The organism is Nonomuraea recticatena (assembly GCF_039533245.1).
Lineage (GTDB): Bacteria > Actinomycetota > Actinomycetes > Streptosporangiales > Streptosporangiaceae > Nonomuraea > Nonomuraea roseola.
In genome coordinates, this window is record NZ_BAAATE010000006.1 from 1 (window position 1) to 54949 (window position 54949).

At 68.5% G+C, this 54949-nt stretch carries 68 protein-coding genes (1 of these 68 cut by a window edge); 15 read left to right on the forward strand and 53 right to left on the reverse strand.

Going from position 1 to position 54949, the window contains the following annotated elements; all coding sequences use genetic code 11:
* From ABFX50_RS13930 to ABFX50_RS13955, 6 genes are all read left to right on the forward strand, one after another.
* The coding region (locus ABFX50_RS13930; protein ID WP_346146467.1) for a transposase at positions 1-362 on the forward strand (362 nt) is incomplete at its 5' end.
* A gap of 277 nt (positions 363-639) precedes the next feature.
* Positions 640-2061, forward strand: a complete 1422-nt coding sequence (locus ABFX50_RS13935; RefSeq protein WP_346146469.1) for an aldehyde dehydrogenase family protein — start codon at positions 640-642, stop codon at positions 2059-2061.
* Between the two features lie 128 nt (positions 2062-2189).
* On the forward strand, positions 2190-3062 hold the full coding sequence (locus ABFX50_RS13940) for an MFS transporter (protein ID WP_346146471.1): 873 nt from the start codon (positions 2190-2192) through the stop codon (positions 3060-3062).
* Positions 3044-3424, forward strand: coding sequence for a hypothetical protein (locus tag ABFX50_RS13945; protein WP_346146473.1), 381 nt, complete (start codon positions 3044-3046; stop codon positions 3422-3424). The genes ABFX50_RS13940 and ABFX50_RS13945 overlap by 19 nt, the downstream gene beginning before the upstream one ends.
* Positions 3425-3621: 197 nt before the next feature.
* Positions 3622-4470 carry an oxidoreductase gene (locus ABFX50_RS13950; RefSeq protein ID WP_346146475.1) on the forward strand — a complete coding sequence of 283 codons (849 nt, stop codon included), beginning with the start codon at positions 3622-3624 and terminating at the stop codon, positions 4468-4470.
* A gap of 203 nt (positions 4471-4673) precedes the next feature.
* Positions 4674-5534, forward strand: coding sequence for a helix-turn-helix domain-containing protein (locus ABFX50_RS13955; RefSeq protein WP_346146477.1), 861 nt, complete (start codon positions 4674-4676; stop codon positions 5532-5534).
* 429 nt (positions 5535-5963) lie between these two features.
* Here the strand turns inward: ABFX50_RS13955 and ABFX50_RS13960 are convergent, their stop codons facing one another.
* From ABFX50_RS13960 to ABFX50_RS13970, 3 genes are read right to left on the reverse strand one after another with little or no spacing between them, the layout of a single operon-like run.
* Positions 5964-6539, reverse strand: a complete 576-nt coding sequence (locus tag ABFX50_RS13960) for a DUF6262 family protein (RefSeq protein WP_346146479.1) — start codon at positions 6537-6539, stop codon at positions 5964-5966.
* Positions 6536-9001: a tyrosine-type recombinase/integrase gene (locus tag ABFX50_RS13965; protein ID WP_346146481.1), complete on the reverse strand. Its 2466-nt coding sequence runs from the start codon at positions 8999-9001 to the stop codon at positions 6536-6538. Before ABFX50_RS13965 ends, ABFX50_RS13960 begins: the two co-directional genes overlap by 4 nt.
* Complete coding sequence (locus ABFX50_RS13970) at positions 8998-10095, reverse strand: tyrosine-type recombinase/integrase (protein WP_346146483.1); 1098 nt, start codon at positions 10093-10095, stop codon at positions 8998-9000. Before ABFX50_RS13970 ends, ABFX50_RS13965 begins: the two co-directional genes overlap by 4 nt.
* Before the next feature lie 192 nt (positions 10096-10287).
* Here ABFX50_RS13970 and ABFX50_RS13975 point away from each other — a divergent pair, with 192 nt between their 5' ends.
* Together ABFX50_RS13975 and ABFX50_RS13980 are read left to right on the forward strand one after the other, a co-directional pair.
* Positions 10288-10668 (forward strand): ATP dependent DNA ligase, encoded by a 381-nt coding sequence (locus ABFX50_RS13975; RefSeq protein WP_346146485.1) that lies wholly within the window; start codon positions 10288-10290, stop codon positions 10666-10668.
* A 680-nt stretch (positions 10669-11348) separates the two neighbouring features.
* Entirely contained in the window at positions 11349-11531 is a 183-nt protein-coding gene (locus tag ABFX50_RS13980; protein ID WP_346146487.1) for a hypothetical protein, read from the forward strand.
* Positions 11532-11726: 195 nt separating this feature from the next.
* On the opposite strand, the gene ABFX50_RS13985 is transcribed toward ABFX50_RS13980, so the two are convergent.
* Positions 11727-12272 carry a hypothetical protein gene (locus ABFX50_RS13985; protein ID WP_346146489.1) on the reverse strand — a complete coding sequence of 182 codons (546 nt, stop codon included), beginning with the start codon at positions 12270-12272 and terminating at the stop codon, positions 11727-11729.
* 269 nt (positions 12273-12541) lie between these two features.
* On the opposite strand from ABFX50_RS13985, the gene ABFX50_RS13990 reads away from it, so the two are divergent.
* Together ABFX50_RS13990 and ABFX50_RS13995 are read left to right on the forward strand one after the other, a co-directional pair.
* Positions 12542-18910 (forward strand): DNRLRE domain-containing protein, encoded by a 6369-nt coding sequence (locus ABFX50_RS13990; RefSeq protein WP_346146491.1) that lies wholly within the window; start codon positions 12542-12544, stop codon positions 18908-18910.
* A gap of 85 nt (positions 18911-18995) precedes the next feature.
* Positions 18996-20045, forward strand: a complete 1050-nt coding sequence (locus tag ABFX50_RS13995) for a hypothetical protein (protein WP_346146493.1) — start codon at positions 18996-18998, stop codon at positions 20043-20045.
* An 822-nt stretch (positions 20046-20867) separates the two neighbouring features.
* Here ABFX50_RS13995 and ABFX50_RS14000 read toward each other — a convergent pair.
* The 17 genes from ABFX50_RS14000 to ABFX50_RS14080 all read right to left on the reverse strand — a co-directional run bounded on the left by ABFX50_RS14000 (position 20868) and on the right by ABFX50_RS14080 (position 31740).
* Positions 20868-21062: an HNH endonuclease gene (locus ABFX50_RS14000; RefSeq protein ID WP_346146495.1), complete on the reverse strand. Its 195-nt coding sequence runs from the start codon at positions 21060-21062 to the stop codon at positions 20868-20870.
* Positions 21063-21419: 357 nt separating this feature from the next.
* Entirely contained in the window at positions 21420-21881 is a 462-nt protein-coding gene (locus ABFX50_RS14005) for a hypothetical protein (RefSeq protein ID WP_346146497.1), read from the reverse strand.
* Positions 21882-21946: 65 nt separating this feature from the next.
* The gene (locus ABFX50_RS14010) at positions 21947-22489 is read right to left on the reverse strand and encodes a hypothetical protein (RefSeq protein ID WP_346146499.1); all 543 of its coding nucleotides are present in this window, start codon (positions 22487-22489) and stop codon (positions 21947-21949) included.
* Between the two features lie 144 nt (positions 22490-22633).
* On the reverse strand, positions 22634-23812 hold the full coding sequence (locus ABFX50_RS14015; RefSeq protein WP_346146501.1) for a DUF3560 domain-containing protein: 1179 nt from the start codon (positions 23810-23812) through the stop codon (positions 22634-22636).
* On the reverse strand, positions 23809-24276 hold the full coding sequence (locus ABFX50_RS14020; protein ID WP_346146503.1) for a hypothetical protein: 468 nt from the start codon (positions 24274-24276) through the stop codon (positions 23809-23811). Before ABFX50_RS14020 ends, ABFX50_RS14015 begins: the two co-directional genes overlap by 4 nt.
* Before the next feature lie 21 nt (positions 24277-24297).
* Positions 24298-25128: a DUF6094 domain-containing protein gene (locus ABFX50_RS14025; protein WP_346146505.1), complete on the reverse strand. Its 831-nt coding sequence runs from the start codon at positions 25126-25128 to the stop codon at positions 24298-24300.
* Positions 25129-25248: 120 nt separating this feature from the next.
* Entirely contained in the window at positions 25249-25482 is a 234-nt protein-coding gene (locus tag ABFX50_RS14030; protein WP_346146507.1) for a hypothetical protein, read from the reverse strand.
* Positions 25483-25591: 109 nt separating this feature from the next.
* Complete coding sequence (locus ABFX50_RS14035; RefSeq protein ID WP_346146509.1) at positions 25592-26083, reverse strand: DUF6349 family protein; 492 nt, start codon at positions 26081-26083, stop codon at positions 25592-25594.
* A gap of 33 nt (positions 26084-26116) precedes the next feature.
* Positions 26117-26650, reverse strand: coding sequence for a DUF6349 family protein (locus ABFX50_RS14040; protein WP_346146511.1), 534 nt, complete (start codon positions 26648-26650; stop codon positions 26117-26119).
* A gap of 35 nt (positions 26651-26685) precedes the next feature.
* Positions 26686-27225 (reverse strand): hypothetical protein, encoded by a 540-nt coding sequence (locus tag ABFX50_RS14045; RefSeq protein WP_346146513.1) that lies wholly within the window; start codon positions 27223-27225, stop codon positions 26686-26688.
* 106 nt (positions 27226-27331) lie between these two features.
* On the reverse strand, positions 27332-27619 hold the full coding sequence (locus ABFX50_RS14050) for a hypothetical protein (RefSeq protein WP_346146515.1): 288 nt from the start codon (positions 27617-27619) through the stop codon (positions 27332-27334).
* Entirely contained in the window at positions 27616-28032 is a 417-nt protein-coding gene (locus tag ABFX50_RS14055; protein WP_346146517.1) for a hypothetical protein, read from the reverse strand. The genes ABFX50_RS14050 and ABFX50_RS14055 overlap by 4 nt, the downstream gene beginning before the upstream one ends.
* Before the next feature lie 71 nt (positions 28033-28103).
* Complete coding sequence (locus tag ABFX50_RS14060) at positions 28104-29237, reverse strand: ParB/RepB/Spo0J family partition protein (RefSeq protein ID WP_346146519.1); 1134 nt, start codon at positions 29235-29237, stop codon at positions 28104-28106.
* Between the two features lie 167 nt (positions 29238-29404).
* A complete protein-coding gene (locus ABFX50_RS14065) occupies positions 29405-30013 on the reverse strand; it encodes a DNA polymerase III subunit beta (protein ID WP_346147062.1) in 609 nt (202 codons plus the stop codon).
* Positions 30010-30891 carry a DNA polymerase III subunit beta gene (locus tag ABFX50_RS14070; protein WP_346146521.1) on the reverse strand — a complete coding sequence of 294 codons (882 nt, stop codon included), beginning with the start codon at positions 30889-30891 and terminating at the stop codon, positions 30010-30012. The genes ABFX50_RS14065 and ABFX50_RS14070 overlap by 4 nt, the downstream gene beginning before the upstream one ends.
* Positions 30892-31104: 213 nt before the next feature.
* The gene (locus tag ABFX50_RS14075; RefSeq protein ID WP_346146522.1) at positions 31105-31416 is read right to left on the reverse strand and encodes a hypothetical protein; all 312 of its coding nucleotides are present in this window, start codon (positions 31414-31416) and stop codon (positions 31105-31107) included.
* Positions 31417-31482: 66 nt separating this feature from the next.
* Positions 31483-31740, reverse strand: coding sequence for a hypothetical protein (locus ABFX50_RS14080; RefSeq protein ID WP_346146524.1), 258 nt, complete (start codon positions 31738-31740; stop codon positions 31483-31485).
* A gap of 134 nt (positions 31741-31874) precedes the next feature.
* On the opposite strand from ABFX50_RS14080, the gene ABFX50_RS14085 reads away from it, so the two are divergent.
* Positions 31875-32705, forward strand: a complete 831-nt coding sequence (locus ABFX50_RS14085) for a Tn3 family transposase (protein WP_346147064.1) — start codon at positions 31875-31877, stop codon at positions 32703-32705.
* A gap of 583 nt (positions 32706-33288) precedes the next feature.
* The gene (locus tag ABFX50_RS14090) at positions 33289-33708 is read left to right on the forward strand and encodes a hypothetical protein (RefSeq protein ID WP_346146526.1); all 420 of its coding nucleotides are present in this window, start codon (positions 33289-33291) and stop codon (positions 33706-33708) included.
* A gap of 579 nt (positions 33709-34287) precedes the next feature.
* Here the strand turns inward: ABFX50_RS14090 and ABFX50_RS14095 are convergent.
* From ABFX50_RS14095 to ABFX50_RS14215, 25 genes are all read right to left on the reverse strand, one after another.
* Positions 34288-34629 carry a hypothetical protein gene (locus ABFX50_RS14095; RefSeq protein ID WP_346146528.1) on the reverse strand — a complete coding sequence of 114 codons (342 nt, stop codon included), beginning with the start codon at positions 34627-34629 and terminating at the stop codon, positions 34288-34290.
* 38 nt (positions 34630-34667) lie between these two features.
* Entirely contained in the window at positions 34668-35117 is a 450-nt protein-coding gene (locus tag ABFX50_RS14100) for a hypothetical protein (RefSeq protein ID WP_346146530.1), read from the reverse strand.
* Positions 35114-35428, reverse strand: coding sequence for a hypothetical protein (locus ABFX50_RS14105; protein ID WP_346146531.1), 315 nt, complete (start codon positions 35426-35428; stop codon positions 35114-35116). Before ABFX50_RS14105 ends, ABFX50_RS14100 begins: the two co-directional genes overlap by 4 nt.
* 28 nt (positions 35429-35456) lie before the next feature.
* A complete protein-coding gene (locus ABFX50_RS14110; protein WP_346146533.1) occupies positions 35457-35777 on the reverse strand; it encodes a hypothetical protein in 321 nt (106 codons plus the stop codon).
* A 62-nt stretch (positions 35778-35839) separates the two neighbouring features.
* Positions 35840-36016, reverse strand: coding sequence for a hypothetical protein (locus ABFX50_RS14115; RefSeq protein ID WP_346146535.1), 177 nt, complete (start codon positions 36014-36016; stop codon positions 35840-35842).
* 27 nt (positions 36017-36043) lie between these two features.
* Positions 36044-36301 (reverse strand): hypothetical protein, encoded by a 258-nt coding sequence (locus tag ABFX50_RS14120; protein ID WP_346146537.1) that lies wholly within the window; start codon positions 36299-36301, stop codon positions 36044-36046.
* A 65-nt stretch (positions 36302-36366) separates the two neighbouring features.
* Positions 36367-36666, reverse strand: coding sequence for a hypothetical protein (locus tag ABFX50_RS14125; RefSeq protein WP_346146539.1), 300 nt, complete (start codon positions 36664-36666; stop codon positions 36367-36369).
* 225 nt (positions 36667-36891) lie between these two features.
* Positions 36892-37491 (reverse strand): CAP domain-containing protein, encoded by a 600-nt coding sequence (locus ABFX50_RS14130; RefSeq protein ID WP_346146541.1) that lies wholly within the window; start codon positions 37489-37491, stop codon positions 36892-36894.
* 387 nt (positions 37492-37878) lie between these two features.
* On the reverse strand, positions 37879-38322 hold the full coding sequence (locus ABFX50_RS14135) for a hypothetical protein (protein ID WP_346146543.1): 444 nt from the start codon (positions 38320-38322) through the stop codon (positions 37879-37881).
* A 105-nt stretch (positions 38323-38427) separates the two neighbouring features.
* Positions 38428-38562 (reverse strand): hypothetical protein, encoded by a 135-nt coding sequence (locus ABFX50_RS14140; protein WP_346146545.1) that lies wholly within the window; start codon positions 38560-38562, stop codon positions 38428-38430.
* Between the two features lie 16 nt (positions 38563-38578).
* Complete coding sequence (locus tag ABFX50_RS14145; RefSeq protein WP_346146547.1) at positions 38579-38932, reverse strand: Acb2/Tad1 domain-containing protein; 354 nt, start codon at positions 38930-38932, stop codon at positions 38579-38581.
* Entirely contained in the window at positions 38929-39141 is a 213-nt protein-coding gene (locus ABFX50_RS14150; protein ID WP_346146549.1) for a hypothetical protein, read from the reverse strand. The genes ABFX50_RS14145 and ABFX50_RS14150 overlap by 4 nt, the downstream gene beginning before the upstream one ends.
* Positions 39138-39299, reverse strand: a complete 162-nt coding sequence (locus ABFX50_RS14155) for a DUF7196 family protein (protein ID WP_346146551.1) — start codon at positions 39297-39299, stop codon at positions 39138-39140. Before ABFX50_RS14155 ends, ABFX50_RS14150 begins: the two co-directional genes overlap by 4 nt.
* Positions 39300-39365: 66 nt before the next feature.
* Positions 39366-39560 carry a hypothetical protein gene (locus tag ABFX50_RS14160; protein ID WP_346146553.1) on the reverse strand — a complete coding sequence of 65 codons (195 nt, stop codon included), beginning with the start codon at positions 39558-39560 and terminating at the stop codon, positions 39366-39368.
* Positions 39553-40047, reverse strand: a complete 495-nt coding sequence (locus ABFX50_RS14165; RefSeq protein ID WP_346146555.1) for a hypothetical protein — start codon at positions 40045-40047, stop codon at positions 39553-39555. The genes ABFX50_RS14160 and ABFX50_RS14165 overlap by 8 nt, the downstream gene beginning before the upstream one ends.
* The gene (locus tag ABFX50_RS14170; RefSeq protein WP_346146557.1) at positions 40044-40373 is read right to left on the reverse strand and encodes a hypothetical protein; all 330 of its coding nucleotides are present in this window, start codon (positions 40371-40373) and stop codon (positions 40044-40046) included. The genes ABFX50_RS14165 and ABFX50_RS14170 overlap by 4 nt, the downstream gene beginning before the upstream one ends.
* Positions 40360-40746 (reverse strand): hypothetical protein, encoded by a 387-nt coding sequence (locus ABFX50_RS14175; RefSeq protein ID WP_346146559.1) that lies wholly within the window; start codon positions 40744-40746, stop codon positions 40360-40362. The genes ABFX50_RS14170 and ABFX50_RS14175 overlap by 14 nt, the downstream gene beginning before the upstream one ends.
* A gap of 11 nt (positions 40747-40757) precedes the next feature.
* Positions 40758-41051, reverse strand: a complete 294-nt coding sequence (locus ABFX50_RS14180) for a hypothetical protein (protein WP_346146561.1) — start codon at positions 41049-41051, stop codon at positions 40758-40760.
* A 37-nt stretch (positions 41052-41088) separates the two neighbouring features.
* Positions 41089-41295: a hypothetical protein gene (locus ABFX50_RS14185; protein ID WP_346146563.1), complete on the reverse strand. Its 207-nt coding sequence runs from the start codon at positions 41293-41295 to the stop codon at positions 41089-41091.
* Positions 41292-41519: a hypothetical protein gene (locus tag ABFX50_RS14190; RefSeq protein ID WP_346146565.1), complete on the reverse strand. Its 228-nt coding sequence runs from the start codon at positions 41517-41519 to the stop codon at positions 41292-41294. The genes ABFX50_RS14185 and ABFX50_RS14190 overlap by 4 nt, the downstream gene beginning before the upstream one ends.
* A 343-nt stretch (positions 41520-41862) precedes the next feature.
* Positions 41863-42477 (reverse strand): hypothetical protein, encoded by a 615-nt coding sequence (locus ABFX50_RS14195; protein ID WP_346146567.1) that lies wholly within the window; start codon positions 42475-42477, stop codon positions 41863-41865.
* A gap of 10 nt (positions 42478-42487) precedes the next feature.
* Positions 42488-42781 carry a hypothetical protein gene (locus tag ABFX50_RS14200; protein ID WP_346146569.1) on the reverse strand — a complete coding sequence of 98 codons (294 nt, stop codon included), beginning with the start codon at positions 42779-42781 and terminating at the stop codon, positions 42488-42490.
* Positions 42778-43344 (reverse strand): hypothetical protein, encoded by a 567-nt coding sequence (locus tag ABFX50_RS14205; protein ID WP_346146571.1) that lies wholly within the window; start codon positions 43342-43344, stop codon positions 42778-42780. Before ABFX50_RS14205 ends, ABFX50_RS14200 begins: the two co-directional genes overlap by 4 nt.
* 20 nt (positions 43345-43364) lie before the next feature.
* A complete protein-coding gene (locus ABFX50_RS14210) occupies positions 43365-43595 on the reverse strand; it encodes a hypothetical protein (protein WP_346146573.1) in 231 nt (76 codons plus the stop codon).
* 1 nt (position 43596) lies between these two features.
* Positions 43597-44043 carry a hypothetical protein gene (locus ABFX50_RS14215; RefSeq protein ID WP_346146575.1) on the reverse strand — a complete coding sequence of 149 codons (447 nt, stop codon included), beginning with the start codon at positions 44041-44043 and terminating at the stop codon, positions 43597-43599.
* A gap of 577 nt (positions 44044-44620) precedes the next feature.
* Between ABFX50_RS14215 and ABFX50_RS14220 the strand changes: the two genes are divergently transcribed.
* The 3 genes from ABFX50_RS14220 to ABFX50_RS14230 all read left to right on the forward strand — a co-directional run bounded on the left by ABFX50_RS14220 (position 44621) and on the right by ABFX50_RS14230 (position 46755).
* A complete protein-coding gene (locus ABFX50_RS14220) occupies positions 44621-45109 on the forward strand; it encodes a helix-turn-helix domain-containing protein (RefSeq protein ID WP_346146577.1) in 489 nt (162 codons plus the stop codon).
* 114 nt (positions 45110-45223) lie between these two features.
* Positions 45224-46369: a hypothetical protein gene (locus ABFX50_RS14225; RefSeq protein ID WP_346146579.1), complete on the forward strand. Its 1146-nt coding sequence runs from the start codon at positions 45224-45226 to the stop codon at positions 46367-46369.
* Between the two features lie 107 nt (positions 46370-46476).
* The gene (locus tag ABFX50_RS14230) at positions 46477-46755 is read left to right on the forward strand and encodes a hypothetical protein (RefSeq protein WP_346146581.1); all 279 of its coding nucleotides are present in this window, start codon (positions 46477-46479) and stop codon (positions 46753-46755) included.
* A 17-nt stretch (positions 46756-46772) separates the two neighbouring features.
* Here ABFX50_RS14230 and ABFX50_RS14235 read toward each other — a convergent pair whose 3' ends face one another.
* The 7 genes from ABFX50_RS14235 to ABFX50_RS14265 form a co-directional block, all read right to left on the reverse strand.
* Positions 46773-48128, reverse strand: a complete 1356-nt coding sequence (locus ABFX50_RS14235) for a serine/threonine-protein kinase (protein ID WP_346146583.1) — start codon at positions 48126-48128, stop codon at positions 46773-46775.
* 570 nt (positions 48129-48698) lie between these two features.
* Positions 48699-49112: a hypothetical protein gene (locus ABFX50_RS14240; RefSeq protein WP_346146585.1), complete on the reverse strand. Its 414-nt coding sequence runs from the start codon at positions 49110-49112 to the stop codon at positions 48699-48701.
* Between the two features lie 213 nt (positions 49113-49325).
* Positions 49326-50507 carry a helix-turn-helix domain-containing protein gene (locus tag ABFX50_RS14245; RefSeq protein ID WP_346146587.1) on the reverse strand — a complete coding sequence of 394 codons (1182 nt, stop codon included), beginning with the start codon at positions 50505-50507 and terminating at the stop codon, positions 49326-49328.
* A gap of 427 nt (positions 50508-50934) precedes the next feature.
* The gene (locus tag ABFX50_RS14250) at positions 50935-51264 is read right to left on the reverse strand and encodes a hypothetical protein (protein ID WP_346146589.1); all 330 of its coding nucleotides are present in this window, start codon (positions 51262-51264) and stop codon (positions 50935-50937) included.
* Between the two features lie 182 nt (positions 51265-51446).
* Positions 51447-52985, reverse strand: coding sequence for a hypothetical protein (locus ABFX50_RS14255; protein ID WP_346146591.1), 1539 nt, complete (start codon positions 52983-52985; stop codon positions 51447-51449).
* 19 nt (positions 52986-53004) lie between these two features.
* A complete protein-coding gene (locus ABFX50_RS14260) occupies positions 53005-53292 on the reverse strand; it encodes a hypothetical protein (RefSeq protein WP_346146593.1) in 288 nt (95 codons plus the stop codon).
* Positions 53293-53554: 262 nt separating this feature from the next.
* Positions 53555-54949, reverse strand: partial view of a hypothetical protein gene (locus ABFX50_RS14265; protein ID WP_346146595.1) — the 3' portion only. Its footprint extends 825 nt past the window's final position; 1395 of the gene's 2220 nt are visible here — the last part of the coding sequence; the start codon falls outside the window, past its right edge — the gene reads right to left on this strand; it ends in the stop codon at positions 53555-53557.

The following is a 54949-nucleotide window of genomic DNA, read 5'->3' on the forward strand; positions in this document are numbered from 1 at the left end:
TCAGCGCCGCCAACACCCACGACAGCCTGGCGCTGGAGCCGCTGGTGCGCAGTATCCCGCCGATCCGCTCACGTCGTGGGCCAAGGCGCCGCCGACCAGCGAAGCTTCATGGCGACAAGGGTTACGACTACCCGCACCTGCGTGCCTTCCTGCGCGGCCGGGGCATCACCCCGCGCATCGCCCGCCGCGGGATCGAATCCAGCCAACGCCTGGGACGCCACCGCTGGGTGGTGGAGCGGACCGTCTCCTGGCTGGCCGGCTGCCGCCGCTTACACCGGCGCTACGAACGCCGGGCGGACCATTTCGCATCCTTCGTCGCCATCGCTGCAGCCCTCATTTGCTACCGCCGACTTACCAAATGAGTCAACGTCTTAAGGGCGGGCCAGAGAACATGGCCGCTTTCGGCCTCTGGAAGTCATCGACCTGTCCTGGCCACCCCGCTACAAGATCAGGCGACTGCGACCACCAGGGTGACGTTTTCGCTGGGTGGTACTGCCGTTCCTGCTCTCACGTGTCCAGGAAAACGTCTCTCTGGTTGGTCTCTCGGCTGGGCTCGAGTATGGGATTCGCCCAGGGCGGCAAGCGCCGGAAGACGGATTCCGGCTACGGCCCTTGGTCCCCTGACGAGAGAAGATCACCATGCGTGAATACACCAAGCTGTACATCGACGGCGCCTGGCGCGAGCCGGAGCAGGGCACGGTCCTGGAGCTGACCGACCCCGCCACCGGCGAGGTGTCCGGCCGGGTGGCACTCGGCGGCGAGGCCGACGTCAACCGGGCGGTCGCCGCGGCCCGCCGCGCTTTCGTCTCGTACTCCAGGACCAGCCGCGAGGAGCGCATCGCGCTGCTGGAGCGGATCGCCGACGAGTATGAGCGGCGTGCCGACGACATGGTCGAGGCGGTCACTGCCGAGCTCGGGTGCCCGCGGGCGTTGTCCCGCGGGATGCACTTCGCTGCCGGACTGATCCAGTTCCGGGCTGCTGCGGAGGTACTCAAGACGTTCGAGTTCGTCTCGCAGCGCGGCGCCACTCAGGTGCGCAAGGAGCCGATCGGCGTGGCCGCGCTGATCACTCCGTGGAACTTCCCCGCGCTGCAGCCGGCGGGCAAGACCGCCTCGGCGCTCGCGGCCGGCTGCACGGTCGTACTCAAGCCGGCGCAGCTGGCTCCCTACTCCAGCATCGTGCTGGCTGAGATCATGGAGGCCGCGGGGGTTCCGGCTGGCGTGTTCAACCTGGTCAACGGCCGCGGTTCGGTGATCGGCAATGCGCTCAGCTCCCACCCCGACGTCGACGTGGTGTCCTTCACCGGCTCGGCTGACGCGGCGCTTCAGGTGAGCACCGCCGCGGCCAAGACGTCCAAGCGTGTGGCGACCGAGCTTGGCGGCAAGTCGCCCCAGGTGATCCTGCCCGACGCGGACCTGAACGTCGCGGTCGACACCGCGCTGACCTGGCTGATGGGCAACACCGGCCAGATCTGCAGCGCGCCGAGCCGCACTCTGGTGCCGCGTGAGCGGCTGGAGGAGTTCCTGGAGGTGCTGGTTCCCCGGGTGGAGTCGCTGAAGATCGGTGACCCGCGGGAGGACGGCACGCACATGGGCCCGCTGATCTCCGCCGAGCAGTGGCAGACCGTGCAGCACTACATCCAGGAGGGTCTGGACGCCGGTGCCACCCTGGTCACCGGCGGCCCGGGCAAGCCGGACGGCCTGGACAGCGGCCACTTCGTCAAGCCCACTGTGTTCACCAGGGTCACCAACGACATGACCATCGCCCAGGAGGAGATCTTCGGCCCGGTGATGTCGGTGATCACCTATGACAGCGTGGAGGAGGCCGTCGGGATCGCCAACGACACCCGCTACGGCCTGGCCGGCTACGTCACCGGCACCGACCTGGACGCCGCGCGGGACGTCGCCTCCCGCATCCAGGCCGGCTACGTCATCATCAACGACGCCGAGTTCGACTGGACCGCTCCCTGGGGCGGTTACAAGGAGTCGGGCAACGGCCGGGAGTGGGGTCCCGACGGGATGAACGAGTACCTGGAGACCAAGGTCGTCCTGGGCAGCTGACACTGGCCCGGGCACATGGGACGGGCTGACCCGCCGCTCGCTGTCGCGGGTCTGCCCATCCTTCGCCTACAGGCTTGGCCGCGGGTTCGCGGCTCTCGCCGACGCCCGAGCAAAGCGGTACATCAATCATGACCACGAACACAGCCGTCACCGGGAAGCCCCGAGGGAGCCATCGCTCCACCGCCTCCCTGCACCGGCCGCACCCGCGCCGCTGGCCGTTCTGGGCCATCACCGCGGTCGTCTTCACCGTGATGGCCGCGAGCAGCGCACCGTCTGCCCTGTACGGGCTCTACCAGCAGCGCTGGCACTTCGGCGCGACGATGTCGACGGTCATCTACGCGTGCTACGCCCTCGGAGCGATCCTGACCCTGCTGCTGGCCGGGGACCTGTCCGAGCACATTGGCAGGAAAAGGACGATCGTCAGCTCGCTGGGCGTCGTCGGCTGCAGCTTTGTGGTGTTCCTCTTCGCCCCTGGGGCCTGGGCGCTGTGCCTGGCCCGCCTGATCCAGGGGGTGGGGGTCGGGCTGCTGACGAGCAGCGCCGGTGCGGCGTTGGCGGATCTCCACCGGTACCGCAGCCACCACGTCGCGGCGGTGGCCAACAGCGCGGCGACCTCGGCGGGAATCGCGCTGGGTGCCGTGTTTTCCGGGGTCCTCGCCCAATACGCCCCCGCTCCGCTGCTCACCCCGTTCATCGTGCTGGCCGTGCTGTGCGCATGCGGGCTCGCCGCGGTCTGGGTGATCCCGGCTTGGGAAACCGGCCGGGGCGCTCACCCCACCTACCGTCCTGGCCTACTGCGGATGGCCGCCGGTATGCGGGGTGCGCTCCTGCGCGTGACACCGATCGTGACGGCGAGCTGGGCGGTGGTTGGCCTGTACCTGGCGCTGGGCGTCGAACTGACGGCGACGTTGCTGCACACCCGTGACCGGGCCCTGTCCTCGCTGTCATCCTCGTGGTGCAGGGGTGCGGCGGGCTCGCCCCAATGCTGGTGCGGGGGCTGAACGGCCGGGCCGCGTCGCTGTCGGGCTGTGTACTTCTCGTCGCAGGGGTGGCCGTGTCGGTCACCGGGTTCGGCGGCGGACACGCCCTCGTGTTCTTTGCCGGTGCGGCGATCACCGGCGCGGGCTTCGGCCTGTGCTTCATGGGCTCGACGAGCACCGTTACCGCGGCAGCCAAGGCCGAGGGGGATGCCTCCATAGTCTCGGGGTTCTTCGCCATCGCCTATATCGCGGTGAGCATGCCCATTGTCGTCCTGGGCGTGGTCGAACCGTGGCTCGGCCTGCAGGCGGCCTTCTCATGGTTCGGCCTGCTGGTGGCGCTGTTTGCTCTGGCAGCGGGGGCCATCGCCGTTCGAACGAGGTAGGGCCGCCCCTCCTCGCCGCACGCCACGCAGCGCCCCGCGCAACGGCGTTCACGTGCCTTCCCCACCTGCCACGGCGTTTGGGGGCAGAAGGGTCGGGCGGCGTTTCCTATGCAGATCCTTCCCTGGATGACTGTCTCGGATCCGGTGAGCATGGACGACAACCAGTACACATAGCATCGATTTGTAGGGAGCAAGAGATGACCACATTGTTTATCACCGGCGCATCCCGGGGTTTCGGTCTGGAGATCGTCCGCCAGGCACTGGAGCACGGAGACAACGTCGTGGCGACCGCGCGTGATCCCCAGGCCATCGAGAAGCAGCTGCCCGGGTACGCGGACCGGCTGCTCGCCGTGAAGCTGGATGTCACGGACGAGTCGCAGGCCCGTGCCGCGGCAACGGCCGCAGTGGAGCGGTTCGGGGGGATCGACGTCCTGGTCAACAACGCCGGGCGTGGCCTGCTGGGCGCGGTGGAGGAGGCATCGGATGCCGAAGTACGCGCGGTCTACGACACGAACGTCTTCGGTCTTCTGAACGTCACCCGTGCCGTGCTGCCGGTGATGCGCCGGCAGGGGTCGGGCCGCGTGCTGAACCTCAGCTCGATCGGAGGGTTCAGGAGCGTCGCCGGCTTCGGCATCTACTGCTCCACCAAGTTCGCCGTCGAGGGGATCTCCGAGGCGATGCGCCAGGAACTGGCCCCGTTGGGGATCCATGTCACGATCGTCGAGCCGGGCTACTTCCGCACCGACTTCCTCGACGCCAGCAGCCTGCACACCCAGGACGAGGTCATCGCCGACTACGCTCGCACGTCCGGCGCCATGCGTGGAGCCGTCCCCGGACTCAACCATGCCCAGCCCGGAGACCCCGTCAAGGGTGCGGCGGCCATCCTCACCCTCGTCGACGCCGGCACCCTGCCCCTTCGTGCCCAGCTCGGCAGCGACTGCGCGGCGGAGCTGGACCGCAAGATCGAACAGCTCCGAGAGGAGTCAGCGGCCTGGCGGCACCTGGCTCTGTCCACCGACCACGACGACACCAGGGCTGGAGGGTGATTCTCTGGCCTCACCGGCTCGCGGGACAGGCTGTCCAGGAGCGGCGGCCTGCCGTGCGCAGCCGACAGGCCGCGGGTCGCTGGGGGCACGGTGGTGCCGCCGTGCCCCGGCGCCGCGCCGGTCGGAGGCGCCAGACCGGATCCGCCCCGAGCGCATGATGACTCAGGGCGTCTCTCGGCACATGATGGTTAGGAGTGATTTCAATGCCGACTGAACTGGGTGAGTACCTGCGTGCCTGCCGAGCCCGGATCAGCGCCGAGCAGGCTGGTATTCCGTCGTCCGGGCATCGCCGGGTGCCGGGATTGCGGCGCGAGGAACTGGCCACGCTCGCGGGTGTCAGCTCGGACTACATCGTCCGCCTGGAGCAGGGCCGGGTCAAGTCCGCTTCGCCCGCGATTCTCTCAGCGCTCGCGCGGGCCCTGAACCTTCGCCCCGACGAGGAGGACTACCTGCGGCAGTGCGCGGCAGGTGCGGACTCCGCCGCTTCCCGAGCACGTTCGTCGGCGCCCCGCAGGCAGCGCGTGTCCCCGGCCACCCAGCTGCTGCTGGACAGCCTGACAGGTGTGCCCGCACTCGTGCTGGGCCGGCGGATGGACATTCTAGCCTGGAACAGTCTGGGCGCCGCACTGATCACCGACTTCGGCAGGCTGCCTCCGGAACGACGCAACCTCATATGGCTGACATTTCTCGATCCTGACGTTCGAGGACTCTACGCCCGCTGGGACACGGTGGCCCGCGAGTGTGTCGCCTACCTCAGAATGGACGCCGGCCGCTATCCGGAAGATCCCGAGCTCGCCCGTCTCGTCGGGGAACTGTCCATGAAGGACGCCGACTTCCGCCGGTGGTGGTCTACTCACCAGGTCCGTGCCCAGCACTACGGCCGCAAGGACTTCGTGCACGCGACCGCCGGAGAGCTCAGCCTCGACTTCCAGGTTCTGGATGTGCGAGGCACAGTGGATCAGACATTGCTCGTCTACACGGCCGAGCCGGACTCCCGCTCAGCGCAGGCCCTGGCGTTCCTGGCCGGCTGGGCTCCCGCCAAGCAGCCAGCCCCACAGGGGTGAACTTGCCCGGTGCCAGAAACTGGCAATGAGGGTCTGACCTGGTCTTCTAAGCTCAGCTCCTGTGCTGTTTCGACTTCTGTATCTGGCCCGCCAGTAGGAGTGGAACGGTGAGCCGGGGTTGGTGTCACATTCGTTGACGCTCGGGCCCATGGCGGGCGTTCTCACAAACATCTCCCAGAACGTGCTCTTGCTCCCACCTGAGTGAGAACGGGTTGTGAGAGGCATTCAGCGTCTCAGGCGATCTCTGACGAGCCTGGGCGATCTTGCTCTGGCAATGGATGTCCGACGGTGGCCTGCCCCCCTGCCCCCCTGCCCGTCAGGGCACGCTGCGCAGACGGCAAACCCTTCTGCCCCGCCCAGGGCGCGGGCAGGACGCGTAAGCCTCGCCGGCGAGCGCAGCGGAGGAGGCACTCCAACAGCCCGGCCGAACTACGGCAGGGACGGTCGGTTGAGCGCTGCCATGAGCTCACGGTTGGCGGCTCGCGCGGCGAGCAGCTCATCGGTGCGCTCCTCCAGTTGGCGTCGTAGGTCGAGGTGGAGCTGTTCGAGTTCGGTGATGCGCTGGCGCAGCGCGACGCTGTCGCCGGCCACCTGCAGGCCGGCGGCGTGGACGGCGGCCTGGCCCAGGGCCTCCGACAGGCGGGCTTCCAGCATGAGGACGTGGCGATGCAGTCGAGTGTTGCGCTGTTGGGCGTTGAGGAGGTCAGCCCGGAGGGAGGCAGTGCTAACCTGCACGCCGCTGGCCAGGGGAGGCTGGGGCTGGGTGGCGGCGGTCAGGACTGCGGCGTGCAGGTCGGGGTGGCGGTGGAGGAAGCTGCGGTGGACGCGGGCCGCGCGCGCGACAGCGGAGATGGTGATGTCCGCGCCCGCCGCTTGCAGGCTAGATAGCGCGTCATGGACGCGCTGGGTGCGGACCAGGGTGTCGCGGCGACGGGCCTGGACCAGCGGACTCGTGGTGGCGGCGTGGTCGTCCACGGGCGGCGTGGCCGCGCGATTGGAGGTCATGAAGTGCGGCCGATCTCTCGCACATTGGCCGCCCGGATGGCAGGCATTCCGAGATTGACGGTTTGCCGGGCGCTGCGCAGGACCTTGGTCGCGTCGCGGAGTTGCTGCCGCTCCTGCTCCGGCAGCTCATCCAGGTGGTCTTCGACGCGGCGGATCAGCGTCCGCATCTTGTTGATCTCGATGTCGCTTGGGGTCGCTTCGGCACGGGCCCAGTCTTGAAGGTCGCTGGTGGCCAGGACACGTTCGCGGTCGGCCAAGAGCTGGTCGAGGTGAGCGCGCAATTCGGGCAGATAGGACACGTCCGTACGGAAGTGGCCGCAGCCCAGGCAGCGGAAGCGGTAGGGGCAGGCGCCGCCGCCGGCTTGGACGTTGGAGGGCTCGACGCAGGTGCCGTAGGGGACGGACACCTGTCCGATGCGCATCCTGGCCCGTTCGCTGTCCAAAAGTGCGGCGGCTTGACGCCAGATCCGTTGGCCTGAGCCGTCGAATTGGTGGGCGGTGACGCGTTCGACGGCGGCGCGGCTGCGCTTTTCGGTGATTCGGTAGTAACCCTGGGTGGAATGGGCGGTGCGGTGCCCCATCAGCTCGCGCAGCACGTCGATCGGGGTGCCGACGTCGGCATGGCGTTGGGCGTAGCTGTGACGATAGGCGTAGGCCACCACCTCGCTGTGCGGGAAGAAGCCGCCGTCGGCCAGGACGAAGGGCGGCAGCGCGTCGACCCAAGCGCGGTGGATACCGGTCAGCACCGCCCCGCGCAGCGATCGCGTGCCGTCGGGGTTGCGCGTGACCGCCGGAAATAGCGCCAGCTTCTGCTCATCAGTGCTGGGGAAAGCGGCCCGGACGGCCGCCTGCTGGGCGCGGACGAGCTGGGCGCAGGCATCGGAGATCGGCAGCCGACGGCCTAGCCGATCTTCCTTGAAGTCGTCGTAGACGAGCACGTACTTGCCGTCGCCGTCGCGATCTAGGCAGTTCCACGGCAGCCGGCAGACTTCATCAGGACGGCGGCCGGTGTCCATCAGCAGCTCCACCGCCACCCGTACCGTTCGACCGGAGGCGGCTTCCAAGAGGGGCAGGGCGGCATCCAGTGCGGTCATGACCTCGGCAGGCAGTGCGCGGCCGGGCCCGGATAGGTAGTCGGTCTTGGGGATCTCACCGGCCCGGATCGCGAACTCCCCGGCCAGCCCGGCGGCGCATTGTCCTGGCCGGGTCAGCCCGAGATCGCGGGCTTGGCGCAGGACGGTGCGGGTATGGCGCAGCACGCGGGCGTGCCGTACGCTGCTGAGCTCGCCGATGGATGCCTGGTGTGCGAGCCGGTTGAGCAGCTGCACAATGTCCGGACGGCCCACCGTGGTGGGGTCCACGCCGGCGTCCGGGCGCGACACGCGCAGTACGGCCGACAGCTCGGCGAGCGAGTGGATGTAGTCGGCCACGACTCTGCCGGAGGCCTCACCGCGGCGGCGCGGCAGGTCTTCGGCCGCCCACCGTTTGGTGATCTCCCGTAGCCACGGCTGAGAGATCTCTGTGAAGTCTAGGCGGCCGCGGCGACCCAGGACGGCCAGGTCCCAGATGTCCTTGCGCTGCTCCTCCTCCGGCGTTGTGGTAGCGCGCACGATCTCGAGCTTGCAGGAGTTCCACAGCACGGACACATGGTGCGACAGGGCTGAGCCGTTCAGGGCGAACACGGTCGCCGCCTGCTGCGATCGCAGTTCACGGGCCAGCAGGTGCACCGCGCTGTAGCGGGTTTTGACCCCGCGAGCGGCTCGCTGCTGGAGACTGGCCAGCAACTCGGTTACAACCAGGGGCGCCAGACCTCGCAAGTTCACCACGCCGGAGACGGTGATGCCTGGATCGGTCCGGCACCACCGCTCGTGGGCCTGGCCCGCCGCAGATTCCTTCCGCTCCGCCCACCGTCGAGCATGCATCAGGCACAAGCGATCAGCGTTGCAGGCGACTCGCAGGCAAGCAGCCACCTGGCACGGGCCATAGCCGGGCAAGCCGTGCACATCCGGCCGACGCATGAAGGCGGCCACCGCCTCCTCATCCAATACGGGGCAGACCTCACGGCAGCGCCGCAGATGGGTGTTGCACAGCTCCTTGGCCCGCCAGGCCAGCGGTCGCTGGCAGCCCAGCACCCCGCACAACCGCTCGTCGATCAACCATTTGTACGCGAAGCCGGACACCTTCGGCGGCGGATCGGCCTCGAACTGTGCCCGGCTCAGCCCGCTGGCCGGCCACCGCGCCCGGCACCCCGTGCACATCCACCCAGGTGCTGTGGCATCGACCGCACACCCCGATACCGTGCACTGGTTCCAGCCCAGCAGCGGATGTTCCGGCGGCGGACGCAGCAACCCCGTCTCTTCCTCCCAGCCGATCTCGGCCAGGAACGCCCCGTCCAGCAGCCTCCGCAGCCGGTCTCCAACCAGCTCCGGCGGCAGGCCTGACGCGTGCGCTGCGGCCGTCATCGGACTGCCTGCGTTCGCGCCACCCGCTCGACAGCCGTGCGCAACCGCTCGGTCGACGGGTTCAAGTACGGCTGGGTCGAGGCCGGACTCGCATGCCCCAACAGTGCCTGGACCTCATCCACTGTCCCGCCCGCCGCCAGCACGTTGTCGGCGAAGGCGTGCCGAAGCTGGTGGGGGTGTATCTGACGATCGAGCCCGGCCCGGCGGGACAAGGCCGCCAGCACCTCATTCAGCGCCCCTGGCCGCATCGGCACACCCAACGGCGCACGGAACAGGTTGACCAGCACAAAGTCGCAGCCCTCGGCCTGCTGGCAGGCCTGGCGCTCCCACGCGTAGGCGTCAAAAGCCTGCACCAGCAGGAAGTCCACCGGAACGGCCCGCGAACGCCCCGATTTGGCCCACGCCCCTCGCGGCGACTCCTCCCGACGTACCACGTGCACGTGCTCTCCCGGCACCTGACAACCGGCTCCGGTCGAGTCCAGCGCCAGATGCACATCGGCTCGTCGTAGCCCGGCTACCTCGCCGCGCCGCAATCCCGCTCTGGCCAGCAACAGCACGATTAACCGGTCGCGGGCCGACCGGCACGCGTGTAGCAACGCCAGCGCCTCCTCATCGCTGGCCCGCACCACCTGTCGCTCACCCACTGACAATCGATGCCGCGGCCGCGCGATATGGCGCAGGCCCATCCCCTCAGCGCGCAGCTCGGCCGGTAGCCACCGGTCGTCCCCTACCTCATACAACCCCGCCAATACAGAGGAGGGAGCCAGCCCGACAGCGACGGCGTGCTTGAAGAACTCCCGCACAGCCACCAGCACGGCGTTGATCCGCCTCGGTTGCCGCACCACCAGCGCCACCGGCTCACCGTCCATCCGACGCAGGGTTGATGGCCCTGGCGCGTGGCGCAGCCACAGCATGAACCCGCCCAACCGGTCGACCGCCTCCCGCCAATCGTCCTGCGCCTGACCACACCACACCAGATACAGCGCCACCGCCGTGGCATAGGCCTGTGTCGTGCCCTCGGCCCGGCCCGCACCGAGCCGGAGATGCTGCAAGAACGCGTCTGCGGCGGGATGCACCCTCAGCTGCTCATCCACCACCGTCCAGTACCGAACCCCCGAGGGCAGACACACCACAAACGCTCGCACAAGATCACCTCCAGTCAGGAGGCGATCAACTTAGCCCGACAACCCCGCCATCTGCTGCATCCCCGACGGAAGGTGTCGCGCACTAGTGATCGAACAGTCTCCCTGCGACAGTGCGCGACACATCTCCGACCCCTACGAAAGGTGAAGCACCACCTGGTGGCGGAGGTCGTCATCGGCGGGTGGAGGGCTGGCGGGGGCCGCCAGTCGGGCCTGGCGGGGTCGCTGCTGCTCGGTGTCCCCGACGGTCGGGGCGGCCTGGCGTATGTGGGGCACGTCGGGACGGGGTTCACCGATGTGATGCGGGCCGACATGGCGGCCCGGTTGAAGCCGCTCGAGCAGCAGGCCAGTCCGTTCGCGGGGCGGGTCCCGGTCGAGGATGCGCGGGGCGGCAGGTGGGTGCGGCCGGCCCTGGTGGGCGAAGTCCACTTCAGCGAGTGGACGGTGGACGGCCGGTTGCGGCATCCGTCGTGGAGGGGGCTGCGTACCGATGTGCGCCCGGCCGACGTGCTGCCGATCGAGTAACAGCGCGCGAGTTGATCGGCCGCGCGCCGTGCTCCACAGGATCCGTTTCCGCCCTCTCCCCCCACCCACAAAGTAACAGAACGGTAACGATACTGGGCGGCTTGCGCCAGTTCGGGCTGGGTGCGACAGGACCCGCGAAACGGACGCTCATGGCGCGAAGCGTCACAGTTCTAGCGCGCCGCGGTTCGGCCAGACGTCGCCGAGCGCCCGACTTTCGCGCCCGAGCCAGACCCTCCGGCCAAGCTGGAGAGCCACGAGAAGGGTGGCGAGTGCCGAATATATCCGCGCCTGCAGCCTGCAGTAATAGGCAAACACAATCACTATTGATTTGCCTCACGCATTGGCTTCAACGCCATTGCCGCGGCAATTCCCAGCGTGCGACTTTTCCGCCGACTGGCGTACTGCAAGTGCTTACTCAGTTGGCATGTACTAAGCGAAGCACCAGCTCAGCGGCATGCACTAAACCGGACATTGATCTTGGCGGGTGCGCTCCACAGAGCGCGCGGACGGACAACCAAAGGGCGCAGATGCGGCGTAGAGTTCTCCTACAGAAACGCCAAAGACCGCCCCCGAATATTCGGACGGCGGTCGTTGGCGAAGATCGCTCCCAGACAGGGCGCACCTCGGTGTGGTGCCTTCATGGTACGCCCTGTCTGGGAGCACCGACAGAAAGGTGCACCATGATCGAGATTCCGTTCCCGTTGCCCGTGTCGTTCCAGCTGCCACTGACCTTCCAACTTCCTGTGCTGGGGGACCGCGAGCGACCCATGTGGGTCTACGCCAGCGCGCTCATCATCGTGATCGTCGTCCTGCTCGTGCTGCGGCAGACGGCGATGTCCTGCGTGATCGAGCTGCAGGTCTAGCGTCGACCGCCCGCGGGGAGTCAGCGCGCGCTGCTCCCCGCACGCCGGCGGGACGACAGGGATGTGGCCGGGAAGTGCGTGAGCCCCGCACCGGCGCCGGTGCGGGGCTCGCGTCGCGTGGTGCCGAGCAACCTTGCCGCCATGTCGACTGTGGCGGGTCGGGCCTCGCGTCGGCCCTTCTTGCTTGGAGGCAGCCTAGCGGCAGGGCACCGGGGCGTCCGGCATTGACGACGCGGGGGCATGGTGAGAGCCCGCACTGGTTGATGCGGGATCTGGCCGTGGCGGGTCAGCGGGCGGGCAGGCCTGCGGGGCGGCTGTGAGGAAATCCAGCTGGCGAGGGCCGCGCAGGCCCTTCTCCCACGCCTTCGCGAAGCCGGGGCCGACCTTGTCGGAGGTGAGGGCCGGCCCGATCGTCAGTATCTCCTCCACGCACGGGAAGTAGCGGTTGCGGCGGTGGGTCCAGGCCCGTCGATGGGGGCCGTCGCGTTCGACTGTCGCCTCGAGCGCGCGGGCCCGCCGCGACAGCTCGTCGAGCGCCTCGGTGCGGCCGCCGTCGGCGACACGGACGAGGGAGCGCACCGCGTTGCCCATCTTCGTCGGCTTGCCCTTCTTGGCTCGGAACGCCCGCCGCACTTCGTACAGCGCCCCTTCCTGCTCGGCGAGGTGGCGGGCGAACTGGCGCAGCAGCGGCCGCGCTGCCTGTTCGGCGGCAAGCATGCCATGCCGCGGGTTGAGCGCCACCGCAGTGTGCTCCATGAGCAGCGGCAGCGCCCGATCGGCCTCGGGACTCCGGCGGAGGTGCACAGTCGCCAGCGAGCGGGCACACGATCCCTGCTGCGACACCAGACTCCACGGCGTCTGCTATGTCCCATTTGTTATCAACAAGCTTCTTTACTTTTAGCTGGGGCTTATGTGACGATCATGCAGTTTGTAATCGATCAAGAAAGGCCGGCGTGACAACACACCGACCGAGGCCCCGCGGGTTAACCAGTGGTTACCGTCGTACCTCAGTGCTCGCAGCCGTCGGGCTGACCGCCTCACTCATCACAGCACCAGCTTCGGCACACTCGACTCCCTCGACTTCCGCAACCACCACTCCTCCGGTTCCCGCTGCCACCTCAACGGGCACATCCGACCCCGTTGGGATTGCACGGCAAGAAGCCAAGAAGTCCAACAAGCGAGTCGAGATCCCCGAACGCAACACCGAGACGACAACGCTCTACGCCAACCCCGACGGCAAGACCTTGCGGATGGAGCTGTACCTGGAGCCCATCCGGGTCAAGAACGCCAACGGCGACGGCTTAACCCCGATCGACACCACCCTCGTCGAGGCAGACGGAGTCATCAAGCCGAAGGCAGCCAAAGGCAGCCTGACGCTGTCCCCTGGCGGCAACACCGAAGCGATCAAGAGCAAGAGCGGCGACATCGCCGCCCAGATCGACGCTCCGCACACGTTGCCCAAGCCCACGCTCAACGGCAGCACCGCCACCTACGCATCCACTTACGGCAAGGGCATCGACCTGGTCGTCACGGCCACCCCGACCGGGTTCCGCCAGCAGATCGTCATCCGGCAACGCCCCACTGGACCGGTGACCTTCCGCGTCCCCGTGGATCTGCCCAAGGGCATCTCCTTCGGCAAGAACGCCAAGGGGCAGCCGACGCTGAAGAGCGCCGACGGCAAGCACAGCCTCGACCTCCGGCCCGCGGCGCTGCTGGATGCGGCCGCGGCCGACGCGAACGCCGACCTGGGTGCCGTCCGGGTCGGCAGGGCGCAGGTGAACCTGGACAGCTCGGCGCTGGTGTACAGTCCCGACCCGGCCTTCCTCGCCGATCCAGCGACGACGTTCCCGGTGACAATGGCCGCTGTCAACGACGACTGGTGGGAATGCACTCTCGGGAACTGCCCCGACGGTGTCGGCGATCCGATGGACACGTACATCAATGACGTGGACCTCACCGACAGCTGGGACATGCACGCTCGCGACCAGATGTGGGTCGGCAAGTCCTACGCCAGCAGCATCGCCAAGCGCTGGCGCGCCTACATCCAGTTCCCGCTTCCCAGGTCAAGCGACCCGTTCTGGGGCTCCAGGATTCAGAACGCCGACCTGGAGCTGTGGAACTACCTGTCCAACGACTGCGGCTTGTTCGTCGGGTCCGGAATCACCGCCCGGCGAATCACGTCCGACTGGGACCATCTAACCCTGCAGTGGGGCGACCAGCCGTCGGTCACCAACGTGGGCGCGGACACCGAGTACGGGGCCTACAGTCCCGACTGCTCCGGTTCGATGAACTACGAGCACGACCTCATCCACTACGTCAACCCGATCGTGCAAGAGTGGGCTGACGGAGAGCCGAACTATGGCTTCCAGCTCACCGCCGGCGACGAATCCGAGCTACGGAACTGGCGCCGCTACCGCACCCGCGAGCAGACCAGCGGCTATCCCGCCCACGGTCCCAGGCTCACCGTCGACTTCGAGCCACCCGCTAAGCCCCGCCTCGGCGTGGTCATGTTGGAGGAGGGAGAGTCGTCCCCCAAGACATATGGGGAACTCGATCAACTGATTGCCGACGGACGGGTGACTAACACACTTCCGGAACCTGACCCTATTACCTTCGAGCAGGCTCAGGAGTACAGAGACAACAGTGACCAGGACTACACCGTTCCGCACGAGGAGCTAGAAGTACCGCTCCCCGCGCCGGAGGCCGATGTAGCGGCACATTGGTCGTTCGATGAGGGTTCCGGCACGACTGCCGCTGACAGTTCAGGTAATGAACACCATGCAACTGTCAACAGTGGCATCTCATGGACTCCTGGCATCGGCACCTCTGCGCTTACCAATGTCGGTGTCAGCACTTCGGGCGTTGCCGGCCCTGTCGCCCAGAATGCACTGCCGGGTCGGGTCACCGCGTCCCGCAAGGCTGCGGCCGACAAAGTTCGAGTGGAGGTCAACGAGGAAACAACCGAGACCAGCGTCACCTACGCCGAACCTGATGGTAAGTCGTTCACCACTGAGATCACCACAGGCCCGGTACGGACTCAACGTAACGGCAGATGGATTCCGATCGACACCTCGCTGATCGAGCAAGGCGGGGCGCTGAAGGCGAAGGCTCTCGCGGCTGGTGCCAGCGTGGAGGTCTCTACGGGTGGCACGGGCGCGTTCGTGACAATGACCACCGCGGAGGGGCAGCGCTACGCCCTCCGCTGGCCGACCGAGTTGCCCAAGCCGACCGTTGCCAAGAACGTCGTCACGTTCGCCGATGCCGCCGGTCGGGGTGCGGACCTGGTGGTGACCGTGCTGCCGACCGGGTTCCGGCACGACGTGATGCTGCGCGAGCGGCCCGCCAAGCCGCTGGAACTGCGCATCGGCGTGGAAGCCGGTGATCTCACCTTGTCCGAGGGCAAGGGCGGGCGCCTCTTGCTGACGGGTAAAGACGAGAAGTTGGTAGCGTCGGCACCGCAGCCGATCATGTGGGATGGCAGCGCTAAGGGCCGCCTGCCGCTTGCCAAGCACGCGGTCATCGACACCCAAGTCGTGTCCAAGACCGGGCGCACCGAACTGGTGCTCAAGCCCGACCACGCGTTCCTCTCGGACCCGAAGACCGTGTACCCGGTCCGGGTGGACCCAACCACGACGCTACCGGTCAACAACGACCTCACCGTCTTCACTACCGACACAGCCAGCTCGCCCGCCTACCCGAGCAGCAATGCCATGTTCGTCGGTGTACAGAATGGTCAGAAGGGGCGCGCCCTGCTGCGCTTCGACACCTCTTCGCTGGTGGGCAAGACCGTCACCGATGCCAAGCTGTCGATGTCGATCATCGATGCCAATACCTGCGGAGCGGCAGTCGGGCAGGGTGTACAAGCGGCCCGCGTGACCGGCGCCTGGGATGAGAACAACCTCTATTGGGCGAACAAGCCCGCCTTCACCACAGAAGACGCCCAAATCAACAAAGCCTCCATCGATTGCACAGGCGCTCAGACCCCGACGGAATGGAACATCACCGGCATCAGCCAGGACTGGGCCGCCGGCGCGGCCAACCACGGCCTGGTACTGAAGGCGCCAACCGAAAACACCGTCATCGAAAATCGACACTACGCCTCCTCCGAGGGCACCGAATGGAACGCCCCGCCCAAGATTGTCGTCACGACCAGCGCACCGGCATCGTCCCCCACGATCGCTAATCTCACGATCACCCCAGCGCAGGATGTCGCTGGCACGATCGTGACCACCTCACTCACCCCGCAACTGGCTGCGACCGTCGCCGACACCGTCGGCGGCAACCTGACCGGCGAATTCGAGGTCGAACACGACCCGGCCACCACCGGGCAAGGAACCGGCCAGATCTGGACCGGCAGCTCCACTGCGGTGGCCTCCGGCAACCCCGCCACGGTTACCTTACCGGCCGGGAAGCTCGCCGACGGTTGGAAGATCCGCTGGCGAGTCCGTGCTGCCAATGCAACCGCGGGAACCGCCTCGGCATGGTCGGACTGGCAGACTGCAACGGTGGACGTGCCGAACCCAACTGTCGGCCTGTTCCAGGTCACGCCGTCGCAACTGGTTGACGGTCAGACGGTCACCACCAGCTTGACGCCTACCCTGCATACCACCGTGACGGACCCGGCCGCGCAGCCAGTGCGAGCGGAGTTCGAGGTCGAGCACGATCCGGCGGCGACCGGGCAAGGCAGTGGGCAGATCTGGGCCGGAGCTGTCGACAACGTGGCCTCTGGAGCCCAGGCCAGCCTCACCGTACCTGCCGGCAAACTGAACGACGGCTGGCGGATCCGCTGGCGCGCTCGCGCAAGCAACACGGCAACCTCAATTAGTTCACCCTGGTCGGAGTGGCAGAGCCTGACGATCGACGTTCCCGACCCGGGCTCCGAGCCAGCGGTCACGGCGCTACAGATCACTCCGTCCTCTCAGGTCGAAGGTAAGACCGTCACCGACACGCTCACTCCAACCCTGTTGGCGCAGGTAATCGACCCAGTCGGTGGCAGCCTGCGGGGCGAGTTCGAAGTCGAGCACGATCCAGCCGCCCCTGGCCAGGGCACCGGCCAAATCTGGGCTGGAGGAAGCGACAACGTCCCAGCGGGAACGCAGGCCAGCATCGCTATCCCCGGAGACAAGCTCACCGACGGATGGCTGGTGCGTTGGCGAGCACGCGCCGTTTCGACCACCGCGGCCTCCGCCTGGTCAGATTGGCAGCACTTCACTGTCGACGTTCCCAACGCCACCGTGACCAATATTTCAATCACGCCCTCGGTGGTGATTGACGGTACGGTCACAACCACGCTTACCCCGACCCTGAAGGCCACCTTCACACATCCCAGTGATCAACCTATGCGGGGCGAGTTCGAGGTCGAGCACGATCCGGCCGCCCCCGGCCAGGGCACCGGCCAGATCTGGACCGGAGCCCTGGAGGACATAGCTTCCGACACCCTCGGTCAGATCGCCATACCATCAGGCAAACTCGTCCACGGATGGAAGATTCGCTGGCGCGTCAGGGCGGAAGCCGCTCAGCACTCGTCAGCTTGGTCAATGTGGAAACAGGCCACCGTCAAGACAACCCTCCTACAAGGAGGACCGTTCGCACAAACGAGCGGCGCGGTTCTCCCCCCAAGCTCGGACTTCACCGTAGCCGCTTGGCTACGTCTGAGCGACAAGGACGGCGCCTACACAATCCTTGAGCAACGAGGCGCCCACCAAGCACCTTTCCGGCTTGGTAATGACCCCGAACACGGTCTGATATTCACATTTACGAGCGCTGACGACCCAGGAGCGACCGTCGAGGGGCTGCGGTCCAACGTAGAGCCACCGGTCGACGAATGGTTCCACCTGGCTGCGACCTACACAAGCTATTCCCGCACCGCAAGCCTCTATCTCAACGGGGAGAGCATCGGCAGTGCCTCCCTCAACTTCTCGCCATGGAACGCCCCCAGCGCAATGACGCTGGGGACCGCGATCACTGGCACCTTGGACGAGGTCTGGGTCTACGGCAGAGAACTCGTCCCCGATGAGATCTTCGCTCTCATGGACAGTAGCTCCGCGACGACCCCGACTGCATCTGACGACGGATCCACCGCAAGGGCCCAGGCCGCCAGTACCCCCTTCACCTACGACCGGATAGACGCAAAGACCTGCAAGAAGGAATACACGGGCAAGCGTACCTATGGTTTGTTGAAGAATCGGTTCAGCGGCTGCCTCCGCAGTACCGCCTTCGTCTTTCAACCGGATGACGAAAGCGACCCTCAAGACGTAATCGACCCGGAAGGAAGTTGGACACTCGATTTCCTTTACATCGCCAAGACGTACTCCGGCCGCCGAGGACTGGACACCGGTGGCACCACAACTCGCGACATATGGTTCGACGTATACCTCGGCTTCGAGTATGGCGGCAATGATCCATTGGGTAACGTGGAAGATGTCGAGCTCACTGTAGGCATGAACCCGCCCGCGAATCAGACTTCCTGCCAACATGTCACGACCTTCGGCGGCAGCCCGCAGCAGAACCATATCTCGAAAAAGATCAAAGACTGGGACGTTCTTTACGACCCCAACTCCAACGAAATTCCGCACGTCGGCACATTCCGCTTCCGAGCCCCCGCAGCAAACGCACCAGCAACACGAAAGAATCGCGAAGACGAAACCGTCGACAACAACGTCGCCGGCGTGGGCGACAGAATTTCAGACTGCGTCTTCAACCGGTACGCGACAATCACCTACGCACCAGACGCAGAGCGCGTGAAGTGGACACATGGCCAGTCCAGCAAGGACATAGCTGTTAGATGTGACTCTGCCAACAAGGAGCAGGTTTCGCGCACCACTGGCGGCTGCACCCTTCCAGTAACACCCTCCATTCGGTGGCAAATGGACAGGGGATACAATGAGGCCTACATCCATTACTGGAAGGCCTGCTACGACAAGGCCGACACTTTCCCGAAAAATATAGGGAAGACAATTCCCGGCTGTGCAGTGAATGAGACCGAACGCCCCGCCAATAGCCAGTTTCTCTGGCGAGTAGGAGAGCCTCGAAAAGGAAACAGCAATGGCCGTGCAGTCACGAGGTGCAGGAGCCTGTGGCCGAGTTACGGAACGAACGGCCAGCAATGCGATGAGTATCCTTTCCAATCTGCAGGCAACCGCACCGTTGCTGAAGATCAAGCAGGAAACTTCTCTGTCTGCGCTATGCCGGCAGCCCCGAATGAAACTGCGGGAAATCTTCTAGGCCGCCTCTTCAACAACGACAGAATCCTGCACGAGGACGTGTTCTTCAACAGGTTCTCCGGTAGACCGGACCCTCTTCCGAAAATGGAAGAACACTGCTGGCCAGGACACATCAGAAAGGCCTCCGGCTACTACACCGGCACAACCGGCCCCTAGCAGTTGATCGCCCTGGCCGCCGTGGAAGCGTCTGCTGCTTCCACGGCGGCCAGGCTTGCCTCTCAACACGGAAAGGCTAACTGAAATGAACTTCGAAGACGCCGTCGCCTACTACACGGAGCTCATGCAGTCCGGCGTCGGTTTTGGGGCAGCACTGGCTTGGACCGTCATCCGTCCTCTCGGGGATCCCCTGCCGCTTGAAGACGCCGCCACACGGCTGATCGGAGGAGGACATCCAGAGCTGGTGGAGTCCGACGAGGAATTCACGGAGGAGGCCGAGTTCTTGGAGGGCAAGGCCGTCTATCTGGGACGAGCAGGGGCGGCAACCATGATGGTTGAACCGGGCGGGTTCAGCTACGTCCGCAGACCGCAGGTCATGGCCTGGCTCAGCCGAGACGCGCAAGTCTGGCACCTGTCGTGGAATGTCAAGGGCATGACAGTCCTGGAGTACGCAGCGCATGGACAATGGCTCGCCCGGGCACCCGAACTAGATCTAGAGATGCTGCACGGCGCCGACCCCTCTGCGCTGGAGAAGGAGGCGGCAGCGCTCCAAGAGGTCGCCAGTGCTCCCTGGCCGACGCAGAAAGCGACCGCAATGGCGATCATCGAACTACGCACTGGTGCGCGCCTACCCATGGATTGGTGGGACCATCCCCACCCGGTAGCCATCGTTGACCCGCTGATTTCAGATGAATGCCCGCCGATCGCCCTCTGGCACTACGAACCCGATTTGGCCGCCAGAGTGCAACTCACGTCCCAGGAGATCCGGCAGGCGATACTGCTGCGACTGGCCAATGCCTTAATCGAACGTTTCGACCTTGGACAGCCGATCATCCAGGCTGTGCGGTCGGCGAACGACCACCTGCCGCTCAACCCCAAACTACTGGAGGAGGTACGGGTCGAGTGGGAGAGCCTAGGAAGACCTTGGGCAGGCCGCGGCTTCGCTGTCAGAGCGGAGGACGAGGACGCCTGGCACCGGTGGGTAGCAGCGAACGCCGTCCGCCACACCCTGCGTTCCCTGAACGAAGGCGCGAGCTATCTTGACGGGGTGACCTACGCCAGGTTCGCGTTGGCTGAGCAGTGGCCCGAAACGAGAAATTGGATGCGCGAGATGACACGCGACGCGAGCGGCTGAATCTCGTAGTACGGCTACAGGCTGGGGAAGACGTTCCTGCGAACCTCGCCTCTTGCTGTGACCGACACGTAGCCACACCGACGAGCTTGGGCAGGCTGCGTTCAGCGCCCATGTCCCAAAGTCCTACTGGAGCCGCACCGAAGCTCAACTCGGCCGCCGATCTGCTGGTCGGGTCGACGGCCATCGGCAGGCAGACTTGGTGAGGCGGGCCGGTCAGACGAAGCCGGACACGTCGTCGAGCAGGCCAGCAGTCTTGACGCCTTGTAGGCGAAGTCGGTCTACACGCTGGGGACGTATAGTCGCCCACGTGCTCGTCGTAGGAGTCCAGCTGCGAGGCGATCGCTTCCCAGCCTGGGTCGTCGAGCGTGACGTCGTGGTGCTCGTCGAGGTAGCTGGCGAACCACTCGCGGTCGAGGTAGTCCACAGCGATCTGGCCGATGTCGGCCATCAGCGTTTTGGGGGCGTCGCCCCGTACTCGCTGTCGACGAGCTGGGCCAGTAGCGTGCGAGGGGTTGTGTGGGCGGCCCGCGCCTGGTCGCTGTCGTCGAAGACAGTCACCTGGCCGACTTCGACACGGAGAGGGACTGTGGAGTAGTCACGGAGGAGCGCCGAGCGCGGGTCGTCCAGGGTGACCGAGACGCGCACTGCCTGCAGACGGGGGTCGAGGTACCGCTGGTGTCGAGCTTGAGCGCTTCTTCCTTGATGGTGGCCGCTCGGGCGCGGATCTGGTCGGCTCGCGACTGGTTGGTCATGGTGGCGACTGCTAGGTGCTGGGCGGATGAGCCCCGGGACGGCTTGGCCGCCCCGGGGTGATGACGTTGGTTAGGCGGCTTCGTGGTAGATGCGGTAGTCGATGAAGCGCGCCTTCTTGCTCGCGTTGCACGAACGGCAGAGCGGCTGAATGTTGTCAATCGCGGGGGGGCCACCACGACTCAGCGCGATGATGTGATCGGGCTCCAACGGCCGATCGGTGGCGAGGCGGGCCAAGCAGCAGTCGTAGGCATCACGAAGAGCCATCCACTCGCTTTCGGTGACGCCAGGACCGTCAGCGCGCTGCAGGCGTGCACGGTAGCGAGCCCGGCGTGCGCGGTTGGCTTCAGTTCTGCACTCGGCGGTTCTTCCAGTAGTTCGCACGAGCTGCGGCTCGGGCCTTTTCGAGGTTGCGCGCCCGGTAGGCACGATCTCTGGCTCTGGCTTTGTCCAGGTCCTGCAGGCGCTGCTCTTTGGCCACTGCGGCGTTGCAGGGCCTGCATCGCCCCACACGTCCATACCGTCCGCTGCCCGGAAAGTAGTCGTCGGGCGGCCTGTCCTCACCGCACCGCTTGCACACCTTGCTTGCCGGCACGATCGTCAGCAGCTCAAGTTGGCGCGGGCTCACAGCAGCTCGCTCTGGACCCAGGGGCGCGGCCTCATCATTGCGCCGAGCTCCGGAATGGTCTCTCCGGTCTGCTCCTGGTACCACTGCCGGAACATGCTCCGATGGCACCAGGACCCTTCCTCGTCGAGCTTGTCGAAGCAGAGGAGAACGAGCGGCCGGCCTGGCTCGTGCCGAGCGGCCATGTCGGCGAACTCGGCAAGGATGGCGTCGAGGCCGGTGCCGTCCAGGTGGCGCCGGTAGAGAAGCGTGTATGCGTCGAAGGGCCGTTGAAGGAACTCGCGACGCGGGGTGATGAGCTTCGCGTGGCCGGCGAGCTCGTAGCGAAAGAACCGCGGGTGGCCCACGGTGGTGCGCACCGGGTGGCCCATGGCGGGCACGAACTCCTGGTAGGTGCAGGTTGCCAGGGTCACGGTCTGCGCGGAGGCCGGGCGCGGGGCGTCCGGTTCTGGGTTGGGCACTTGCTGGTCCTTCCTGTGGTGGGGCGGGCGCCCCCGGCGCGAGCCGCGCCGGGGGGCCATAGGGGTCAGATGAGTCCGCCGTGGATCGCGTACCAGCGGCCGAGGGTCTCGCCGTACTCGTTGTGCTGGCCGTCGTCGACGACGATCACGTCGCGGGAGAAGCCGCCGTCGGTGCGGACGGGCACCGCGCTGAGGCTGGAGGCGTTGCCGCCGCGCAGCTCGGCTTTGGCGGGGGCCATGACGTAGCCGACGTAGTAGCCCTTGGCGGCGTCGTTGGCGCGGGCGGTCTGTGCCTTCTTGGCCTTGGAGGGGCCGAACCAGCCGCGGCGCCGGCCGTTGGGGTCGTCGGTGGCCAGCAGGGCCCAGTAGTAGCCCCACTCCCCCAGGACTCGGATGGCGGGCACCAGGTTGCCGTCGGTGTCGAACAGGGCGGGGAACATGGCGCGGCCGCCGTTGTCGTCGATGTCGGCCTGGAGGCGCTTCTCGGCGGCCATCAGCCCGGACGCCCACTGACTCATGAAGCCGTCGTTGCCGCTCTGCTCGAAGGAGCGGTATGCCTCGCGGTCGTGCTGGGCGGCCTGCTCGCGGAGGTCGGTGGCTGTGGTCATGTGGGCGCTCCTGGCTGGCTGGGTGGAGAAGTGGTGTGCAATTCTCACACTACACTTATGGGGCGACAGTTGCAATTGATACCGTACGTATAGAGGGCAGGAATCGGCCTATGACCAGCAGTTTTACCTGCCCTCCCCTGCCTGTTACTCGCTGCCGCTCACGCCGCGCGCCTCGCGCCGCCTGGCGGCGATCAGGTCCCGCACCTGCTGGGCGTTCAGGCCTTCCAGCTCGGCGGCGGTCACCTTGCCCTGCACCTTGTCGTAGGGCAGCGTGTCGGTCGACATCTTGCCGTGCGCCCTGCTGGCGCACATGGCGACGGTCGCGACCTGGCCGCGCGTGATCCACAGGTGGGCCCACGGGATCGTGAGGCTGCGCGCGTTGACCCGGACGATCTCGACGGCCGTCTCGAAATAGATCACGAAGTCGCCCTTGTCGAAGTCGTCGCGGCTCCAGATCTTCACGCCGCGTTCGGCGGCCTGGGCGAGCACGTCCTGCCAGTAGCCGATCTCGTCGTCGAGGTGGGCGAGGTCGGCCTGGCGGACGGCCAGCCGCTCGCCGGTCGGCCGCACCCTGGCCACGCGGGTGCCGTCGTCGTAGGAGCGCACCAGCTCGGCGCCTTCGGGCAGCTCCTCGCCGGCGTAGAACTCCTTCGTCCACCCGTTCTCGATGACGTCGGCCTGCCGGCGCCGCTCGGCGGCCAGCTTGTCGAGGCGGCGGCGGGTGGTGCCGACATCCTCGCGGTGGTCGCGGTAGCGGGCTGCCGCCTGCTCCCGGCCCGCCCAGTAGCGGCCCTTCTTGTGCTCCTGCACGGCTGCGCCTTCCTGAGCGTGCGCCCAGTCCAGCAGCCGGCGGTGCCTGCCCTCGCTGTGGTGGCCGACCAGGATCGGCTGGCCTGGCGGGACGTGACTCATTCGCTCTCGCACAGCGTCCCAGCGGGCATCGCCGGCCCGGGTGTTGCGGGCGGCGCGCTCGCCGTACCGGTCGGCGCGGCCTTCGGCCCGCTCGTTGCGCTCGGCTTCGGCTTCGGCGAAGGAGCGGCCCAGGGTGACGTCGTCGATGTCGATCTCGACGGTGAAGCCGGCCTTCCGGAGCGCCTCGGCGGCCGCGTTGATCTTCCAGTTGTCGGCGGCCTTGTCCTGCGAGTTGCGGATGTAGATGCCGACGTGCCGGGACCAGCGGAACCAGGGTCGGACGAGCTCCCACACGCCGTCGCCTTTCCGGCTGCCCTCCAGGAGCGTGCCATCGGCGCGGGTGTGGACGATGCGGATGGCGGGCTTGCCGCTGTCGGCGGGGGCGGCGGTCGATGTCTGGTCGGTGGTCACGCGGACTCCTCGGTCTCGGTCTGGACGGTCTGGGCGGGGGTGGTGAAGGCGGCCGGGTCGGGCTGGTTGCGGGACTGGGCGCGGACGTCGTCCCACACGTAGGCCAGGGGCATGCCGGGCTCGCAGGCGTCGACGGCGACGTCGGTCGCGTCATGGTCGTGGGCGTGCCAGGCGAGCGTCCACGCGGTCGCCTGGGCGGCGCTGCCGGCGTGTACCGCGTACGTGTGCGAGTCTTCGCCGTCGTAGCGGGTGTGGTCGGCGACGGTGACGGTCCACACGTTGTCGCAGCCGATGCCCATCAGCTCGGCGAGGTCGACGAGGATGGTGGTGGCTTCAACGTCGGAGCGGTGCCAGTCACCGGGCAGGACCGGCTGGCCGGCGGCCTCCCGGTCGGACATGGCGCCGCGTTCGGTCCGCCAGGTGGTGATGCGCTCGCGCAGCGGTTCGAGGTCGAATCGGGTCATGGTCGGGTGCTCCTTCGCTGGTCAGACGGTGAACAGGTCGAGCTGGCGCGGCCGGTTGACGTGCCAGGTGTGGTTGCGGATGGTGCAGCCGTCCTGGCCGGTGGGGACGACGGCGAGCACCGTGTAGACGTCAGCTCCGGACGGCTTGAACGCGTCGGGCGGCAGCGGGATGAACTCGCCGCCGTTGCGCTCGACCAGGTCGCGCAGCTGGGTGTGGGCGCGGTCGTTGCGCCAGGTGATGCTGTCGGGCATGACGGAGACGAGGAGGGCGTCGTCGCCGAGGAAGCCGAGCGCGTGGTTGACGTGGTCGACCGCGTTGGTGAACGGCGGGTTCATGAGGACGCGCCGGAAGCCTTCGGCGTAGTCGAGCGGGTTGAGGTCGGTCAGGAAGTCGCCGTGCAGGACCATGCGGGCTCCGCAGCGTTCCTCGAGGACGGCGGCGCGCCGCTCGTCGATCTCGACGCAGTCGACGACGCCGCCGCGTCCGGCTGCCGGCCCGGCGATGGCGCCGGTCCCGGCCGACGGCTCCAGCACGGTCATGCCGGGTCGAATGGACGCCTGCTCAAGAATCTCGTGGACCACGTTGGGCGGGGTGGGGTACCAGCCGAGGTCCAAGCGGGACATGAACTCGCCGGCGAGGATCGCCTGCTGCATGAAGTCTTCTATCGGGTGCGGGAAAACGTGGGCGCGTACCGCCTTCCTGCCGTCCCACTTGCCGCCCGCCTCCTTCAGAAGCTTGTTGACGCGTTCGTACAGCGGCCGGTCGAGCTCGAACGGGATGTGCAGACGGTCGCCCTCGATGAGGGTGCGCGGGTCGGCGAGGACGTCGAGCACGTCGCTGGGGATCTTCAAAGCGGTGTCCTTTCTTCCGGTGGCCGTGAACCAGGAGGCGCATATCTCCGCCACCGCAAACTATGAATCTGATAGCCACGAGTGCAGGGTTGAGCCCTGCACCCATGGAGGGGCGGAGGGTTAGCCGGCCCGGCGGCGTCCCTGCGTGACCGCCTCTTCGGCGTCGGCGAGGGTCGCATGGCAGGTGGGGCGGTCGTGGCCCGGCCAGAACAGCCAGTAGGTGGCGCTGTCGCCGGGGGCGCGGTGGGCGACGTAGCCGTCGCTGCTGCGGTAGGAGGCTTCGGGGTGGATCACGCGCCCGAGCTGGATGTGCACGGCCTGGGCGGGGGTGGCGAGCTTGGCGAGGATGGCCATGGGGCGGGCTCCGTTCTCTCAATGTCTATATCACTATCATAGCATTTGTCGATCTCGATATCACTCTGATCGCTGGGGGAATCGGCGGGAAAGCCCTGATGGGAGCCGATCAGCCGAACAGGCTCTGCTGGAGCGCCGGCGCGGGCGGGCTGGCGGGGGGCTCGCAGGCGACGCCCACGCTGTAGCCGCCTCCGGGGGCCGCTCCGAGCAGGGGGCGCATCCCGCCATGCGGCCGGTACTCCCGCACGGGCCCCTCGCGCTCGAACCAGCCACGCGGGTAGACGGCGCGGGCCGCCGCATACCAGCGCTCTCTCCGCGCGTCCTCGTAGGGGCGCGGCTCCATCACGGGCATGTCCCGCCAGTCGGGGAAGGCGTGATCGCAGGCGTCCTCGACAGCCTCTTCCTCTTCGCTGCGCAGCGGCCCCTCATGGCCGCAGCCGGGGCAGCGCGCCCGGAGGCGGATTCGGTAGCCGGGGCGGCTCACGGTGGGCGGGGCCTGCTCCCCCGCTTCGACGCGCCACGACGTGATGCTGGCCCGGCATTCGCCACTGGGCGGTTCGGCCTGGACGGACATGACGTTCTCCTTCGTGCTCTTCGCCATCTCGCGGAACGATGTAGCCGACGGCGGGGCTGGTCAGCCGAACAGGCCCTCCTGGACGGGCTTCGCCTTCGGGGCCGCGGGCTGGCGGCTGCGCAGGACGGCCATGGACAGGCCGCCTCCGGGCGCGTAGCCGGGAACGTGGCGGGTGCCGCCCGGCGTGCGGTACGCGCGGACGGGGCCCTGCCGGTCGAACCAGCCGGCCGGGTAGGCGGCCCTGGCGGCGGCCTCCCATCGGGCGATCGCCGCCTGGCTGCCGTACGGCCGCTCCGCCATGACCGGCATGGTGCGCCAGCCCGGGTAGGCGTGGTCGCAGCCGTCCTCGGCCGCGCGGTTCTCGCTGCTGCGGACGGGCCCGGCGTGGCCGCAGCCACCGCAGGTCGACCGGTAGCGAAGGTGGTATCCGGGGTTGTCGACCGTGGGCGGGTCGACCTCGTCGGCTTTCTTGTGCCAGTAGCCGACGTGGACGCGGCAGTGGCCTTGCGGCTGCTCGGGCAGGTCGGTGTAGCCGACTTCCGTCCGGGGCGTTCCAGCACTGGCGGGCACGATGGCCGGCGCGTTGGCGGGCATGCGGTTCCTCTCCTTGCGTCGCAGGTCGGTCGGGGTCAGGCGCGGCGGCCGCGGGCGCGACTGCCGCGCTGGCGGCGCGGCCGCCGGGTCAGCTGGGCGGCGACCTCCTGGCGGCGGGTGGCGCGGGTGTGGGCGCGGCGGGCGCGGCGGGCGATGTGGACGGCCAGGCGGAGCATGCCGCGCGTCCTCTTGGCTTCGGCCGCGCACTCGCCGCACAGGCCTTCCTGTCCGACGTGGATGCAGTCGCCGCCGAGGCTGTCGAGAGTGAAGGCGGCGCCGTCCAGCAGAGCGGCGGCCGCCATGTTCCAGGTGTAGGCGGAGAACACCAGCGTTGTGCGGGCGTCGCGGTCGCCGATCTTGATGTTGATCTCTCCGGCGAGTTCGCGGGCCTCGTAGGCGCGCTGCAGGTTGTCGCTGCAGGAGTCGCAGATGTCGTTGTCGCCGGCATCGGGGCAGAAGCACCAGCCTGGCCCGCCGAGGTCGAGTCCGGCGGCCAGGAGTCCGTCGATGACGAGCTCCCACTGGGCGCGGGACAGGGTGACGTCGACCCGGGTGGTGGCGGTGGTGTCGAGCATGCTGACGCCTCCTGGCGGAGTAGGAGTAGATATATCACTATCATAGCTTACTGCTACTGTGATATTCCGTTGTTTGCGCAGGTGGGAGCCGTAAAATCGCGGAAGTTCAGCCGGTGGGCTGGGCGGCGCCGCCGCCCGCCGGCTCGTCGGTCTCCTCGATGAGGGCGGGCGCCTGGACCAGGACGCGGCCGCACCCGTCACAGCGGAGATCCTCATCGCCCAGCGACAGATCGACCGTCCACGGGTGGACGTCACCGACGTGCCGGCCGGCGTCGGTCATCTGCTGCGCCCGCCGCTCCGGCAGGCAGTTGGGCGCACACAACACCCGCTGCTCGCCCAGCTGGTAGGCGATCGGCCGGGGTCCTGCGGCCCGGCCAGGGAAGGCGCTGATCACGTCTGTGACCTCCTCGTTGCCCGCGGGTGGATGGTGGAGGTGGAGGATCCGCCGATCGCCGCTGAGGCGGGATTGAGGGCCTCCGGCCCGGCCGCGTACGACGGTGGCCGCGCCTGTCCGGTCGCGGCGGCGTCGCGGGCGGCGCGGCATTGGGCGGAGTCGCAGGTGGTCAGTTCGCGGCGCACCTCGCACGCCCAATCCCAGGCGCGGGGCCGGGCGCGGCACCAGGAGCAGACGCGCACCGGCGAGAGGCGGACGAACGGTGTGATGCGGATGGGCAGGTTCCAGCCGCGCGAGGCGCGCAGCAGGCTGGCCACGCGCGCGTTGCCGAGCAGGTCGGCGCGCAGCGTCCAGGTTTCGCCGATGTAGTCGACGCGGTAGAAGCGCGTCGCCCGCAGAGTCGTGAAGGTCACAGCGGTCTCCCTGATCAGACCCGTGTGGCCGGCCTCCCAGCCACACGGGTCACTATGAATCTGATAGCCCTCTAGGCGGCGTTGGAGGCGGTGTCGGCTGCCGCGTCGGGGGCGATCTGCAGGGCGCCCGCGCGGACGGAGGCGACGGCCTGGGCCTGGCGCAGGGTGGCGACGGCCTTGCCCGCGACGTCCTTCAGGTGGTCGATGCGCATCCGCTGGCCGCCGACGCCGCCCTGGGCGCCGCCCAGGAGCAGGGCCAGCTCGCCCGGGTCCATCGTCGCGATCTCCGCCAGGATCGTTCCGGCGGTGCCGAGCTGCTCGATCTTGCGGACGAGCTTCTTGCGCTCGGAGACGATGCGCTCACGCTCCTCGGCGGGCAGCTCCAGTTCGCCGAACAGGCCGCCCTGCGCCCCGGCCGCGCCGGCCTCGTCGACGCCTTCGGCCAGGACGAAGAACGAGCCCTGCGTCGACTGGCGCTCCTCCTCGACGCGGCACGCCTGCGCGAACGCCTCGGCGTCTCGGGCGGTGGCGAAGTCGCCGCGCACCCAGCGGCCCAGGAAGCGGGCCTGGTTGTCGTGGTGCAGGTTGGCGACGTACCAGGCGAGCCCGATCGGGACGTGCCCCTTGATCAGCGCCTCCTGGAGGGGGAGCGACAGCTTCAGCAGGTCGATCCGCCAGCCGACGTAGGAGGCGGACTTGCCGCACATGGCGGCCACCTTCTCGATGTCGTAGCCGAACTCGACGAGCCGCTGGAAGCCTTTGGCCTCCTCCATCGGCGTCATGTCGGCGCGGCCGACGTTCTCGGCGACGGCCTTTGCGAGCGTCTCCGGGTCGCCGTCCTCGATGCCGTGGTGGACGAGCGTGCGCAGCTCGGTCAGACCGGCGATCTGTGCAGCCCTCCACCGGCGCTCGCCCATGATGAGGATGTACCGGCGGGTGGCGGCGTTGTATCGGACGCTGACGGGCTGCAGCTGGCCGAGCTCCTTCATCGACAGCGCCAGCTCCTGCAGCTTGCCCTCGTCGAAGTGCTCGCGCGGCTGGGTGGGGTCGCGGTCGATCCGGTCGATCGGGACGGTCTTCGCGACGATCTTGGCCGTCGCGGTCGCGGCCGACTTGTCCGATGTCGGGCTCTGGGGCGCGCCGGTCGGGGCGGTCTTGCGAGGCTTGGCGCCCTTGGGTGCGGTGGTCGCGGTCTTGACGGCCATGCGGTAGCCCTCCTTGGGGAGTGATGTGCAGAGCAATTTCTTATATCAAAATCATATCATTTATGGATCTTGACGTACATCGGAACAGCGCTGTTGACCTGCGGAAACGCCTGGAGCGAAGGGGCCGCCCGCCGAGGCGCGTACGCCGGGCGGGCGGCCCGCCGATGTCAGCTCGACAGCCGGATCGGCATGATCAGGTACTCGTAGCCGGGGACCGGCTCCCCGTCGCCTGCCAGGCCGACGACGATCGCCGGGCGGATCTCGCTCACCACCTTGAGCCGGGCTGCCGGCGAACCTGTGGCGGCGATGCCCTCCAGCAGGAAGGTGTGGTTGAACGCGATCGTCATCGGCTCGCCGGTCCACTTCACCGGCAGCACCTCCACCCCGTGCGCCTCGTCGCCGGTGCCGGCCTCGATGGTGACCTGGCCGTCAGCGAAGGTCAGCTTGACCGGGGTGTCGCGCTCGGCGACCAGCCCGACCCGCTTGACCGCCTCGAGGAACGACCCGGCCTGCAGGTCGGCGTGCGCCTCGAACTCCTTCGGCATCAGCGCCCGGAAGTTGGGGAACTGGGGGTCGAGCAGGCGGGTCGTGGTGGAGAGGCCGCCGCCGGACAGGCCGAGCAGTCCGCCGCCGAACTTCTCGTCCTGGCCCGTCATCGAGATCTCCACCTCGGCGACGCCGGCGAACGCCTTGGCGGCCGCGGCCAGCACCTTCGCCGGGACCAGCACTTCGGCGGTGAAGGTTCCCGACTTCGTCGGCTCCGCCTTCCACGTCAGGTCGCGGACGGCGAGCCGGTAGCGATCCGTGGACGCAGCGTGACCGCGTCGCCGGAGACTTCCATGCGGATACCGGTCAGCATGGGCAGCGTGTCGTCGCGGCCCGCCGCGACAGCCGCCTGCGCGGCCGCTGTCGCGAGGATGGCCCCGTCGATCCGTCCGATGACGGGCGGCGTCTGGGGCAGGTTCGGGTAGTCCTCGACCGGCATGGTCAGCAGAGTGAAGCGGGCAGGCCCGCAGGTGACGACGACCTTGGCTCCCTTCACGGCGACGTCGACAGGGTGTGCGGGTAGCGCGCGCACGATCTCGGCCAGGACCTTGCCCGGCAGCAGCAGCTGCGCGGAGCCCTCGAACGTCGCCGGGATGACGGCCTGGGCGGACACCTCGTAATCGAAGGCCGACAGGCGCAACTGGCCGTCGGCGAGGTCGAGGCGGATACCCGTCAGGACGGGGACCGAGGCCACTGCGGGCAGGGATCGCGCAGTCCAGGCGACCGCGCGGGCGAACTCGTTGCGATCGACGCGGAACCCGGTGAGGGTGTCCTGCGGCGGCTCGCTCTTCTCCGGCTGCGCCTCGGGCGCCGACGTCGCGTCCTCTCGAATCTGGGCCTGCTCAGTCTGCGTCGCGTCCTGGGCCTCAGCCTGGACCACCGCCTGAGCCACAGCCTGGACGTTGGCCTGGACCACGGCCTGGACGTCGGCCTGAACGTCGGCCGCGGGCGCCGCATGGTCGGCAGCCTTGGGCTTGCGCCGGGTCGCCGGCTTGGTGCTAGCTGCGGCTTTCGTGGCGCCCTTCGCGATGGTCTTCGTGGCGGTCTTCGTGGCGGCGGGGCTCTGCGCGGCCTTGGCCTTGGACTTGCTGCCGGTGGTGGCGGACATGCGGTCTCCTTCATCGAACGAAACAGAACGGAACGGAACGGAACGGGGTGGCGGCCGCCGGTTCGGCGGCCGCCAGGCAGTTACGGGAGGACCTGATTTCTATATCTCTATAGTAGCAAACAGTGACTCTGATAGTACACTGGTAGGCCGCCTGAGCTGCGGAAATATCACCGGCGACCGGCCGATGACTCTAGGCCTACGTCCGTCGCAGGATCAGGAGGCGGGGGCGGAGACGAAGGCGAGGCGGGCCGCGAGCTCGTCGCGCAGGGCGGCGCTTTCGGGGTCGCCGTCGTCCTCCAGTTCGCCCAGCATCTCCTCCAGCGCCCTCGCCTCGGAGATCACGTCGGACGTCTGAGCGGAGCAGGCGCCGAGGCGGCAGACCTCCAGGTCGCGCAGGTGCGGCAGGTAGACGCCGGCGGTGGATTCGATACGCGCGGTCGCGGCGGCGGGCTTGACGTAGAGGAGGGCGAAGCGCTCGGCCGGGCGGCCGATCCAGTGGACGTGGTCGGGCGTGACGATGTTCACACTGCTCCTTCTCGGTTCGGGATGAGGTGACGGCTGGTCGGGGCCGCGGCCCCGACCAGCAGCTGTTCAAGCCATCAGGAGCGCCTCGAGCTCGTCGGAGTCGGCGGCCAGGAGCCGGTCGGCCTCCCTGCAGATTTCCGTCTTCCACGCCGCCGCATCAGTGGCCTCGCCGTAGCCGCGCAGGCCGAACTCGATGAACTCGTGGACGGCGCCGGCCGGGATCCTCTCGTGGAGACGCTCAGCCTGGGCGCGAAGCAGAGCGTAGGGGTTGGCAGCCAGCTGGCCGCGCAGCGTGGCAGGCAGGGAGTCGATGAGGTTCAGCATGGCGACCGTCCTTCTTGGTGGAGTGGATCAATTTCTATATCTTTATCATAGCTTACTATCACATCCATAGTACACGGAATGCGTGAAGGAATCGCAGAGAATGTGCATGTCAGCCGCCTGCCGCCCGCAAAATCATCGTGCCGAACGCCCGCGAGGCGCACTTCGGGCTGGACGACTTCCTGGGCAACGCCACCGATCTACCCCTGTTCGAACACGCGACCGATACACATGGCGTGACGCTTATCAACTTTGCCCTGTTCGACCTGGTGGGCAAGCTGCTCTCCCCGCGCATTCGCGACCTGGGCAAGATCACTCTGATCCGGGACGAGACACCCACGGAGACGGTCAAGCGCTATCCGCACGCTGGCCCGCTGCTGGGCGCACGCTGGAACGAAGACCTGATCACCGAGTGCTGGCCGGACCTGCTGCGCATGGCCGGGTCGCTGAAGTACGGCCAGGCCACCGCCTCGCTCGTGGTGGGCAAGTGGTCGGCCGCCTCCCGGCAGAACACCCTGGCCGCCGCCTTGAAGGAGTGGGGCATGCTGCGCCGCACCTTGCACGCGGCGAAGTATCTGTCGGACCCGTCCTACCGCAGGAAGATCGCCCGTCAGCTGAACAAAGGCGAGAGCCTGCACGCGCTGCGCCGCGATCTGCACTACGCCCAGCAGGGCGCCGTCACCAAGCCGGCTCTGGCCGACCAGACCGACCAGGCGTGGTGCTTGACCGTGCTGACCAACGCCGTCATCACCTGGACGACCGAGTACTACTCGCTCGCCGTCCGGCAGCTGCGCGCCACCGGTCGCGACGTTCCCGATGAGCTGCTGGCCCACATCTCCCCCGCGCACAGCGAGAACGTCAACTTCTTCGGGGTCATCACCGTGGACGTGGAAGCGGAGCTGGCCAAGCTGGATGTCGGCGGCTGGCGTCCGCTTCGTCCGCCGGCTGCGGAGGACATCACGAGGTGATCGCCGCTTCCCATCAGCTGCGCTGAGCCCGTAGGAAGGCGCGGGGACGTGCTCAGCCAAGCAGGTGCAAAATCCGTTCGGCTTGGCGTTGCAGGGTTCCGGCGATGGGTGGGGTTAGACAAACGCGGTCCGTGCGTTAGAGGTCCTGCCCGGCGTTCGGCAGGGTGTCGTCTGCCACCAAGATGACAGCGGAACCGGGGCGACCCGAACCCTGGCGTTCACGCGTCCCGCAGAGGCCCGGCCGCGCCTCGCGAGTAGCCTCGGAGAGGCAGGTACCCCACGGTCGGTGCAGCCCGGGGCACCCCACCGCTCCCGGCCGCGCACCCACCGCGCGATGAACCTGCAAAACCCGGGGGTCGACATCCCAGGCGTGCGACACGATCCTTGTGCCATGGTTTTCCGTTGGCTCCGTCGCCGCAAATCCTCGTCCGATCTCGCCCGGTTGCCGTCCGGCCCGAGACAGGAGGGGCGCGGCGCCGGGGAGGCCGCGTGCACCGGGTGCGCCAGGACCGCTCGTGGGACAAAACCCGTACCGACGTGCCCGGCCTGCGGGACGAAGGACCACGGACTCGTCGAGGGCGCTGTGGCCAGGGATGTGCTGCGGGATGGGTCCTTCGCCACGCACTGCCTCGGATGCCGGCAGGTGACGTTCGTCTTCGAACCGGACATGGTCTGCTCGGACTGCCTCCGCCTACTGCCCGACCTCAACGAGCGGCTGCGGAAGCGGTTCGGCGTGCACGGGCCCGGGAGCACCGAGGGACTGCCCTGCATCGGCTGCGGATTAAAGGAACAGACCCCGGACATGGAGCAGGTCGTGGAGTGCCCGCACTGCCCCGAAGAACTGGTCTTCGCGCAGGACGACTTCCCGCGACAGGGGGCGTTCCTGTCGTGCACGGGGTGCGGCCGAGCCATTCGCATCCCACCCACGGTCTGGTGCCCCGACTGCGGCCTCAACTTCCGGCGCCAAGGCATCGACGACCTGGTGAGGAAAGCCAACGCCTAAGTCCCCTCTCCTGGCTGTGTCACCTTCCGCGCACGGAATGCGCAAGATCGACTTTCACACAACGTCCCGGCCACCCACAGCCCGAACGTTCGTCACTGAGGTAGTCGGCGGGCACGCCCGCAAAGTCGAACTGCAACGGACACCAGGTCCTTACCTGTCGCGGTGGCGAATCCCATGCCGGTCACGCGCTGTGGGTCAAGCAGGCCGCCGCCAGGGCCAAGCAGCAGGCGAAGGAGATGCCCGCCACCATCGCTACGACGGTCGTCACGTCGGCCGCCACCGAGGCCTCGCCGGCGCCGTCAGCACCGGTCGATGGCCGTCCCGGAAACGGTGCGCCCGAGCTGGGATTTCTCTTATTGGTCGAGGTCGGGCAGGTCGTGCCCGCATATCTTCTCGGCGGCCTTCTGCGCCGCCTCCCATCGTTTTTGCGTAGGCCCGTAGTCGATACCTCCTTCCAGGTCGCTCCGGCGGCCCGAGCGGCAGCCACCGCGCGGACCTCCTCGTTTTCCGCATCGAGGATCTTCCTCCTCGCCTGCCCTACACCGCGGAGCGCTAGGCGGCGCTCGGCGGTCCCGGCCTTCACGCCCGCCCCTGGCGGGGCTCGTGCTGCAGCCAGGCGCGGACCACGACCCGAGCGCCCAGGTGTCGGCGTCGCACCTGGTACCAGCCGCCCGGAGCGTCCAGCGACAGCTCCCACCTCGGTTCGGCCTGCAGGAGCGTGGCCCACTCGCGGATCGCGTTCACGCGCTGCTCGGGGGTGGCCGACAGCCGCTCGTAGCATCCGAGCAGCGTTCCGGCATGCTTGCCCTTGTCGCTGATCTCCCAGCGGCAGACGGGCAGGCCGCGGCCCGCCAGATCGGCCAGGGCGCGGCCGGCGGCCTCCTGCAGCAGGCGGAGCTTGCTCTCCTGCTCGGCGTTCACGTTCGGGCTCCTTCGGCAGCGGGGTTCGGGACGGGCGTTCACGCCGCCTCCCCGGCGGCGAACAGGTCGAGCTGGGCGGCGCGGCCGTTCGCGGCCGGGTGGTCGGCGTCGCTGGGCAGGACTGCTGCGGGGTCCAGGGTGTAGCTGGGGCGGCGGGCGCAGTTGACGCAGCAGGTGCCCAGGTGCAGCTGGCAGCCGTCGACCAGGCGGCCGCCGGCGCGGCGGGCCAGGTACCAGCCGTAGTTGTGGCCGGAGAGGAAGGCGCGAGCCTCGGCGACGCTGTCGAGCGGTATCGACATGAGCGTCATGCAGCGGTCCACCTCGCAGCCGATGACGACGCGGGCGGTCTTACTGGCGGCCGCCTGCGGGTGCAGGGTGGCGTAGAGGGCGCGGGCGGCGGCGGCAGTCTCGACCTTGAAGGACAGGTCGTCGTCGCACATAGCCAGAGTGGGGTGCTCCGTGCACGTGATGATGATCCGCGCGCTCATCGGCGGGCCTCCTTGCCTGCGATCTCGGCGGCCCACTCGGCGCCGACCTCGATGGTGAACAGGGCGACCCTCCGAGCCAGCGCGGGCGCCCACCCCTTCGCCATGGATTCAGCCTGAGCGTCCTTGGCCGCCCGGATGGTGGCGGCTCGGATGTCGTGGCCGTCGGCCACGTGCCGGGCGATGCTGGCACGGATGCGTCGGCGCAGGCTCTCCGCGGCGGCGGCCGCGTCGAAGCCGTCCGGTACGGCCGGGGCGGCGTTCGCGGCGTCGGGGGCCGGGTCGGGGACGGCTCGGAGGTGGCGGACGGTCATGTCAGTGTCCTCTCGGTGTCGGCAGGGGTCAGGCGAGGCGGGCGAGACGTTCGGCGAGGCCGGTCTGCTGGGCGACCTGGAATGGGCTGATCCGCGTCCTGGTGGCAAGGAGTGCGGCCATGGCGCGCATGGTCGCGGCGTCGTCGGCGCGGTCGGCGTCGATGAGCTCGGCGAGGTCGAGCATGTAGCGGCCGGCGGCGGCAGTGGCGACGGCGCGGGCCTCGTCGACGGCGACCAAGGCGCCCGCGCCCTGGACGTAGGCGTGGACGCAGTCGCTGAAGTCGTTGATCGTGTCAGCGACCGCCTGGCGGCGTCCGGCGATGCTGGCCTGCTCGATGCTGCCGATCATGCTGCCTCCTGGAATCACGAAACTTATATCTTTATCATAGTTATCTACGATTCAGATAGCATTCAGTTCACGGCTTGATGACCTGCGAAAATTTCCCGCAGGTGGTGGCATCCACCGGGGGCGAACGTCGGGCGATCAGCCGCCTTGCTGGCGGCGTTCACGGCCAGCGCGAGGCAGATGAACGCTCCGACGACGACGATGGCGGCGATGGTGGCCAGCGGGCTATGCCTTCTTCTCACGGGAAACTCCTTTCTGTGCCGCGCCGGTCAGACCCGGTGGATCGCCAGCACGCAGTAGTTGACCGGCTCAAGGAACGTCCCGGCCGGGGCAGGGATGCGCTCGCTCGCGTGATACGCCCACTCCTCGGGGCCTCCTTCCCAGACGATCGTCCACTGACGGTCATCGAAGCCCTCTTCCATCAGCTCGGGGCCGTATTCAGGCTGGGCGCGGTAGGTCTCGGCCAGCTGGGCGACGAGCTTCTCGGCGGCCCTGCGGGAGCAGACGTAGGTGATGGTGGCGTCCATGGTGGTCCTCTCGTTTGACTGGAGACAGGGGGCCGGCGCGGGGCGCGCGCCGGCCGGGGGGCGTGTCAGGCGGCGGTGGCGGCGCTGATCACGTAGATGGTGTCGGCGTCGGTCATGGGGTGGCCGTAGTAGTCGAAGGCGTCTTCGAGGTAGTGGACGTGGACGGTGTAGCGGCCAGGGGCGCCGGCGGTGACGGCGCGGACGACCGCGGGGAAGCTGTCGGCCTCCTCGCCGGGCTCGGCGGGCTCGCCCGGGATCACGACAACGTCGCCCGACTTGAGGCGCTCGGCCTTGGCGGGCCTGTTGAAGGGGACGGTGTTGACGTCGAGGCAGACGCTGATGTCGGGGAGAGTGGCGGTGGTCATGTGGTCCTCCTGTGGTGATTGGTGGCGACTTGTTCTTATAACTTCATCATAGTCTACTATCTTTTTGATAGCATCATGTTCTCGCGCAAATTCGCCGAGAAATCGGCAGCCGAGCATCGGTGGCCCCCTGCTCGGCCCGCGCCACTGGGTGGATCGGCGCACCAGGGGAGCAGTAGCCGAGGCACTGCTACTCGTGAGGAAGTTGATGGTTGGACGGACTTGGCGTCACCAGCAGGAGCCAAACATTTGGACGTACGTCACGGCTGGGACAGTGGAGCCGGCGTCAGGATCAGCGCTTCCCAAGGCCACCGAGACGACCATGTACTCTCCCCCTTGAATCATGTTCTTGTAGTGAGGAAAGCTTTTGCGCCAGGCCTCGAATGCCGCTCTGGGCGTCACATGTTGTTGACCCCACCCCACGTAGGTGTTCTCGGCGACACTCCACCCCTTGCAGCCGCCCGGGAAGGTCGTTTCCGCCGCACGGCCGTGCGGGGTCGAGTTGTTCTGTGGATTGATATGCGAGTCGCACAGCTCAGGCTTCTCCTTCTGGGGGATGCAGTTCTTGCCTGGTGTGACTCTCCCCCACCAGCGCAGAGCGAGCGAGTCCCTGAGGTGGCGAGCCGCGGCACCGCCGAGGCCCGGCTTGCTTGGTCTTCCTGGTCGTCCTATGGATTTCGGTATCCGCGCCTGCGGTATGAGCCAGCCCATGGCTTTGGCGAGGCGGGCGCGTTCAGCGTTGACCATGCACAAGAGCGCATACTCGATGTGCGTTGCCTGTCTTCGGGAGTTGGCGCGCCCTATGGGCGTGTTCGGGAACTCTGACATGGGCCTGAGGATTAGGTTCTCGTGCTCGCACTGCTGTTGAGTCCCTGCCGGTGTTAGGCGTGCAGCCGCTGAAGCTGGTGCCTGCGCTGAGGACTGAGCTGCAGGCGCGCTAAACGCAAGGGAGCTGGCTGCGGTGATGGCGGCTAGTTGAAGGTGTGAGGTACGGCGCATGGCGGTCCTCCTTCATGAAAGGCCTCCAATCTGACGTTATGGACGATCTCAATCGGACGAAACACATGCTCGACACAGAGAGCGGACATAAAGGGTCAGTGCGCCGCTGTCTTGGTGTGGCTAAACCCCACCCTCTATCAGGGTGGGGTTTTCTGTACTCGGGCCGGCAGAGCACCCCGCCCCCTTGCCGGGATTGGGGGCGCGACAATGCCGCAGCTACTTCGCCGCCACCTCCACCTGGACGGTTACCGTCAGCTTCGGCCGGTACTTGGCTACGGCGTTCGGCTGCTTCATGCCGACCGCGTCGGCGATGTCGCTCCAGGTGACTTCCGCACTGCGGGCCTCGGCCACCGCCTTCAGCTCCGCCTCCTCGGCGTCCTCGAGCGCCCGCACGGCGTGCCGTATCGCGACCAACGCCGGCGTCGCCGGGTCGGCCTCGCCCTCCCACTTCTGGAGTGCGGCGCGCTCGGCGAGGTGCGGCTTGTACTTGCGCACCGCGTTGGGCTGCGCGACGCCGAGCTCGTCGGCGATGCGCTGCCAGGCGGCTTTCACGTGCCGGGCGTCGACCACCGCCTGCGTCACACCGTCCTCGGCCTCGATCTTGGCCTGGTGCGCGGCCCGCAGGGCGTTCAGCGCCTTCGTCTTCCCATCCGCACTCATAGCAATACCATCACACACTATGTGTCGGATAGCAACTGACGGGGTGCCTGTGTCGACCAGCTTCCCGGCCGTCGCCATGCGGGACGCGACACGTCGCCGCCCGGATCACTGGTCATGCTTGGGACACCCCATGGCGCGCACGACGCCGTAGCGGTGATGCCAGTGGCAGCCGCACCGCAGTTCGTTGCCCGGCACGAGGTACAGCTGGACGAACAGCCACGCCCGCGCCCACCGGGTCACCGCCGTTCCCCGGCCGTCACGTCGGCCCGCCAGGCGGCCTGCACGGACATACGGCCGGGCACTTCACAACAGGGTCGGCCAGCAGGTTCGCTCCGGGGGCGGCAGCGGCGACGCCGGGTCGGCGGTCGCCGCCCTCCGGCGGGGCGTCGGGGTCGGCGGCGAGCGCCAGGCCCGCGTTCGCCCACATGGCGACCTGCCGCAGCCCCTTGACGGCGGCGAGCAGCTCGTCGCCGGGCGGGACCGTGTCCGCCAGCAGATGCGCCAGATCACGGCATCCCGACCGGACGGCGATGTGCGCCTGCCGCCGCTTCTCCGAAGCCGGCGGGTGGAAGGTGAACCAGCTGTCGATCTGGTCGTGGAGGTCTGTCACCGAGGCTCCTTCAGGTCTTCGTAACGGTCGGCGAGGTCGCGCAGGACGCCCGGGATCTGTTCCAGCAGCGGCGTCGTCGGCTGGCCCTCGCTGTCGACGCCTATCTCTACGTCGGCGACATGCGTCGGCGGCACCTGGCCGCCGATGCCGAGATAGATCGGCAGCCGTGCCGTACCGATCAGGGGCAGCAGGTAGGGCTTGGTCGTCACTGCCCCGTCACGACCTTGACCGGCGCGGCGGCGCCGGAGCGGCGCCGCTCGGCGTCGGCCTCGTGCGCCGTGGTGTACGGCTCGCTCTCGCGGCCGTCGTTGTAGACGACGACGTACTTGTTGACGTTCTGCTTCCTCTTGTTGCAGCCGCATCCCATGGCGGTTCCTCACTTTCTGCTGGCTGCGGCCGGCTGGCCGCGCGAGTGGTCTGGTTCGTCGGCGGGTCACGCGCCGCTGCACACCCCTTCGTCGACCGTGTGCAGCAAGGTGATGGCCCAGGAGCGCCAGGCGACGACCTCCGCGGCCGCTGACCGGCCTGGGCAGTGCGAGCACCAGCCGAGCAGCCGGTGCGCCGACTCGCTGTGGCCGAGTGGCAGCGTGTCGCCTGGTTCCGGCGCGGCGGGCGGCTCGTCATTCATCGGCGAGGTCCTCCAGGACGGCGCGCGCGTCTTCGAGCCGGTCGAAGCGGCCGGGCAGCGTCCCGGTCCGGTTGGCGATCCGGTAGAAGATGCGCTCGCCCTTGCGCAGGAAGTAGATCCGCTGGTCGCGGTTCTCCTCCAGGAGCCCTTCGGGGTAGCCGAGCGCGAGCCGTCCGCCAGCGACGAAGTCGCGGGCGTGCTGCAACAGCCCTTCGTCGACGGCGACGTTCAACCCGAGCTCTTCGTGGATCTCCTGGTAGAGGCCGGTCAGCAGGAACGCGAAGCCGATGTTGCCGGGCGCGGTCGCCCCGCTGACGCGGGTGATCGCCTTGATGCGGCGGATCAGGCGGCGGCACTCCAGCGACTGCCGCGGCGGCCTGGCGCGGCTGCGCCGGTGGGCGGCCGCCAGGTCGTGCCACAGCTCCAGCAGCTCCTCGCGGAGCAGGTCATGCAGGCGACGCTGGACCCGCCGCTGGGAGTCGGTCACAAGGCACTCCCAGACTCTCCGCTGGGGGCGGTCAGAGCCAGCTCGACGGCGGCGTTGACGGCGTCCAGCGCCGACGGGAACGGCGCGAGCGCGCGGGCGATGACCGGGGCCAGGTCCCGCCACCGGTTCGGCTGGTCGGCCGGGATCATCGCCCAGCCGGGATGCCCGCACCGGCGGGCACAGAAGGCCGCCTTCGGCTGCAGGAAGAACCCGCCCACGATGTGCTCGATGTCGTGGCCGTGGCGGGCGCATTCGAGCCGGTCCAGTTCCGCTTGCGCACCGCCGAGCGTGTACAGCGGCTGCGCGGGCACGCTACCGGGGTCCACGGTGGTCTCCTCTCTGCAGGGCCCGCAGCAGCCAGTGCGGCTCGTGGGCGAGGCCGGAGCGCAGCAGGTCGCGGACGTACTCGTCGACGACGCGGATCAGGTCGTGCCGGTGCGGCAGCACCTGCTGCAGGCAGGTCCAGGCGTCGACGAGCAGCCTGTCCAGGTCGTCTTCGCGGGCCGGGATCTCGGTGTGCAGCCGCCAGGCGGGCAGGTGCTGGTATTGCGAGCGCCGGTCCCGCGTCAGCAGGCGCTTCCCGGCGACTTCGAGGGCGCGCATCACGGCCACGTTGGCGGCCAGGGCGACGCACGCCGGGTCGTCGGCCTCGGCCGACAGCGGCGGCGAAGGCGGTGCCGGCGGCGGGGTCGGCGGCATCGGCTGGCGGCTCAGTAGTCGTCCAGCTGGGTGGCGGCGATGCCGTACAGCCACGAGGCGCCGGCGATGGCTGCGGCCGCCTGGAACCAGCGGCGTTCGCCGTAGCGGTAGGCGACCGGCACGACGATGGCGGCCACCCAGATGGAGGCGCACCAGCCGCAGCCCAGCAGGTAGGCGACGCGCGACTCGGGGCCGTACCGGCGGTCGGCCCACTCGCGCAGCGGCGTGGCCAGATAGTCGGCGTTCAGGAACCTCGTGACCCGGAACACGATCGCGAGGACGGCGAGCACAAGAGGTATGGGCACAGTTATCGACTGTAGCCATACGGCTACAAAGCGCAGGTCAGGGCTGCTTTGCCGTGTCCTGGGGATGCGGCGGGGCCGGGTTGGTCCAGGATGCGACGACGTGCTGCCAGCGGCGGGCGCAGGCCTTGCAGTACCAGCCGTTGAGGAAGCGGCGCGTCGGGGTGTCGCCGCAGCGGCGGGCGGCGCCGTCCACCACGGTCACGTAGGTGCACGGCGCCAGATACTTCGCGTGCGGGCCGGTCATCCGCCGTAGAAGCCGCCGTCTGCGGGCATGCTGCAGTTGGCCAGGAGCGCCAGCGCGAACAGCGCCGTGTAGCCGGCGACGATCTCGGAGACGGTGACGTAGATGGAGTAGACCAGCACGGCCGCGGAGGCCGCCGCCACGGCGACCAGGAGGAGCAGACGGGTGCGCCCGGTGGGTCGCGGCGGCAGGGCGGGACGGCGTGGCGGCCGAACGTTTTCAGGCATGGCTTGAGGCATGGAGGACTCCCCGAATTCCCTGGTGGCGGTACCTGAAACCCTATCGAGCCAGCGGGAGACGATCCCCACTGTCCGCCCTATGACTCGCCATGACTTCATCGCTATCCGCAACCCTGCAGGGGCCCCTCGCCGGGGGTGAGGTGACCGTCGGTCGCCACCCCTCCTCAAGGAGTTTGTTCCGGACATGGCGATGCCCTCGGCCGTGGGGAGGCCGAGGGCATGCGTTGCGCTACCTACTCACCCGTGCCGAACTCCTGCTCGGTGCTGCGGGTACGGATCATCCGGATCACCTCCTCCCGGGTCGGACGGAACCGGCAGCGGGTGCCGCCGGTTAGCGTGTGGGCTTGCGCTGCCCGCGCAGGCGGATGAGGCGGTCCTGGGCGTCTTCGGCGGTTCGGCTGGCGCGACGCCAGGTGCTCACGCCGCCCTGGACCTGCCCAGCGCCTTCACGCGCCTGCCGCTCGAGGTGCTCCCACCACCGGCCGCACTCGCCGGCGTCGGCGTCGACCAGTTCCTCGGTGACGTCTGCGACGCGCCGGGCGGCGCGGGTCAGGTTGTCGGCGGCTTCGGCGAGCGCGGCCAGCAGCTCACGGCTCTGGCCCGCATGACTGATGGCGGCGTCGACGTCGACGACCTCGGGGTAGCGCGGGAGTTCGTTCACCGCTGCCGTCGCCAGTTTGAGCGTCTGGAGCAGCGCCCAGCGGTCGGTAGGGATGATGGGGACGAGCAGTTCCTGCTCCCACTGGGCGACGTGCGGGCTGTCGTCGTCTCCGTCTGCGGCCCGATGCTCGGCGATCATCATGGCGGTGATCGCCTGGTTGCGGGTGAACAGGCTGTGCCGCCCGGTCACCGTCCACAGGTCCGGCTCGCCGGGCGCGGAGATCCTGGCGGCTGTGGTGTCGGTGATGTCGCTGGTCATGGTCGCTTCGTTGACGGTGACCGCCATCGGGGGCTCCTTACAGGGAGACGAGGACGAGGACGCCTGCGGCCAGAACCCAGGCGAGGATGGCCAGGGTCTCGGGGTTGGGGCGGGTGTTCTTCACGCCGGAGCGGATGAGGTCGAGTCCGGCGAACATGACGCCGACCGCGACGATCAGGCCGGCGGGTTCGGACATGCGCAGGTAGGCGAGCAGGGCGGCACCGGCGACGGCTGTCGTGGCGAGGACCGCGGCGATGAGGCCGATTCCGGCGAGGACGAGCGTGGGGGCCAGGAGGAGCCGCCGCAGCCGCGGAGGTGTACGGGTGGTCACGGCCGACGCCTGTCAGTGGCCTCGACGCGGTCGGGCTGTGGGCGGTCGGCCCGGCCGGCGGCTGCCTGCTGTGCGGCGGTGTCCATACAGCCGGAGGCGGCGGCGAGGTGCTGGTGGGCGTGGCCTACCCGGTGGGCGGCCACGCCCCACGGGCCGGATTTGGCGTGGTCGCCGCGGGCTCGCGCGACCGTGGAGAGGTCCGCGAGTGCGCTGGTGAGCACATCGGAGCCGTATGCCAGGTGGCCGATTACGGTGGCGTAGTCGGCGGTGCCGTCGTGGCTGATGTCGCTGCCGATGCTGGAGCGCAGGCGGGTCAGGGCGAGAGCCACGCGTGCGGCATGGGTTGCCGGGTGGTCGTCGGGGCCTTCGGCGTCTTGGCGGGCGACGAGGGTCTTCACGGCCTCGTCCAGGTCGACGGCGTGGACGCCCATCGTGATCTTCAGCACCTTGCCGGTGGTGTCGAGCAGGGCGAGCCGGTAGCGGCGGTCGCCCATGACGGCGACCTCCAGCTGGTAGCGGTCGGCCGCGTACAGGGGGACATGGATGCTGGCGGTGTCGATCATGCGCTGGTCCTCTCCACAGGTCAGCGGGTGGGGTTCCGGTCGGCGGCCGGGGGCGGCTGGCGCTGCTCGGCCAGCTCGGCGGCGGCCTTGTCCAGGTGGTGCTGGAGCACGTACGCGTCGGTGAGCGCGTCGTCGTAGCGCCAAGTCCGCTCGTCTTCCGGCAGGCGGCCGACGGTCGCGGCGATGTCGTCGGCCAGCGCGGCGGCCCGGACGCTCAGCTCCCGGAGCTGGGACGGTTCGACGGCGCTCATGTCAGCGGTCCGCCTCGGCCGGCCGCCAGCCCGTCGGGATCCGCTCGACGAGGCGGGCATCCGGCTTCAACCCGGCAGCGGCCTGCAGCATGCGGGCGGCGTCGAGGATCTCGTCGTCGGAGGCGTGGGCGGCCGCGTTGCGCGGGATGACGATGTCGCTGCCGCGGCCTGCGGTGAGGCGGCAGCCAGCGGTGGCGGGCGGGTCGCCGTCCGGCTGGGCGTCGATGTAGCCGCCGAGGACGAGGGCGGTGGCGTCGACGTGAACGGTTGAGGACTGGTGGCTGGGGCCGGCGCCGTCCCAGATCTGCTGGACGCGGATCCAGCCCGCGTGGGCGGGGCTGTCGGTGGCGAGGTCTGCGCCGGTGAGGATGACCAGGTGGACGCCAGGCTGGCCGTCGATGGTGACGGCGTCGCCGATGGTCGGGGTGAGCTTTTCGGTGGCGTGCATGCTGCCCTTTCTGCGTGGCGGCGTGGACGGCTGCGGCTGGCGTGCCCCTTTGCCGAGCTTCACGATCTTGCAATTCTTACGCTACACATATAGGGGTACAGTTGCAAGCGTTTCCATGCATGACGACTGGAGGGTTCGGCCTGAAAACGCACGTCAGAGGCGGGAATGTCGAACGCCCGGACCCCCGGGTCCGGCCGTTCGACACCTTCTCTCCGCGCTGCGCAGCCCGCCCCTGGAGGCTGCGGCGCAGGGGCGGCGTCCTCGCCGTCGGCGTGGCGGGCGTGGGCGCCGCGCCTCGCCGGCCGAGCCCTCCCCCTCCTTGGGGGCCCGGCCGGCGAGGCCGTTCACGGCCGCCTGGGGGGGGCGGCCGGGGTGCTTGGGTGCGCCGCCGTCCGCACCGGGCGAATCCTGGGAGATCCACGGCGGCGCACTGGGGCGAGTATGCCAGCCATCCCCATAGAACGCTATAGGTCGATATAGAAATAGCGTCTTCTATTGTGACAGCCACGGCTTTGTCGCCGATCCGCAATGCTTCGGCATGTACCTATGGCGACCTATGGTCTGTCATGCTGGGCGCGTGGACCGTGACGCGCACCCCGACTACGCCGCGCTGGCGAAAGCCACCAGAGAGCGGCGTCTCACGCTCGGGCTGTCGATCAACGCCGCCGCCAAGGCGGCGCACATGAGCCCGATCACGTGGAGCCGCGTCGAGGCCGGCAAGCACGTGCGCGAGCTCACCTACGCCGCGGTTGAGCGTGTGCTCGGCTGGAACTCCGACAGCGCCGCCGCGGTCCTCGCCGGCGGGCAGCCCACCCTTGCCTCGACAGAGGGCCCGGTCCGAGAGCAGAGCGACGGCGACGAGCGCGCGCCGGAGCCGTCACCGCGACAGCGTTTCCCCGACGACCCGGTCCTGCAGCATCTGTGGGACACGCCCGACCCGACGCTGACTGACGAGCAGCGCATGGCCATCGTCCAGCTGTACCTGGCAGTGAAAAGGACCGCCGACCGACCGAGTCTCGACAGTGCGAGTCATGCTCACGTAAGGACGATTCGTAGCGCAATGTAACCGTTTCATCTCACATCCTGCCAAGCGCTTGTCCGGGTGAGCATTTGAACGGTGAGGTAAACGGACCCCCCCTTAATCCCTCCGCGTTCTCTGCAAACATCAGGCGGTCCTTCGGTGACAGAAAGTGACGACAGGAAAACCCTGCGCGAACTCATTCGAGAGGTCAGCAGCCGTCTCCAGGCCCTTCGCCACGACTCCAAGCCCGTCAGCGACCTGACCAGGCGCCTCGACCTCCACGACGAGATCGAAGGGTTGCAACGAGCCCTCGACGCGGCCCTCAGCCTTCACCAAATCCCGATCGAGCTGTGCCACACGATGCGCTCCCCCGCCACCGACATGCACGTGGTCGACCTGCGGATCGGCGCCCACAAGCTCACCGCGGTCATACAACCGCTCGGCCGCGCCGACCCGGCACGAGAAATCGCCGTCTGGCGGGAGCTCCTCGACGCCGCCGACACCTGTACCCAGCCGGGCGAGCAGCTACGACGGATGGACCCCACCCTGCTGGCCGTCCAGGTGAGCGCAGCCACCCTAGTGATCAACACCGAGCATTCACGAACCGCCGTCCGCGCGGCGATGCGCATGCTACGCAGCGGCGCGGTACTGCCCCTCCCCCTGGGGCTGTTGTGGCAGCGAACCCGGCGCGGCCCGGCGCAAGTCGCGGCCGCTGTCGTGGTCATCGGCGCCATCGCGGCGACAGCGATGACGCTCACCTCCGCCGCAGAACCTCACCGGCCCCCGCAGGCCGACAATCCCAGCGCGGCCGCTCTGCCCACCGGCGGCGACGCCTCCTTAACGGCCTGGACGCCGAACCCAACGCCGAGCATCTCCGAACGGCGCTCCTCAGCGCCCCCGCACACACCCCAGGACCTGAAGACGTCGCCCCTCGCGACGCAGGGCGCGAAGCCCGCCGACGACGACACCCGGCCCACCCGGCCGCCGAGACGCTCCCCGCCCCCGTCATCGTCGCCCGACAAGCCGACAGCGTCCCCCAGCAAAGATCGCGAGGAGAGCCGGCCGACTCGGTCGGCGCGACCCAGCGAGCCGAACTGGTCGCAGTCCCCCTCCCGCGCTTCCCCGCCCGACTCCACACCGTCCCGCACTGACAGGCCGCCCGCCTCGCAGGAGTCGCCCACACCCCAGTCGACGCGGCCTCCCGCGCCGCAACCGACACCGAGCAACAGCCCAGCCAGCCGCGACTGCGACCTGGTCGACGTGGGCGTAGACCTTCCGATCCTCGACGTCGACATCTGCCTCTGAGCAACCCCAGCCGCGCACAGGAAGGACGCTTCCTTTGCGCGGCCAAGGTTCTGCACCGCATCGGGCGAATCGTAAAATCAGCTCAGATGCCGCGACCTGGGGGAATGATGGCTGATTTTGACGTGCCTGCCGATTTGCTGGAACTCGAGCGCGACTTCCTACAGCTCGACGATCGCTGCGGGAAGATCTCCGCCGCCCTCCCCTCTCCCCTCGCTGTCCTGGAGGGAAAAGCGGATCCTGACCCTGAAGGACAGGCAGATCTCCTCGAGGCGCGCTCCGAGAGGCTGCGGATCGTGGAGCAGATCCACAGACACCCATGGTGGGGCGGTGTCTCCAACCGGTACGACGCGTCGATGGCTCTGCGCCGCCTGGCCATCCGACGCTGATCGGATCGTGCGAGCGATCATGATCGTGTTCGACCTTTGATCGTTTCGCGTCGAACGAGGAGTTGCGAGCTCCAGGCCGACCCGACAGCGACGAGGACGACGATGCTGATCAAGGCCAGCGGCACCGTCGCGGACTCGCGCCCGGAGAGCTCCGTCGCGTTCCCCAAGATCTCGCCAGCGCCGTGGAAGGCGAAAGCGGTCGCGCCACAGCCGAAGACGAGCCCAGCGACACCGACGACAGCAGTGACGATCTTGCCGACGTTCGCCGGCAGGAACCGCGCGAAACTGGCGCACCCCAAGCCAACGAGAACGACATCGGCAACGGCGGCGATCATTACGGCGAGGCCGAGCACGTCATTGTCCGCGTATTTCTCAAAGTGCTCCCACGTTTCGCCGGCATCGGGGAGTCCGGCGACGCCGAGCGCCGTCATGACCGCAATCGCCAACATGAACACCATCGGCGCGGCAACACCAACGGGCGGCCACTTCTTCGACCGGGTCGGCAGGATCTTGGTGTCGCGCCGCACGCGGACCGTGGTTGCGGGCTGCTCACCTGCAATACCCCCTGCCATGGCTAATGCTTCGTCCACCGTCGGCCTGCGGCCCGGGTCCTTGTCCAGTAGCCGGATGATGAGCTGCGTGAGCGGCCCGGTTCGTCGCGGCGCCGGGGCCTCCTCCAGTAGCACTGCGGCCAACGTCGCTTCCTGGGTATCGCGGCGGAACGGTGAGACGCCCTCGACGGCCTGGTACAGGGTCACGCCGAGGGAGAACAGATCCCCGGGGGGAAGGCCGTCGCTGCCGCGCAACCGCTCGGGCGCCGTGTACTCGGCCGAGCCGATGAACATCCCGGTGGCGGTCAGTGCGGTGTCGGTGATGTGGATCGCGGTCCCGAAGTCGGTGAGCAGAACCTTCCCGTTCTCGGTGAGCATGACGTTGGCCGGTTTGATGTCGCGGTGCACGACACCTTCCCGGTGTGCTGCGCCGATCGCCTTCAGCAGTGCCACGGCGACTGCGATGGCCCTGCCCACCGGAAGAGGTCCGTGCTGCATGACGTGCTCGCTCAGCGAGCAGCCGTCGACCAGTTCCATGACGATCCAAGGAAGGCCGTCGTCGATAACGACGTCGTGGATCGCGACGATGCCGTCGTGCTTGCGCAACCGGGCGGCATTGCGGGCCTCGCGCGTGGCGCGCGCCAGCCGCTCGGCTCGTTCGGTTTCCGGCAATCCTGTCGGCAGCTGCAGTTCCTTGATCGCAACGTCCACGTCGAGGGTCTCGTCGCGGGCCCGCCAGACCCGCCCGAAACCACCGGACCCCAGCTCGGCGGCCAGCCGGTAGCGACCGCCGACCACATCACCGGCCAGCCTCGAAGTCATGCCCCGTCTCCCGCCATCGCGCTTGGCTCGAACAGTTGATCAGGGTACAAGCCGTCATCATCGGTGCATGCCCGTTTGTTTCACCTGGTGCGCAATACGAAGGCGGCGGTCATCGCGCGCTATCTACAGGTGGTGACCCCCGGCTGATCCGCTTCACCCGACCGAGCATGCCCGCGACACGGCGCACGTCACGACCTTGTCACCTCTTGAACGTAAGCGTCGTGGGGGTGCCAGGCGAAGCCTGCGGACGCGCCCGGATGCGTGGACGTGGCAAGGCCCCCACCGGCATCCGGTGGGGGCCTGGGCCCGGTGGCATTGCGGCGCCGGCACCGCCTGGGCCCTGCAAGACCTGGGCGCTCTCCGCTGGCAGCACAGGCCTTGCACGAATGGAGATGAAGGAGATTTCCCGATTCCGGTGGCAACCGGAGTCGGCGCCTGTCACGAATAGCAAGCAAGAGGGGGCGACGCCCTGCCCGCACCACGGAATGGATCTGGGAGATCCCCAGGGCGCCGCCCCCTCGCTCATCACGCCCCTACCGTGTGCTCCCGGACGCGGCAGGAACGCGACGTTCACACCTCGGACGGCAGCAGCGCGAGCACACGAGCGATCCTGTCGGCGGCTTCGTCGATCGCGCTCGCGTCGGCCAGCCGCTCCATCTCGTCGGTCCGGCGTGACAGGCGCTCTCCACGCCACCACCAGTACCAGGCCAGGTGCAGCGGCTTGCCGTTCTCCTGGCTCTTATCCGAGTCGGGCAGCAGGACCACGTACTGCATGAGGCCCTTGAACATCTGCTCGGCCAGCACGCGTTCGGTGTCGTCGAGGTGGCTGTAGTCGGGCAGCTGCCGGAACTGCAGAACCGCAGACGCGATCCGCGTGACCTTCAGGCCGCGCTTCTCGGCGGCGACGATGAGCTGCTCGACCAGGTCCGCAGGGTTAGGGGGTCCCTCCGGCGCGAGGTCGGGCTGCTGCTGTGAAGTTGGCATCGTGTCGGCTTCCGTACGGTGACTAGTCAGGACCGCGGAGGTCCCCCGGCCTGCGCCACGGGCCGGCGGGGGAAGCCCCACCGCGGGCGGCCGGTCTGTGATGTGAAACACATTCCGACCGTAGGCCGCGAGAAACCGCACGTCACTGTCACTTTGAGTTGGCGATCACCGGAAGTGACATTTGCTGTGATGGCCCCCTGGTCACAGGGGGTGTCAGTAGGAGAGGCCAACCGCGTCGGCGAGCTGCCGCATGCTGGGCGACAGGGTGCGGCGCCGCTGCACGAGCCCGGCGACGATGTCCCTGCCGTACCGCTGGGTCCGCAACCACTCCGGGGCGATCCGGTTGAGATCCTGCACGACCGTGAACGATTCGTCGTACTGCTTGGTCGCCGACAACGCCGCGGCGACGTCGAGCCGGTGCCGGTTGCGCGAAGCCGAATGCGCGTAGGGCACCTGGGCGGGGATGCGTTCGGCGATCGCCAGGACGCGGTCGGGCTTGTCCATGATGGCCGCGTTCTCGGCCGCGATCATGCTGACGGTGATGGGGCCGAACGTGCGGGTCGTCGAGGTGTCCGACAGCGTCTCGTGACCGATGCGCGTGGCGGCGGCGCGCGCCAGCTTGATGGCGTCATCAGCCTCGCCCGGCCGGTTGTCGCGGACGGCGGCGTTGGAGATGCCGAGCAGCAGCCGGCCCCACACCGTCAGCTCGACGGTGGTCGCCCGCGAGAAGCGCGGCTCGATGTCGTCAGCCCACCGGGTCGCCAAGCTGCGGGCCTCCTCGAGGTGGCCCTGCCGCAGGTGCAGCCACACCAGCGTGTTGACGGCGGCGGCCGCGTCCATCCGGTCGTCGGCCAGGTCGATCGCCCGGTGCAAGGTCGGCTCGGCCATGCTGAACTGGCGCGTCTGGGTGAGCACCCAGCCGGTCGTGTTGAGAACCCGGGAGTGCGCCGCCCGCCCAATGCCGTTGAGCGCCTGGGCGTCGCGCAGCAGCGGCGGCAGCAGCTCGGCGATGTCGCTGTAGCGGTTGTCGGCCAGCAGCGGACGCAACGCCGTCAAGCTGCCGAGGACGCCGTCTACGGTGGGCTCCTCCTCCGGCTGCGGCAGCAGGCCCAGCAGCGCGCGGTAGGTCTGCGCCCAGGGCGCGCGGTCGGGCTCGGCCTCGTGCTCGGTGTCTCCCTTGCCGCCGACCAGGTAGCCGGTGGTGACATGCAACGCGGACGCGATCTTACGGACGGTGTGCAGCCGTACCTCCGGGTAGATGCCGCGCTCCAGCTTGGTCACCAGACTCTTCGACACACCAGCCAAATCGGCGAGTTCCTGCTGACTGAGACCGCGCCTCTTCCTCACCTCGCGCACACGTGCCGGAAGGTCATCCGTCGTGCTACTTTCGGGCATAGCCCCGCCCTTTCCTGTGACGTAGACAATCTCAGGCTAAGGTGCGGGGCTCATTCAGTCTCGGGGTCGGTCACGAAATTCTTACCCGCCCGCGGCCAGCAGCAGCGCCGGCAGGCCCTGCGAGAGCGCGATCGGCGGCTTCCGGGTGTCAGTGACGGCAGTTACCCTGAGGCCATCCCCACGTCCCGTGCGGGAGGGTTGAGCGCTCCTGGTCAGGATCGCCGCGTACGGCCCGGCATCGACCAGCTAGGGGGTTGGTGGACGCCGGGCCGTACGCATTCCCAGACCTCTGAGCACGGCGACGGCCCGGGGCCGGGAACCAGCGTGGTGGTGACGCTTGCGGGCGTTGTCCCAGGCCCCGGGCCACTTTTCGGGGTGTCGTGGCGACTGACGAGCAGACTCTACGCACGACCGTCTCAGCTGGCGTCTACGACTCGCCGTGCTCGCGCGGCACGAAGTGCTGGGCGAGCTCCTGCTCCTCGCGCTGGCGGCGTTCGTGGACTTCTCTGCGCATCCGCTCCGGGTTGCTCTTCTCGATGTAGCGCAGCGCCGACCTGCCGATGCCCAGCCGCCGCTCGACCTCGCCGCGCGAGCCCTCCCGGTATCTGCCGTCGGGTGTGAGCAGCAGCCGGCGGACCTTCTCGTAGAGGTCGGCCAAGTCCAGGTCGGCCGCGTCGCGGCTGTCCAAGCGCCGCCGGAGAGATGCCAGAGCCTCGGCCCAGTCGGCCGGTGACGGCTCGTGATGCGGCTGCGACATGATCGAAGTGTAGGGGAAGGGTTGCACTGCGACCACGCCCCGTCACCGCTCCATGACTGAGGCAAGAACGGCCGTTTGCCGCCCGCTCCAGCTGGAGCGTTCACCGGCCGCCCAGCTGGCGGCGGTGCCGGCCGGGCGGGTGGAGGTCCCGGCAGCTCCGCGGGCGTACGTCTCGGGGGGCGTCATTGCGTGGCCTCCTGGCGCTCGGAGCCGTCGTAGTCCTCGTCGTCGTACTCTTCCTCGTCCTCGCGCTCGTCCTCCCCTTCCTTGACGACCTGGCCCTTCAGGGCGAACAGCGGCGTTGTCTCCTCTGCCACCCTCTTCTGGCCCCAGCGGGGCGACATGACGTAGGCCCGCGCCAGCTCCGCACCGCGGCCGCGCAAGTCGATGCCTTGCTGGCGCGCCAGCCACACCGTGAACCGTGCGCGCACCAGCTTCTCCCGATCGTCGAGGTGCTCCAGCTCCTCCGGTGCGGGCAGCCCCGGCAGCGCGGGGAGCTTGTCGTCATCGCCATCGTCTTCGTTGGGCGGGTCGGACTCGCCGCCGCGCGGATCCTTCGGGTGGGGGTCGTGCGGGTCCCGCGGGTGGTCGTGCGGATCGGGCGCATGGTGCCGGCCGCTGGGCTGCTCCCCGTTCGCAGGGCCGAGCGAACGTGCGGGGGTGGGCGGCCCCAGGAGCGCATTCGCGATCACGTCCGCGGTCGCCAGGTGGCCGTAGGCGCGCATGAGGTCGGCGCGAACGTCGTCCAGGAGCGCACCCGTGCACTGCCGCTCCTCGACCGTGCGCACCCGCTCCGCTGTCATGCGCACGCGGTCCTGCTCGGACTCGGCCGCCAGGCGCACGCGTTCGGCCTCGGCCTGAGCCGCCGTGCGCATCTCCTCCTGCTCGTGCGCCCAGCCCGCAACGCACTTTCGCCAGTCGCTCTCACCGACGCGCACGCCCCAGCGATATTCGGCCAGTGTTTGCCTGTACCAGAAAGCCCAGCGCAAGGGCGGGAAGTCGGGTGCGCGCTGCGGAACCACGCCCGCATCATCCAGTTTGTCCGCATGTACGTGGCGGGAGTACATGCCCCACAGCCAGGGCGAGACCAGGCTGCACAGCGCCACGCCCGCGGCCTGCGCCGTAGGCATCCACCCTTCGGCGAACGCGCTGTAGTTGACCACGGCCATGTACAGGCCGATGACGTAGCTGGCGATGCGCTTGCCGCGCGCTGGACGGCCGTTGATAAGCGCCTGGTGGCCGATCCAGCCGACGGCCAGGGCGATGCACTCCAGCACGCCGGCCTTGAACCAGGCGTCCCAGGTGTCGCCGTACGCCTTGCCTTGGCCCCAGATCGCCACCCCGTTCACGCCGGCGAAGGCGAGGGTGACGAACGTGCGGCCGGTCAGGGCCGCACGCGCCCGGCGCATCAGCTCGTGCTGATGCGCACGCCGATCCTCGGCCTGCGCACGGTCCTCCTGCGCGCGTTCGGCCTGCAGCTTGGCGTGCGCATCCCGCAGCGGTGCCAGCTCCAGTTCGGCACGGAGCCGCCGCTTCTCGGCGACAGCGTTCGCCTTCTCTGCCTCGGCGTGCGCATGCGTCTCGGCGGCGTGCGCACGCGCCCGCTCGGCGGCAGCGTCGGCGTTCGCCCGGTCGATGCGGGCTTGCGCCTCGGCGGCGTCGGCAAGCGCACGCAACCGACGCGCTTCGGCTTCCTCAGGCGTGATCTTGCGTATGAGCATCTCGATCCTCGGGGGTAGGTCAGAGGGCCATGAAAGCGACGCACGCACATGCGGCGCACGCGTATCGGAGAAGGCGCAGCATGCGCGGGGTGGGCGAACGGGTGACGGCGTAGAGCACCGACGTGATCGCCACGGTGAGGGCGGCCATCACGAGCAGGAGCGCCAGGAGCAGCGCGAGCATGCCGTCTGCCCGGACAGCGGTGATCGCGGAGGCGACGGTCGCTGCCACGGCCAGGACGGTTTCCAGCCAGGCTGCGGCCAGGTGGCGGCCGCTCAGTTCGGGGTGGTTCGGGATCGTGCGGCTCATCGCGGGAGCCCCTTCCGGTGACGGTCTGTGACAGGTAGCGCGGGGGTGGTGATGGCCGGGCGGTTGGCTCGGCGTGGCAGGCGTGGATCCACGTGGCAGGCGGGGAGGGGTGGGGGGTCCCGGGGGTTCGCGGGCCGTACCCGAGGGGTGTCGTGGACTGCCACACCTCCCACACCTGCAGCGTTTCCGCTGGTGGGGACGGCCACGGGGTGCCATGGACCCCCGTGGACGTGCCACGTGGACCCATGGACCCCCGTGGCAGTCACGCGGCGCCCCATCCGGCCACCTCCTCGGGGACCTGCAGCTGCCCGGATCGGATACGTTCCGTAGCCGTCTCGAAGTCTTCGAGCGCGTAGCCGCGCAACTTGACGCCCGACCGGGAGAAGGCGTTGGGCAGGGTGCGGATGCCGAGCGGGCGCAGCAGTTCGGCCAGGACTTCCTGGCTGATGCCGAGCACCGCGGCGAGCGTGGCCGAGTGCATGCGGTCGTCGCGCGCCTGGGCGAACGCCTCCAGGCAGCGCACCAGGACGGGCGGCAAGCCCTGGCCGCCGCCGGTGACGGCGGCCAGGGAGGGCACCTGTTCGGCCGTCCACGTCGTCTCGGGCGACTGTCTGGGGTCGGTGATGAACATGCGGGTGCCGGCGGCCTGGGCGGCGATGTCGGCCGGGCTGGGCCACTGGTCGGGGTTGTCGGGTACGACGGTCAGGTGCGGCCGCCCGCCCGGTGCCGCAGCTGCGGCCGTCAGCGTCACGCTGGGCCGCTCTGGCGGGGCGACCGGCGAAGCCGCGGTGCCTTCGGCGCGGGGCTGCTCGTCGTCGCGCAGCGCGACCTCGCTGGAGCGGGTGAAGGCGGCCCGCATGCGCTCCAGCCGTTCGGCGTAGTTGCGGCCGCCGATGGCGGCGGCGGGCGCGTCGACGTCCGGCCTGTGGTTGGCGACGTAGATCGCGGCCTTGCCGACCATGTTGAAGCGCGGGTCGTGCGGCTCCAGGCCCTCCGGGAACAGATTGCCGGCCTTCCACGCCCGGGTGCCGAACTCCTTGGACTGGACGAAGCCGGTGCCGGCGCCGTACAGGTCGTCGGTGGAGATGGCAGCCTTCCAGCCGAACAAGTAGTTCAGCTCGGATTCGTCCATCACGAACATGCCGGCGCGGAACGTCGACTGCAGCTTGATGTTGGGGGCGATGGTGTCCTGGGTCGCGCGGAGCGCCGAGGCGATGACGTTCACCGCGGCGTCGCGGCCGACCCGCTGCAGCTCCTCGATCATTTCGCGGAGCTCGCGCAGGTCAGGGTCGCGGATGCCGGGCGCGAGCACTTCGGCGCCCTCGTCGAGGAACAGGGTGAGAGCGGGCGGTCCCTCGCCGGCGGCGCCCGTGCCGATCGGCATCCGCGAGGTGCTGTGCTTGATCTTCAGGTGGCGGTAGGTGTGCTTGCGGTCCTTGGCGACGTCCAGCAGCCACGACACCAGCGCGAGGCCCTCGTCGAGGTTGGACGCGGCCCAGTCGATGGCGGGCCGGTCGGTGACGCCCTCGAGCCAGGGCTGCAGCCAGGGCTGGGAGAGGCTGCCGCCGTTGAGGTCGAGGTGGTAGCCGAGCGCGTCGTAACACATGATCGCCCGGTAGGTCATGCCCTGCAGGACGGTCGTCTTGCCCGAGTCGCG

Bases quoted from the DNA above. Each gene is read 5' to 3' on its own strand.
- ABFX50_RS13935 (WP_346146469.1), top strand. From the start codon at position 640: ATGCGTGAATACACCAAGCTGTACATCGACGGCGCCTGGCGCGAGCCG.
- ABFX50_RS13940 (WP_346146471.1), top strand. From the start codon at position 2,190: ATGACCACGAACACAGCCGTCACCGGGAAGCCCCGAGGGAGCCATCGC.
- ABFX50_RS13945 (WP_346146473.1), top strand. From the start codon at position 3,044: ATGCTGGTGCGGGGGCTGAACGGCCGGGCCGCGTCGCTGTCGGGCTGT.
- ABFX50_RS13950 (WP_346146475.1), top strand. From the start codon at position 3,622: ATGACCACATTGTTTATCACCGGCGCATCCCGGGGTTTCGGTCTGGAG.
- ABFX50_RS13955 (WP_346146477.1), top strand. From the start codon at position 4,674: ATGCCGACTGAACTGGGTGAGTACCTGCGTGCCTGCCGAGCCCGGATC.
- ABFX50_RS13960 (WP_346146479.1), bottom strand. From the start codon at position 6,539: ATGACCTCCAATCGCGCGGCCACGCCGCCCGTGGACGACCACGCCGCC.
- ABFX50_RS13965 (WP_346146481.1), bottom strand. From the start codon at position 9,001: ATGACGGCCGCAGCGCACGCGTCAGGCCTGCCGCCGGAGCTGGTTGGA.
- ABFX50_RS13980 (WP_346146487.1), top strand. From the start codon at position 11,349: ATGATCGAGATTCCGTTCCCGTTGCCCGTGTCGTTCCAGCTGCCACTG.
- ABFX50_RS13995 (WP_346146493.1), top strand. From the start codon at position 18,996: ATGAACTTCGAAGACGCCGTCGCCTACTACACGGAGCTCATGCAGTCC.
- ABFX50_RS14000 (WP_346146495.1), bottom strand. From the start codon at position 21,062: ATGGCTCTTCGTGATGCCTACGACTGCTGCTTGGCCCGCCTCGCCACC.
- ABFX50_RS14010 (WP_346146499.1), bottom strand. From the start codon at position 22,489: ATGACCACAGCCACCGACCTCCGCGAGCAGGCCGCCCAGCACGACCGC.
- ABFX50_RS14020 (WP_346146503.1), bottom strand. From the start codon at position 24,276: ATGACCCGATTCGACCTCGAACCGCTGCGCGAGCGCATCACCACCTGG.
- ABFX50_RS14030 (WP_346146507.1), bottom strand. From the start codon at position 25,482: ATGGCCATCCTCGCCAAGCTCGCCACCCCCGCCCAGGCCGTGCACATC.
- ABFX50_RS14035 (WP_346146509.1), bottom strand. From the start codon at position 26,083: ATGGCGAAGAGCACGAAGGAGAACGTCATGTCCGTCCAGGCCGAACCG.
- ABFX50_RS14040 (WP_346146511.1), bottom strand. From the start codon at position 26,650: ATGCCCGCCAACGCGCCGGCCATCGTGCCCGCCAGTGCTGGAACGCCC.
- ABFX50_RS14045 (WP_346146513.1), bottom strand. From the start codon at position 27,225: ATGCTCGACACCACCGCCACCACCCGGGTCGACGTCACCCTGTCCCGC.
- ABFX50_RS14060 (WP_346146519.1), bottom strand. From the start codon at position 29,237: ATGGCCGTCAAGACCGCGACCACCGCACCCAAGGGCGCCAAGCCTCGC.
- ABFX50_RS14070 (WP_346146521.1), bottom strand. From the start codon at position 30,891: ATGTCCGCCACCACCGGCAGCAAGTCCAAGGCCAAGGCCGCGCAGAGC.
- ABFX50_RS14080 (WP_346146524.1), bottom strand. From the start codon at position 31,740: ATGCTGAACCTCATCGACTCCCTGCCTGCCACGCTGCGCGGCCAGCTG.
- ABFX50_RS14100 (WP_346146530.1), bottom strand. From the start codon at position 35,117: ATGAGCGCGCGGATCATCATCACGTGCACGGAGCACCCCACTCTGGCT.
- ABFX50_RS14105 (WP_346146531.1), bottom strand. From the start codon at position 35,428: ATGACCGTCCGCCACCTCCGAGCCGTCCCCGACCCGGCCCCCGACGCC.
- ABFX50_RS14110 (WP_346146533.1), bottom strand. From the start codon at position 35,777: ATGATCGGCAGCATCGAGCAGGCCAGCATCGCCGGACGCCGCCAGGCG.
- ABFX50_RS14120 (WP_346146537.1), bottom strand. From the start codon at position 36,301: ATGGACGCCACCATCACCTACGTCTGCTCCCGCAGGGCCGCCGAGAAG.
- ABFX50_RS14125 (WP_346146539.1), bottom strand. From the start codon at position 36,666: ATGACCACCGCCACTCTCCCCGACATCAGCGTCTGCCTCGACGTCAAC.
- ABFX50_RS14130 (WP_346146541.1), bottom strand. From the start codon at position 37,491: ATGTCAGAGTTCCCGAACACGCCCATAGGGCGCGCCAACTCCCGAAGA.
- ABFX50_RS14135 (WP_346146543.1), bottom strand. From the start codon at position 38,322: ATGAGTGCGGATGGGAAGACGAAGGCGCTGAACGCCCTGCGGGCCGCG.
- ABFX50_RS14155 (WP_346146551.1), bottom strand. From the start codon at position 39,299: ATGGGATGCGGCTGCAACAAGAGGAAGCAGAACGTCAACAAGTACGTC.
- ABFX50_RS14160 (WP_346146553.1), bottom strand. From the start codon at position 39,560: ATGAATGACGAGCCGCCCGCCGCGCCGGAACCAGGCGACACGCTGCCA.
- ABFX50_RS14175 (WP_346146559.1), bottom strand. From the start codon at position 40,746: ATGCCGCCGACCCCGCCGCCGGCACCGCCTTCGCCGCCGCTGTCGGCC.
- ABFX50_RS14185 (WP_346146563.1), bottom strand. From the start codon at position 41,295: ATGACCGGCCCGCACGCGAAGTATCTGGCGCCGTGCACCTACGTGACC.
- ABFX50_RS14190 (WP_346146565.1), bottom strand. From the start codon at position 41,519: ATGCCTGAAAACGTTCGGCCGCCACGCCGTCCCGCCCTGCCGCCGCGA.
- ABFX50_RS14195 (WP_346146567.1), bottom strand. From the start codon at position 42,477: ATGGCGGTCACCGTCAACGAAGCGACCATGACCAGCGACATCACCGAC.
- ABFX50_RS14205 (WP_346146571.1), bottom strand. From the start codon at position 43,344: ATGATCGACACCGCCAGCATCCATGTCCCCCTGTACGCGGCCGACCGC.
- ABFX50_RS14210 (WP_346146573.1), bottom strand. From the start codon at position 43,595: ATGAGCGCCGTCGAACCGTCCCAGCTCCGGGAGCTGAGCGTCCGGGCC.
- ABFX50_RS14215 (WP_346146575.1), bottom strand. From the start codon at position 44,043: ATGCACGCCACCGAAAAGCTCACCCCGACCATCGGCGACGCCGTCACC.
- ABFX50_RS14230 (WP_346146581.1), top strand. From the start codon at position 46,477: ATGGCTGATTTTGACGTGCCTGCCGATTTGCTGGAACTCGAGCGCGAC.
- ABFX50_RS14235 (WP_346146583.1), bottom strand. From the start codon at position 48,128: ATGACTTCGAGGCTGGCCGGTGATGTGGTCGGCGGTCGCTACCGGCTG.
- ABFX50_RS14240 (WP_346146585.1), bottom strand. From the start codon at position 49,112: ATGCCAACTTCACAGCAGCAGCCCGACCTCGCGCCGGAGGGACCCCCT.
- ABFX50_RS14245 (WP_346146587.1), bottom strand. From the start codon at position 50,507: ATGCCCGAAAGTAGCACGACGGATGACCTTCCGGCACGTGTGCGCGAG.
- ABFX50_RS14250 (WP_346146589.1), bottom strand. From the start codon at position 51,264: ATGTCGCAGCCGCATCACGAGCCGTCACCGGCCGACTGGGCCGAGGCT.
- ABFX50_RS14255 (WP_346146591.1), bottom strand. From the start codon at position 52,985: ATGCTCATACGCAAGATCACGCCTGAGGAAGCCGAAGCGCGTCGGTTG.
- ABFX50_RS14260 (WP_346146593.1), bottom strand. From the start codon at position 53,292: ATGAGCCGCACGATCCCGAACCACCCCGAACTGAGCGGCCGCCACCTG.